The organism is Streptomyces sp. SAS_281 (assembly GCF_052542855.1).
Map to the genome: position 1 here is coordinate 1 of NZ_JBMNDO010000037.1, position 57,671 is coordinate 57,671.

Here is a 57,671-nt window from a genome sequence, read left to right on the forward strand (position 1 = left end):
GTTCGGCACGAACTCGCCGCGTGAGGACTCCCAGCCGTCGGCCCGCACCCGCGCGGATATCGGCGCTCAGCCCACCGAGCGCAGGGCGTCGGCGAGGATGTCCGCCCCCTCTTCCGCCTCGGCGATCGCGAGCGAGAGCGGCGGCGCGATGCGCAGGACGCTGGTGTTGTGGCCGCCGCCCTTGCCGATGAGGAGGCCGCCCTCGCGCGCCGCCTCCAGGACGGCCGCGGCCGCTTCCGGGTCGGCCTCGTCGGTGCCGGGCTTCACCAGCTCGACACCGATCATCAGGCCCCGGCCCCGCACCTCGCGGACCCGCGCCGAGGCGGCACCGATCGCGCGCAGCCGCTCGATGAGCAGGCCGCCCACGCGGCGGGCGTTGCCCTGGAGGTCGTGTTCCAGGAGGTACGAGAGGTTGGCGAGGCCGGCCGCCATGGTGACCGGTGAACCGCCGAAGGTCGAGATGGAGTTGGCGTCCAGGCAGTTCATGACCTCGGCCCGGGCGACGACGCCGCCGATGGACATGCCGTTGCCGATGCCCTTGGCGAAGGTGAGGATGTCCGGCGGCCCGTTCTGGGCGTGGGCCTGCCAGCCCCAGAAGTGTTCACCGGAGCGCCCCCAGCCCGTCTGCACCTCGTCGGAGATCCACAGCACGCCGTGCCGGTCGAGCACCTCGCGGAACGCGCCGTAGAGCCCGTCGGGCGGTGAGGTGAATCCTCCGACGCCCTGGATGGGTTCGGCGATCAGGGCGGCGGGGGCCCTGGTGTGGCCGAGCAGGTCCTCCAGGTCCGCGACGCAGGCGGCGGTGAACTCCTCGTCGCTCAGGTGCGCGTAGGGGCCCCGGGTGCGGACGCCGCCGTGCACGTACAGGGTCTGGAGCGGCGAGAGGCTGGTGGGCGACCAGGCGTTGTTGCCGGTGATGGAGACCGCGGAGAAGGACCGGCCGTGGTAGCTGTTGCGCATCGCCAGGATCTGGTTCGACCGGCGGTACGTGGTGGCCAGGAGCAGGGCGGTGTCGTTGGCCTCAGTGCCCGAGGTGGTGAAGAAGACCCGGGCGTCGGGGATGCCGGAGAGCGAGGCGACGCGCTCGGCCAGCTCGATCATCGGGCGGTTGAGGTAGAGCGTCGAGGAGTGGATGATCCGGCCGGCCTGCTCGCTGACGGCCTTGGTGACCTCGGGCAGCGCGTGGGCGGTCATGGTGGTGAGGATGCCGCCGAAGAAGTCGAGGTAGCGGTTGCCGTCGGCGTCCCAGACGTGGCGGCCCTCGCCGTGCGTGATCTCCAGCGGGTGACGGTAGTAGAGCGCCAGCCAGTCGGGGCTGACGGCGAGGTGGCGGTGGTGGAGGCTGCTCACGGCTCGACCAGCCCCTCGTACGCGTCGGGCCGTCGGTCCCGGTAGAACGCCCACTGCTGCCGGACCTCCTCGATGAGCCCGAAGTCCAGGTCGCGGACGAGGAGTTCCTCCTGCTTGTCACTGGCGACGTCGCCGACGAACTGACCGCGCGGGTCCACGAAGTAGCTGGTGCCGTAGAAGTCGTTGTCGCCGTACTCCTCCTGGCCGACGCGGTTGATCGCGGCGATGAAGTACTCGTTGGCTACGGCGGACGCGGGCTGTTCCAACTGCCACAGATGGGCGGAGAGGCCGCGCGAGGTGGCGGAGGGGTTGTACACCAACTGGGCGCCGTTGAGACCAAGTTGCCGCCAGCCCTCCGGGAAGTGCCGGTCGTAGCAGATGTAGACGCCGACCTTGCCGACGGCGGTGTCGAAGACCGGCCAGCCGGCGTTGCCGGGTTTGAAGTAGTACTTCTCCCAGAAGCCCTTGACCTGCGGGATGTGGTGCTTGCGGTACTTGCCGAGGTAGGAGCCGTCGGCGTCGATCACGGCGGCGGTGTTGTAGTAGAACCCGGACTGCTCCAGCTCGAAGACCGGGACGACGATCACCATGCCGGTCTCGCGGGCAAGGTCCCGCATCCGCCGTACGGTCGGCCCGTCCGGCACCGCCTCGGCCCAGCGGTAGTGCTCGGGCTCCTGCACCTGGCAGAAGTAGGGGGCGTTGAACACTTCCTGGAAGCCGATGATCTTCGCCCCCTGCCGGGCGGCCTCGCGGGCGTGCTCCTCGTGCTTGGCGATCATGGATTCGGTGTCGCCGGTCCAGGTCGCCTGGACGAGTGCGGCGCGTACGACGTGGGACATGAGCTGCTCCTTCGACGCGGCGTCAGAGAGCCTCTTCGTGCTTCTACGCCCGTAGACACGTGCGTAGGGGAGAACGTAAGCCCCGCCACACGGCGGGGCAAGACCATCGCCGTGAACCAGCTGAGTCGATCATGTTTCACACCCGTGCGGGCCAGCGCGGGACGCCGCGGCGTCAGAGCGTGATGGCGATCCCCGTGTGCGGCCGCTTGCCGAGCCGGACGATCATCGCCGGGTAGTCGAGCAGCCAGTACTTCCAGGTGTACTTGCGCCCTATCGCACGGCGCACGGCGGCCGTCTCGCGCTCATCGAGCAGCCTGGCGGTGCCCTCGGCGCTCGGGGCGCCCTCCTCGGTCCGCCCGCGCACGTCGCAGACGGTGACGCGGACCCGGTTGTCGTTGCGCAGCCGCTTGACCTTCCAGGAGTCGGTCTTGGTCCAGACGAGCAGTTCACCGCCGTCGGCCACCGCCCAGACGGGGGTGGCGACGGGCGTCCCGTCCTTGCGGTACGTGGTGAGGCTGACGTACTCGCTGCGCGCGAAGTCCTGGAGGCTCATGGCCCCCAGACTATGCGCGGGGGCGCAAGCGGGGCGCGAGACCAGGCGTATCCGGCGCTAACCGGCGAGCGGTACCGGCGCCGGCTCCGGGGCGCAGCGCAGCAGGAGTTCGTCCATGGAGAGGCCGAGCGCTCCGGCCAGGGCGGCGACGGTGAAGAACGCGGGGGTGGGGGCGCGGCCGGTCTCGATCTTCCGCAGGGTCTCGGCGGAGATGCCGGCGTGGGCGGCGATGTCGGTCATGCTGCGGGCGCCCCGAGCCTCGCGCAGCAGCAGGCCGAGCCGTTCGCCGCGCAGGCGCTCTTCGGGGGTCAGGGGGGTACGGACCATGCCGTCATTCTAATACCGCGCGGACCGGTATAGTAATTGCGGTATTGTAATTGGCATGGTGCAACTCAAGACAGACACATCCATCGAAGCCATGCGTGCGACCGGCCGCGTCGTCGCACGCATGCTCACCGCCGCCCGGGAGGCGGCCGAGATCGGCGTCTCGCTGCGCGAACTGGACGAGGTGGCGCGCGGGGTGCTGCGCGAGGCCGGCGCCGGCTCGCCGTTCCTGGGCTACCGGCCGCACTTCGCCCCGGTCCCCTTCCCCGCGGTCATCTGCGCGTCGGTCAACGACGCGATCGTGCACGGCATCCCGACGGACTACCGGCTGCGCGACGGCGACCTGGTCAGCATCGACGCGGGCGCCACCCTGGACGGCTGGGCCGGCGACTCCGCGATCAGCTTCACCGTGGGCCGCGCCCGCCCCGCCGACACCCGGCTGATCGACACCGCGTACAAGGCGCTGGAAGCGGGCATCGCCGCCGCCACCGTGGGCAACCGGATCGGTGACATCGCGCACGCCATCGGCACCATCTGCCGCACCGCCGGCTACGGCATCCCCGAGGGGTTCGGCGGGCACGGCGTGGGCCGCGAGATGCACGAGGACCCCGGGGTGCCCAACGAGGGCCGGCGGGGGCGCGGGATGCCGCTGCGCCACGGCATGGTGCTGGCCATCGAGCCGATGCTGATCGGGGGCGGCGTGGACACGTACCGCGCGGACCGCGACGGCTGGACCCTGCGCACGACGGACGGCAGCCGGGCCGCGCACGCCGAGCACACGGTGGCGATCACGGACGACGGCCCGCGCATCCTCACCGCACTCTAGGGCGTGTTTCGAAAGTCCCGCCTGTCCGGCCGGGCGGACGGCGCTGCTTCCGAAACACGCCCTGGTCCCCGCGCACGAACTCCTCCGCGAGAGCCCGCCCCGTACGCACGGCGGCCTCGTGGTCCTCGACCGGTGACACCCGGGAGTCCTTGAACAGGATGTACGTGACCCCGGAGGGCGCGCCGCCGCTGCTCGGGTCGGGGTCGATGCCGAGCGACTTCGCGGTGGCGTACGAGGCTTCGCCGATGATGCGCTCCGGGCCGACGTCGCCGACGACCGCGTACTCCACCTTCTCGCCGCGCACGACGGCGGCCACCCCGCCGCCCCGGATGCCGGACTTCGCGTAGTCCCAGGTGCCGGACGGTGCCGGCACGACCACGTACGGCAGCTTCTCCGCGTCGAGCGGCCGGCCGTCCGAGGTGTGGAAGGCGGTGTCGCCATGGAAGGCGGGGTCGGTGCCGGGGTTGCAGGCGGCGGTCGTCCGGCCGTCGCAGTCGACGTCCAGGTCGGCCTTCCAGAACACCGCCCCGCCCACCTCGCAGACGGGAACGGTCGCCGGAGTCGTCTCGTCCGTCCGGTACGTGCCATTCGACACCTGCTCGCAGGCCGACACCCTGGCCAGCAGGTCGGCCGCCCCGACCCCGGCGCTCGCCCGGCCCCGGGCCGGGGCGGGCGCCGGTTCGGACCGGTGGGCCCGGGCGGGCGCCCGGTGCACCTGCGCCACCAGGGCGAGCGGAACGGCCGGGCGGACGGGCCGGGGCGCGGGGGCGGTGAGGGCGGGGTCCGGCTTCCCCGCCACCGCGAGGGTGACGGGGGCCGGTGTGCCGGCGGTGAGCAGCGCGGCACCGGAGGCCGTGACGAGGGCAAGCGTTCGCATGCGCACGGGGGGAGCGCCCTTCCGGCGAGGAGATGGTGGTCGTGCCGTGCCCCCCGGTGAGGTGTGCGGTCAGGGCCGCCCGCTCGGCCTCACCACCATCGCCGAGCCGCCGCCGCGCCGTTCCTTCTCGGCCGCGGCGAGCCACCGGCCGTCGGGCAGCCGCTGTACGCCGGTCGCCGCGCCGATCTCCGGGTTGAGCTTGAAGACGTGGCCGAGCGATTCCAGCTTCGCCCGCAGCGGGCTGTTCCAGAGCGCCGGTTCCAGTTCGGTCGCCGGGGCGTTGCGCTGGCTGGCCCGGGGTGCGGCGATGGCGTCGACCAGCGGCAGCCCCCGGTCCAGCTTGCCGGTCAGCGTCTGGAGCACGGTGGTGATGATGGTGGCGCCGCCGGGCGAGCCGAGGGCCAGGACCGGCTCGCCGTGCCGGAGCACGATGGTCGGCGAGATCGAGGAGCGCGGGCGCTTGCCGGGGCCGGGCAGATTCGGGTCGTGGACGGCGGGGTCGGCCGGCGCGAAGGAGAAGTCGGTCAGCTCGTTGTTGAGCAGGAAGCCGCGTCCCGGCACGGTGATCCCGCTGCCGCCGGTCTGCTCGATGGTCAGGGTGTACGCGACGACGTTGCCCCACTTGTCGGCGGTCGTCAGGTGCGTGGTGTTCTCACCCTCGTACGTGGTCGGCGCGGCCTTCCCCGTGGACCGGCAGGCGCCGGGGTGGCGCGGGTCGCCCGGTGCAAGCGGGCTGGTCAGCACCGCGTCGTCCTTGATCAGGCACGCCCGCGCGTTCGCGAACCGCTGGCTGAGGAGGCCCTTCGTCGGGACGTCCTCGAACGCGGGGTCGCCGACCCAGCGGCCCCGGTCGGCGAAGGCGATGCGGCTCGCCTCGATGTAACGGTGCAGGTACTGGGCCTCGTTCGCCCGCGAGAGGTCCGTCGGCTCCAGGATGTTGAGGGCCTCGCCCACCGTCGTGCCACCGGACGAGGAGGGGGCCATGCCGTACACGTCGAGCCCTCGGTAGTTCACCTTCGTCGGCGCCTGGCGCAGCGCGCGGTAGGAGCGCAGGTCCCGGGCGGTCAGGTCGCCGGGGCGCACCACCCGGTCGGACGCCGGGTCGACGGGCGGTTTGCGTACGGTCCGTACGACGTCCTGGGCGAGCTCGCCCCGGTAGAGCTCGTCCACCCCCTTGCGGCCGACCTCCTCGTAGGTGCGCGCCAGGTCCGGGTTCCTGAGGACCGAGCCGACCACGGGGAGCTTCCCGTCGGGCAGGAAGAGGTCGCGGGTGGCCGGGAAGTCCCGGAAGCGCTCCTCGTTCCCGGCCGTCTGCGAGCGGAACGTTTCGTCTACGACGAAGCCGTCCCGGGCGATCCGCTCGGCGGGCTTGAGGACCTGCCGGAGCGACTTGCTGCCCCAGGCGTTCAGGGCCGTGTCCCAGGTGGCGGGGGTGCCGGGGGTGCCGACACCGAGCCCACTGGTCACGGCGTCGGCGAAGGCGAGCGGCTTGCCGTTCTCCAGGAAGAGGGAGGAGTCGGCGCTGCGCGGTGCGGTCTCGCGGCCGTCGATGGTGCGGACGGTGTGGCTGCGGGCGTCGTAGTAGACGAAGTAGCCACCGCCGCCGAGCCCTGCCGAGTACGGCTCCGTGACGCCGAGCGCGGCGGCCGTGGCCACGGCGGCGTCGACCGCGTTGCCGCCCTTGCGCAGCACCTCGATACCGGCGGCCGTGGCGTCCGCGTCGACGCTGGACACCGCTCCCCCGTACCCCACCGCGAGGGGTGACTTGGGCGGTGGCGCCGAGGGGTGGGCGGACGAGGAGGGGGCGGCGGCCCCGACCGACACGACGGCGGCCAGGATCGCCGCCAACGACACATTCCGCCTGATGGACCGTCGCATGCGCAACCTCCGGTGAAGGATCGTCCGCGCAGGGTAACGCCGCCCCGGCCGCCCCGTCAGGACCGCCTCGGACGTGAGGCCGAATGCCCGCTAACGTGCCCGCCCCTGACTGACGACGTACGCAACATCGTGCTGGGCGTGATAGCCGCCGGCATCGGCGCCGCCCTCGGCTGGCTCGCGCGCACCTGTCTGTGGCGCCGCGGGCTCCGCCGCAAGCAGGCGTTCTTCGGCCTGCCGGGGAACTCCGAGTGCCTGCTCGTCGTCAACCGCGACGCGGGCGGCGACGGCTCGGTCCACCGCCACGACGTGTTCGCCCTGCTGGAGCTCTCCGCGCTGATCAAGGACTGCGAGGCGCACGCCCGGATCCTGTCCCACGACGTCGCGCAGCAGGGCACCGGCGAGCGGACCGAATTCTGCGTCGGGGGGGGCGGTGTCGAACGGTAGGGGTTTCTCTGCGGCACCCACAATGAAGTCATTGGCCAGTGACGATGTTCGACGCCAGGCGTCCGCCGGTCGCGTCTCCTCCCGGGGGCGCCCGGCTACAGGACACGCAGCTCCCGGCAAAGTCCCTGTCCGCAGGCCGCCGGTGCGGGGGAGCGCCCCCCGTCCCCGCTGTCACCGTCGCAGTGGTCCATGCCCCCATCCAGTGGCGCCGGTCAGCGGGGCCTACGACTTCGGTGGCGCGGAGCTGCGGGCGCTGCTCGCCAGGAACGGGGTGCACGCCCCGGTCGTCGACCTCGGCACGGCCGTCTACCACCGGCTCGCGCCATCTGCGGTCGAACATGGCGGCGACCCCGCGCATCGCCCGCTGGTTCGCGGGGCTGTCCCGGCGCTGACGGGCCCTTCAGCCCACGATCCTGCCCAGCTGTTTCGCGCGCGTACGCCTCGTCGTAGGCGCCGCCGGTGAGCAGCACCTGGATGCTCAGGGCGACCAGGGCGCGTGCGGTGGCCGCGTCCGTGCGCGGGTGGAGCAGCCCGGTCACGGCGTCGGTCCACTCGGCGGCGACCGGGCGGAGCGCCTGCGCAGGGCGGTCATCTGCCCCGCACCATGGCATCCCTGCGCAACCCCGCCATCGGGGTTCATCGCCAGGACGGTGCCGCCAACACGGCCGCGGCCCTTCGCCGCGCCGCCCGCGACCAGTGCCGCCCCCTGACCGGCCTCGGGCTCACCTGGCGCACCCGGGCAAGATCACTCCACACAATGCCCCTGCCCACACGGGAGTCTCCGGCGGCCTGGGGTCGTCCCTCGCTCGATCGCCTGCAACGTTGACGGGCCGCCAGGTTGAGCGAGCCTGAATACCCGGGCCGTTCTCTCCTTGCGGGCTCCTGTGCGGTCCGGCCGCCCGAGTCGTACGGCTCGCGTTCCGCCCGTGGCCCCACACACGCTCCCACGGGGTGATGGTTTCGGGCACATCCGCCGGGCCCGGGACCCGCGGTAACCGCTCTCAACGCGAGTGGCGACCGCGTGGCCGGCGGCGCCCCCGCGAGTGCGGAATCGTTACTTTCGGTCACCGGAACCCCGTGCCCCCCACCCCGCCCCACGGGCACCGGGCAGTGAAAAGAACTTCTTCTTATAAATTACCCTCGTGCGCCCCCTTACCGCGCTGGCCAAAAAACGCCGTTCACTCATTCACGGCCCCTCACGTCCGCTGCTACTCTGCGAACCCCCTATTCGGATGTGATGGAGATTCTCCATATGGAAGATCGACCCGAAACGGGGTCGCTGCCAGCGAATGCGTGGACCGCCGGCGCGTCCGCCCGCGAGTGTCTCCGCTACGCCGCGTACCCAATTCTGCTCCTGTCCGCAATCTGGCTCTTCATCTCGGTTCTGCGCTTCGACTGGGACCGGGGCCGGGCAGTCCAGCTCTTCCTGATCGGCACCATCGTCTATCTCGCGGCGCTGGAGCGGCTGATCCCGCACCGGACCGACTGGCACCCGAGCGGCCGGGAACTGTGCTGGTACGCAGCCTATTTCGGGTTCACGATGGTCGGCGCCGTGCTCGGCCAGTCGGTCGTCGCGGCCGTTCTGGCCGCGACCCCCGTCACGGGACCTGGGCTCGCGCTCAGGGCCGAGGTGCCCCTCGCGCTGCTGGCCTCCTCGCTGACCGGCTACCTCGCCCACCGCTGGGCGCATTCAAATCGGTGGCTGTGGAAGGTACACGGAATTCATCACGTTCCGGGAAAAGTGAACGTCGCCAATAACGGCGTCAACCACCTACTGGATGTCGCCTTCAAGCAGGGCGCTGTCCAATTGACACTGGGATTTCTCGGATTCTCCGCCGACTGCCTTTTCGCGGTGGCGCTCTTCACTCTTGTCCAAGGCTATTTCGTGCACGCGAACGTGGACGTCCGACTCGGTCCGCTCCACCACGTCCTGGCCAGCCCCGAGCAACACCGGCTGCACCACAGCGCCGACCTGGCCGAGGCCGGTCACTTCGGCGTGGACCTCTCGGTCTGGGACCGCCTTTTCGGCAGTTTCACCTGGCGACCGGACCGCCGCCCGGCGATCGTCGGTGTCAAGAGCCCCGCCACGTTCCCGGAGACCGGCTCGATCGTCGCCAGCCTGCTCCACCCCGTGCGCCGCCCGCCCCACACCGCGTAGTCCCCCGTACCGCGCACATCCGCTCCGCACCGCGAGCTCCCCGCCCCGTACCGCGCCGTACCGGCGTCGTGCCCCCGTACGCCCCCGCCCGGCCCGTACCGAGGCGTCGTCTCCACCGGATTGGACCATGACGGACTCACCCAGCGCCGCTCACCGCGACAAGGTCGCCATCATCGGCATCGGCTGCCGGCTCCCCGGACACGCGGGTGACCACCGGTCCTTCTGGCGCAATCTGATCGAAGGCCGGGACTGTCTCGTCCCCACCCCGACGGACCGGTACGACACCACCACCCTCGGCAGCCGCGACCCGGCCAAGCGGGGCCGGCTGACCGGCGGCCGGGGCGGCTACATCGACGGCTTCGACGAGTTCGACCCCCACTTCTTCGGGATCAGCCCGCGCGAGGCCGAGCACATGGACCCGCAGCAGCGCAAGCTCCTGGAGGTGTCCTGGGAGGCGCTGGAGGACGGCGGGCAGCGACCCGCCGAACTGGCCGGGCGGGACGTCGGCGTCTTCATCGGCGCCTTCACCCTGGACTACAAAATCCTGCAGTTCGCCGACCTCGGCTTCGAGACGCTGGCCGCGCACACCGCGACCGGCACGATGATGACGATGGTCTCGAACCGCATCTCGCACTGCCTCGACTTCCGCGGCCCCAGCGTCTCGATCGACACGGCGTGCAGCTCCTCCCTGGTCGCGGTCCACCTGGCCTGCCAGAGCCTGCAGCGCGGCGAGAGCGAACTCGCCCTGGCCGGAGGCACCCTGCTGCACCTCGCGCCGCAGTACACCATCGCCGAGACCAAGGGCGGCTTCCTCTCCCCCGACGGACGCTCCCGCGCCTTCGACGCCTCCGCCGACGGATACGTACGGGCCGAGGGCGTCGGCGTCGTGGCGCTCAAGCGCCTCTCGGACGCGCTTCGCGACGGCGACCCGGTGCACGCCGTGGTGATCGGCAGCGGAGTGAACCAGGACGGACGCACCAACGGCATCACCGTGCCCAGCGCCGACGCCCAGGCCACGCTCATCGAGCGGGTCTGCGCCGAGGCGGGAGTGACACCGGGCAGCCTCCAGTACGTCGAGGCGCACGGCACCTCCACCCCCGTCGGCGACCCGATCGAAGCGCGGGCGCTCGGCCGGGTGCTGGCGCAGGGCCGGGCGCCCGGGGCACGGTGCTACGTCGGCTCGGTCAAGACCAACATCGGACACACGGAGGCCGCCGCCGGCGTCGCGGGCCTGATCAAGACGGCGCTGGCCCTCCGGCACCGCCGCATCCCACCGCACCTGAACCTCGAACAGCCCAACGCCGCCATCGACTTCGCTGCACTGCCCTTCGAGATCCCGACCGCACCGGTCGACTGGCCGGAGCACGAGGGACCCGCGCGGGCAGGCGTCAACTCCTTCGGCTTCGGCGGCACCAACGCACACGTGCTGCTGGAGGAGGCGCCGCCCCGCCCGCCGGAGGACCCGCGCGCGACGGCCCGGACGCCCGCCCGCTCGGTCCTCCCGCTGAGCGCCCGGCACGCGTCGGGCCCGGCCGAACTGGCCGCGGGCGTCCGCCGCGAACTTGCCGCCGGAGTGTCCCTCGCGGACCTCGGGCACACCCTGGCCCACCGCCGCCAGCACTTCGAGGAGCGCCTCGCCGTCGTCCACTCCCCCCTCGGCCCGCCCGGCTCCCTCGACGAGGTACTGGCCGCCTGCGAGCGCGGGGAGCAGCACCCCCAGGCCGTGCGGGGCCGCCTCCGGGAGCCCGGGGCGCAGCGGCTGGTGTGGGTGTTCACTGGCATGGGGCCGCAGTGGTGGGGCATGGGGTGCGAGCTCCTGGACGCCGAGCCCGTGTTCCGGGAGGCGGTCGAGCGCTGCGATCGGGAGGTCCGGCGCCAGGCGGGCTGGTCGCTGCTCGACGAGCTGACCCGGCCCGAGGCGGAGTCCCGGATGGCCGAGACCTGGCTCGCCCAGCCCGCCAACTTCGCCGTCCAGGCGGGGCTCGCGGCGCTGTGGGAACACCACGGGGTGCGGCCGGACGCCGTCGTCGGGCACAGCACCGGCGAGATCGCGGCCTTCCACCAGGCCGGGGTGTACGGCCTGGAGGACGCCGTCCGGATCGTGCTGGCGCGCAGCGCCCTCCAGCACCGGCTCGCGGGCGCCGGCGTGATGCTGGCGGCGAACCTGTCCGAGGAGGAGGCCGAGCGGCTGGTCCGCCCGTACCGGGACCACGTGTCGGTCGCCGCCGTGAACAGCCCGGCGTCGGTGACGCTGTCCGGGGACCGGGACACCCTCGGGGAGCTCGCCGGGCGGCTGGAGCGGGAGCAGGTCTTCGCCCGGTTCCTCGACGTCGAAGTGCCGTACCACAGCGTGCGGATGGACCCGATCGAGGCCGAGCTGCGCGAGGCGCTGGCCGGGATCGCGCCGCGCGCCGCCGGTCTCCCGCTGTATCTGACCGCCCGTGAGGGGCGTGCGCGGGGGCCGGAACTGGACGCCGCGTACTGGTGGGAGAACGTCCGGCGGCCCGTGCGGTTCCGTGCCGCGGTCGACCGGTTGGTCGACGACGGGTACACGCTGTTCCTGGAGATCGGTCCGCACCCGGTGCTCGGCCACTCGATCCGGGAGTGCCTGGAGGGCCGGGCGGTCGAGGGGGTGACGCTGCCGTCGATCCGGCGCCGGGAGGACGAGCCCGGGCGTTTCGCCCGCTCCCTCGCGGAGCTGTACACGCTGGGCGTCGACGTGGACTGGTCGGTGCTCCAGCCCGTGGGGCGGCCGGTGCCGCTGCCGGGCTATCCGTGGCAGCGGGAGCGGTACTGGGTGGAGCCCGCGCCGGTGGAGCAGATCCGGCTCGGCCGGCTGGACCACCCGCTGCTCGGCCGGCGGACCTCCGCGCTGCAGCCGACCTGGGAGAGCCGCCTGGACACCGAGCGGCTGCCGTACCTGGCCGACCATAGGATCGAGGACAGCACGGTGTTCCCGGCCGCCGGGTACCTGGAGATGGCCGCGCAGGCGGTCCGGGCCCTGACCGGCGGCGACACGGCGACACTGGCCGACGTCGAGTTCCCCCGGGCCCTGTTCCTGCCCGACGGCGAGGCGACGACCGTCCAGCTCGCCTTCGCGCCGGAGGAGGCCGGGTTCACCATCGCCTCCCTCGCCGGTTCCGGGACCGGGGCTCCGGACCGTACGGTCCACGCGAGCGGGGTCGTCCGCACCGGGCAGCCGCGCCGGCTCGCGGAACCGCTGGACACGGACGCGGTACGGGCGCGGGCGGGGCGTCGGCTCGACCGGGAAGCGTGCTACGGCGAGCTGGCGGCGCTCGGCTACCACTACGGTCCGGCGTTCCGGGCGATCGACGAGGTGTGGACGGCGCCCGGCCAGGCGCTGTCGCTGATCCGGCCCACCCCGGGCATGGGCGACGGGGCCGCGGAATGCCATGTGCATCCCGTGCTCCTCGACGCCTGCTTCCAGACCATGCTCACCGCGATGACACCGGACGACAGCCGGTCCGCCGGGATCCGGCTGCCCGTCGGCATCGCGGAGCTGCGGCTGGACGCGGTCGGCGACCGGGCCCTGTGGGCGCACGCGACCGTGACCGCGGAGAGCGATGAGGAACTGGTCGGCGACCTCGCCCTGTACGCCGAGGACGGGACGCCGCTCGGCCGGATCAGCGGCTTCCGCGCGACGGCGGTGGACCGGGTGGCCTCCTCGGTGAAGCTCGGCACCATCGACGGCTGGCTGGCCGAGGTGGTCTGGGAGGAGGCGCCCACCGAGGCACCGGAGGACGGCGGGACCGAAGAGGCAACCGGGGATGGTCCCGACGGCTTCACCGCACCCGGCCTAGTGGTCTTCGCCGACGAGGGCGGGCTCGGCGCGCGGATGGCCGAGGCGGTCGTGGCGCGTGGCGGGCGGTGCCGGCTGGTCCGTCCGGGCAGCCGGTACCGAAGCGGAGCCCGGCACATGACCGTGCGACCCGATTCGGCGGCCGATCTGCGCAGGCTGTTCGCCGAAATCGGGCCGGGATTCGGAGCCGTGGTCCATCTGTGGAACCTCGATCTGCCCCCGCTGGACACGGTCGGCGCGGCGGACCTCGACGGGATCGGCACGGTCGGCGGCTACTCGCTGGTCCTGCTCGCCCAGGTGCTGCCCGAGGCGTGCCCGGAGGGGCGCCTGCACATCGTCACCCGGGGCGCCCAGGCGGTGGTGCCGGGCGAGCCGGTGGAGCCGTTCGGCGCGCCCGCCTGGGGCATCGGCCGAGTGCTGTGGCAGCAGGAGCTCACCGGTCACAGCGGCAAGTTGATCGATCTCGACCCGGCCGGGGATCCCGGCGAGGCCGAGGTGCTGCTGCGCGCGCTCACGGCGGACGACGGCGAGAGCGAGATCGCGCTGCGGTCCGGGCGGCGGCACCTCAGCCGGCTGCGTCCGCCCGCGGGGCTGACCCGTCCGCTGCCCTTGCGGCTGCGCGCGGACGGCGCCTATCTGGTCACGGGCGCGTTCGGGGCGCTGGGGCAGCTGCTCTGCCGCACCCTGGTACGGCGCGGGGCCCGGCGCCTGGTCCTGCTCGGCCGCACCGGCGTGCCGGAACGCGGCGCGTGGCGGGGGCTCGATCCGGGCGGCCCCGAGGGGCGGCGGGTCGCGTTCTTGCGTGAGCTCGAAGTGCTCGGCGCAGAGGTGCAGGTCGCCGCGGTGGACGTGACCGACGCTGCGGCCATGGAGGGCTGGCTGGCCGGGCGCCGGGCCGCCGGTCTGCCGCCGGTGCGGGGTGTGTTCCACCTCGCGGGACAGGTGCGGGACGTCCTGCTGCCGTCGTTGGACCGCGAAGCGTTCGACGCGGGCTACGGGCCGAAGGTGCATGGCGGGTACCTGCTGCACCGGCTGCTGCGCGACGAGCCGGTCGAGCACTTCGTACTGTTCGCGTCGGTCGCCTCGCTGCTGACCACGGCCGGTCAGGTCAACTACGCGGCCGGGAACGCGTTCCTGGACGCGCTCGCCCATCACCGCCGGGCGCTCGGTATGCCCGCGCTCAGCCTGGACTGGGGGCCGTGGGCCACCGGCATGATCGAGGAGCTCGGGCTGGTCGCCCACTACCGGGATGCGCGCGGGATGAGCTCGCTGGCGCCGGAGGCGGGCATGGCGGTCCTGGAGCGGGTGATCGGGCAGGACCGGGCCCAGTTGCTCGTGGCCGCGGTGGTGGACTGGCCGGTGTTCCTGTCCTGGTATCCCACCCCGCCGCCACTGGTGTCGGCGCTCGCCGCCGCGGCGGCGCGGGAGGTCCCGGCGGGGCAGGGCGGCAGTCTGCTCGACGCGTTCCGCGCCGCCGACGAGACGGCGCGGACGGCATTGGTCGCCGAGCGATTCGCGGCCCTCGCGGCGGGTGTGCTGAGGGTGCGGCCGGAGCTGGTCGACGCGGACGCCCGGCTCGGCTCCCTCGGTCTGGACTCGCTGCTCGCCATGGAGCTGCGGGCCCGGACCCACACCGAGCTGGGGGTCTCGCTTCCGGTGGTGGCGCTGCTCAGCAATGGGCCGGTGATCGAGCTGACCGAGCGGCTGCACGCGGGGCTGACCGAGCTCGCGGCGGCCGGGGGTCCGGTGGCGGAGACGGCGGTGGAGTTGTTCACCGACGAGGCGTGCTACCCACTCACCCACAACCAGCAGGCCCTGTGGTTCCTCCGGCAGCTCAACCCGGACGGCTTCGCGTACAACATCGGCGGCGCGGTGGAGGTGCGCGCGGAGCTCGACCCGGAGCTGCTGTTCGATGCCTTCCGGACGCTGATCGCCCGGCATCCGAGCCTGCGCGTCAACATCACCACCGAGGACGGGCGTCCGGTCCAGCGGGTGCGGCCCGAGGCCATCGCCGACACCGGTCTTCTCGATGTGTCCGGGCTGCCCTGGGACGAGGTCCGCACCCGGCTGGTAGCGGAGTACCGCAGGCCGTACGACCTTGAGCGGGATCCTCTGGTGCGGCTGCGGCTGTTCCGACGGGCCCCGGACCGCTGGGTGCTGATGAAGGCGGTCCACCACATCGTCTCGGACGCGATCTCCACCTTCACCTTCATCGAGGAGCTGTTCGAGGTCTACCACGGGCTGCGCACCGGCCGGCCTGCGGAGCTGGCCCCGGTCCGGGCCCGCTACCTGGACTTCCTCAACCGGCAGAACCGCTTTCTGGCCGGGCCCGAGGCGCGGCGGATGCTGGAGTACTGGCGGGAGCACCTGCCGCGGGAGGTCCCGGCGCTCGAACTGCCCACCGACCGGCCGCGCCCGCCGGTGCAGACCGACAACGGCGCCTCCGAGTTCTTCCAGCTCGACGACGAGCTCAGCGCCCGGGTGCAGACGCTGGCACGGGAGCACAACGTCACCGTGTTCACGGTGCTGCTCACCGCGTACTACCTGCTGCTGCACCGCTGGTCGGGGCAGGACGAGATCGTGGTCGGCAGCCCCGTCACCGGCCGCACCGAGGAGGAGTTCGCCACGGTCTACGGCTACTTCGTCAATCCGCTGCCGCTGCACGTGAGCCTGGCGGGGGAACCGTCGGTTGCCGGGCTGCTGGGCCGGGTGCGGGACACCGTCCTCGGGGGCCTCGACAAGCAGGAGTACCCGTTCGTGCTGCTCGTGGAGCAGTTGGGCCTCCCGCACGACCCGAGCCGCTCGGCGGTCTTCCAGGCGATGTTCATCCTGCTCACCCACAAGGTGGCCGTGGAGCGCTTCGGGTACACCCTTGAGTACATCGAACTCCCTGAGGAGGAAGGGCAGTTCGATGTCACGCTGTCCGCGTACGAGGACCGGTCCGACGGGCGCTTCCACTGCGTGCTGAAGTACAACACCGACCTGTTCGACGCGGCGACGATCCGTCGGATGGCCGCGCACTACCGCAACCTCCTCGACGGCCTGACCCGCGCGGAGGGCGAGAGCCCGGCGGGACGGCTGCCGATGCTGGGGGCCGGGGAACGGGAGCGGATCATCACCGGGTTCGGCGGGGTCGGCCGACGGATCGACCACGACGTGCCGGTGCACGAGCTGATCGGGAAGATCGCCGCGCAGCACCCGGAGGCGGTCGCGGTGTCCGTGCCGGGCGGGCGGCGGCTCGGCTACCGGGAGCTGGACCAGCGCTCGCGGCGCGTGGCTGCCTCGCTGCGCGAACGCGGCGTCGGCGCCGGGACGGTGGTGGCGGTGCGTCTCGCGAAGTCGCCCGAGCTGGTGATCGCGCTGCTCGCGGTGTGGCGGGCCGGGGGCGCCTATCTGCCGCTGGACCCCGACCACCCGGCGGAGCGGCTGGCCGAGCTGATGGAGAACGCCGGGGCCACTCTGGTTCTGACCGACGGGCGGCGGGGCCAGGCGCCCCGGCTGCCGGGACAGCCGGTCACCCTCGACGAGCTGGACCGGCCGGGGGCCGAGGAGCGGCCGGAGCCGGCCGTGGGCCTCGACCAGACGGCCTACGTGATCCACACCTCGGGTTCCACCGGCCGCCCCAAGGCGGTGCGGGTCAGCCACCGCAACCTGGCCTCGGTGTTCGTCGCCTGGCAGCAGGAGTACCGGCTGGACACCGACGCCCGGGTGCACCTGCAGATGGCGGGCGTCTCCTTCGACGTGTTCACCGGAGACCTGGTCCGGGCGCTGTGTTCGGGCGGGATGCTGGTCCTCGTCGACCGGGACCTCCTCTTCGACACCGCACGGCTCTACCGGACCATGCGCGCGGAGGGCGTGGACTGCGGCGAGTTCGTGCCGTCGGTGGCGCGCGGGCTGCTGGCGCACTGCGAGCGGGAGGGGCTGGGCCTGGAGTTCATGCGCCTGGTGATCGTCGGCTCGGACGCCTGGCGGGCGGGCGAGCACCGGAGGCTCGTCGCGCTGTGCGGGCCGGGGACCCGGGTGGTCAACTCGTACGGGCTGACCGAGGCCACCATCGACAGCGCCTACTACGAGGGGCCGGCGGAAGGGCTGGAGCCGGGCCGGATGGTGCCGGTCGGCCGGCCGCTGCCCAACAGCGAGCTGTACGTCCTCGACCGGCACGGCGAGCCGGTGCCGCCGGGGGTGGCCGGTGAGCTGTGGATCGGCGGCGCCGGTGTCGCCGACCACTACCTGGGCGATCCGGAGCGGACGGCCGAGCGGTTCGTGACCCTCGAACCGGCCGGCGAACCCGTACGGCTGTACCGGACGGGAGACCTCGGGCACTGGGACGCGGAGGGGGTGCTGCACCTCCTCGGGCGGGCCGACGGGCAGGTGAAGGTGCGCGGCCACCGGGTGGAGACCGGGGAGATCGAGGCACGGCTGGCCGCCCGCCCCGAACTGGCGCAGGTGTGCGTGACGGTACGGCGGGACGAGACGGGCGAGAACGTGCTGTGCGCCTACTGCGTGCCCGCGCCGGGCGCGGTGGCCGACACCCGGGAGCTGCGCCGCCACCTCGCGGAGCAGCTGCCGACGTATCTGATCCCGGCGCACTTCACGGAGCTGCCCGCGCTGCCGCTGAGCACGAATGGCAAGGTCGATCTCGGCGCCCTGCCGGAGCCGCGCGCGGAGGCGGGACCGGAGAGGTACGAACCGCCGGTGACGCTGTACGAGACGCGGATGACGGCGCACTGGCGGTCGCTGCTCGGGCTGGAGCGACCGGGCCTGCGGGACGACTTCTTCGAGGCGGGCGGCAGTTCGATCAAACTGATCGAACTGATCCACCACCTGCGGACCGAGTTCAACGCGTCCGTGCCGGTCGGGCGGCTGTTCCGGACCAGCACCCTGCACGGCATGGCCCGCACCCTGGAGGACGTCGTCACCGGGCGGCTGCCCGGCGCCGAGCCGTACCTGTGGTTCAACCCGGGCGCGGACCCGGCGGCGACGGTGTTCTGCCTGCCGCCCGCGGGCGGGCACGGGCTGGTGTACCGGCAGCTCGCGGCGAGGCTGCCCGAGCACCGCCTCGCCGCGTTCAACTACCTGTCGGGGCCGGACAAGGCGGCCCGGTACGCGGATCTGGCCGAGGAGCTGCACCCGGGCGGGCCGTACACGCTGTTCGGTTACTCCCTCGGCGGCAACCTCGCGTTCGAGATCGCCGGAGAGCTGGAGCGGCGGGGCCGCGCGGTGGACCTCGTGCTGATCATGGACTCGTACCGGATCGCAGAGGCCGTCGCCCTCGGCGAGAAGCACCTGGCCGAGTTCGAGGCGGAACTCGCGGAGCACCTGCGGCGGCACACCGGTTCCGAGATCATCGCCCGGGAGACCGTGGAGCAGGCCCGCGAGTACCTGGCGCACTGCGGTGCTCACCCGTCGCTCGGTGTGCTCGACGCGCCGATCGCGGTGATCTCCGACCAGGACAAGCTGCTCCGCTTCGCGGCGGACGAGCCCGGCAGCTGGCACGGGGTCACCGCCGCCGGGTGCACCGTACGCGAAGGGCACGGCCAGCACGCCGAGATGCTCGACGGCCCGTTCCTCGACGGGAACGCGGAGCTGGTCCGGGCGCTGCTGGCGGGAGGTGCCGCGGATGGGCGTGCGTGACGGCGGGCCCCGTTGGGAGGCCCGGCCTCCCAACGGGCGGCCCCGGGTGATCATCATCGGCGCGGGCATGTCGGGTCTGGCCGCCGGCTGTTACGCGCAGATGAGCGGGCTGGAGAGCCGGATCTTCGAGAAGCACGTGCTGCCAGGCGGCTGCTGCACCGCCTGGGCTCGCCAGGGTTACCTCTTCGACTACTGCATCGACTGGCTGATCGGCACCGCACCCGGGACCGGAGCGAACGACGTGTGGCGCGAGCTCGGGGCGCTGGACGGGAAGCGGATCACCCACTTCGACCAGTTCAACCGGGTGGTGACGGAGGACGGCCGGTCCGTCACCTTCTACAACGACCCGGACCGGCTCCAGAAGCACCTGCTGGAGATCTCGCCCGGCGACGAGCGTCTGATCCGGGCGTTCTGCCGGGACCTCAGGCGCTTCGCGGGGCTCGCTCCGCACTGGGAGGTGAAGCCGCCGCCGCTGAAGTCCCTGACGGAGAAGACGCGAACGCTGCTCGCGATCCTGCCGGCGTTCCGGCTGTACTGGCGCACCGCGGCCACGCCGATGCGCCGGTTCGCGGACCGCTTCGAGGACCCACTGCTGCGCCAGGCGTTCCCCAACATGTTCCTCCAAGAGCTGACCGGCTTCCCGCTGCTCCCCTTCCTCTTCACGATGTCCTGCGCCTTCAACGGCAACGCGGGCTTCCCTGAGGGTGGTTCGCTGGGTCTGGCCCGGTCGGTGGAGGAGCGTTACACGGGCCTCGGCGGGCACATCGGCTACCGCGCCCGGGTGGAGCGGATCCTCGTCGAGAACGGGCGGGCGGTCGGCGTACGGCTGCGGGACGGGCAGGAGCACTTCGCCGACCATGTGATCGCCGCCTGCGACGGACCGACGGTGCTGGACCGGCTGCTGGAGGGGCGGTGGAGCAGCCCGCGCACCGAGCGGCTGTACACGGAGCTGCTGGACCGGCCGGACAACCTGTATCCGGCGGTGGTCTCCGCGTTCGTCGGGATCGACGGCCCGCTGCCCGCCGGTGAGCCACACAGCACCACGTACCTCCTCGGTCCGGAGCGGGGCGCGGCGCTGCCGGGGAGCCTCCAGCACAGCCTGGTGGTGCAGCGGCGGTCCGACTACGCCGACGGCTTCGCGCCGGCCGGGAAGTCGGTGCTGCACTGCACGTACTTCACCGACCACCGGTCCTGGCAGGATCTACGAAAGGCGGACCGGCGGGCGTACAGGGAGCGCAAGCAGGAGGTCGTCGACTACCTGCGGGGCTTCCTGGCCGAGCGTCATCCGGGCCTCAAGGAGCGGATCGAGCTGGTGGACGTGGCGACGCCGGCGACGACGGAGCGGTACACCGGCAACACCTACGGCAGCATCCTGGCCTGGAAGGCGTTCTCCGAGGCCGACGACGTGTCGACCGCACTGGTGGACCGGGACCGGATGCGGCTGCCGGGGCTGAGCGGCTTCTCGATGGCCGGGCAGTGGACCGGGATGGGCGGCCTGATCCGGGCCGCGACCAGTGGCCGGTACGCGGTCCAGTTCCTCTGCGACGAGCTCGGCCGGGATTTCCGGGCCTGGCCGAGCGAGGGTGCCGGGCCGTGGCATCCCGGGAAGCTGGGCCGGCTGCCCCGACTCGAACAGCGGGGCAACGCCGGGAACGCGGCGGTGGCCGAATGACGAGGAAGACCATGCTGATCGTCGGCGGAGGGCTCGGCGGCCTCTCCACCGGCTGCTACGCCCAGATGAACGGCTATCGCAGCAGGGTGCTGGAGATGCACGAAATCCCGGGCGGCTCCTGCACCGCCTGGGACCGGGGCGACTTCACCCTCGACTGCTGTGTGAGCTGGCTGCTCGGCAGCGGGCCGGGCAACGAGATGCACCAGATCTGGCTGGAGCTCGGCGCCCTCCAGGGCAAGCGGATGCGCAACTTCGACGTGTTCAACACGGTGCGCGGGCGGGACGGGCGAGCGGTCCACTTCTACTCCGATCCGGACCGCCTCGAAGCGCATCTGCTCGCCCTCTCCCCCGGCGACGCCCGGGTGATCCGCGACTTCTGCGCCGGGCTACGGACCTTCCGCAAGGCACTCGCCCGCTACCCGTTCCTCACTCCGGTCGGGCTCATGGGCCGCCTGGAGCGCTGGCGGATGCTGGCGTCCTTGGTCCCCTACTTCAACGTGATCCAGCGTTCCATCGGCACGCTGATGCGGGACTACTCGCTGCGCTTCCGGGACCCGCTGCTGCGCGAGGCGTTCAACTTCATCCTGTACGAGAAGCATCCCAACTTCCCCGTGCTGCCGTTCTACTTCCAGCTCGCGGCGCACGCCGACGCCTCGGCCGGTGTCCCCGAAGGCGGCTCGCTGGGCCTGGCCCGCTCGGTCGAGGAGCGCTACCGGGGGCTCGGGGGCGAAGTCATGTACAACTCCAGGGTCGTGGAGATCCTGGTGGAGAACGACCGGGCGGCCGGGGTCCGGCTGAGCGACGGCACGGAGCTGCGGGCGGACATCGTGGTCTCCGCCTGCGACGGGCGCACAACCCTCCTCGACCTGCTGAAGGGCCGCTACCTCACCGACACGTACCGGGAGCTGTACACCCGGACCATCACGGAACCCGACATGGTCTTCCCCGGCTACCTCACGGTCTTCCTGGGGCTGCGCCGGCCCTTCCCGGACGGCGAGCCCTGCACCACGTACCTCCTGGAGGACGTGGTCGCGAAGCGACTCACCGGCATCCGGCACCCCAGCGTCAACGTGCAGTTCCGCAGCCGCCACTACCCGGAGCTGTCGCCGCCGGGTACCTCCGTGGTGTACGCCACGTACTTCTGCGACATCGCGCCGTGGCGGGAGCTGAGCACCGGTCCCGAACAGTTCACCCGGATCCGCCGCGGCGAGGAGCTGCACACGCTGCCGGTCGGACGTGGGCGCGAGTACCAGCGGGCCAAGCGGCAGGTCCGGGACACGATCGTCGACTTCCTCGACGAGCGGCACCCCGGGTTGCGGGACTCGATCGCGGTGCGGGACGTGTCCACTCCGCTCACCCAGGTCCGCTACACCGGCAACTACGACGGCACGGTGCTCGGCTGGCAGCCGTTCGTGGACAGCGGCGAGACCGTGGAACAGGAGGTCAAGCGACACGGTCCGGGACTGCCGGGGCTCGCGGACTTCTATCTGTCCGGCGTCTGGGCCACCACCGGCGGCCTGATCCGGGCCGCGGCCTCGGGACGGCACGTCATGCACTTCATCTGCCGCGACGACGGGCGGCCGTTCACCGCCGCCGTCGACGACAGCGCCCCTCTCCCCGTACAACTCATCGAACCCGCAGGAGCGACCCCGTGAAGACCGCCAAGTGGATCGTCAGCGAGCACAACGACGGCGTGCCGGACGTGGACAGGATGTACGTGAAGGTGGTGGAGGAGCTCGATACCGACCTGGCCGAGGACGAGATGCTGCTGCGCACGCGGTACGTCTCCGTGGACCCGTACCTCCACGGGATCGCCCTGGACACCCCGGTGGGCGACCACATGGGCGCCGACTCGATCATGGAGGTGCTGGCAGCCGGACCGAGGGCGATGTTCGGCGTCGGGGACCTCGTGCAGGGCTTCGGCGGCTGGCGCACCCACCTGGTCAGTAACGGCGCAGGGGCGCTGTGGCAGACCGGCACGTTCCCGATGGTCTTCCCCGCGTACCGGAAGCTGGACCCGGCCCACTACGACGAGGCGCTGCCGCTGAGCACCGCGCTGGGCATCCTCGGCGGTGCCGGGATGACCGCGTGGGGCGCCCTCACCACCTTCCTGGCCGTACGGCCCGGCGACACGGTCCTGATCAGCGGCGCGTCCGGCGCGATCGGCACGCTGGCCGGGCAGCTGGCGAAGCGGGCCGGCGCGCGGGTGGTGGGCACGACCGGTTCGCCGGAGAAGGCGGCGCGGCTGACGGCGCTCGGATTCGACGCCGTCGTCGTCTTCCGGCACGGCGGAGACCCTGCGCAGCTCCGCGAGGACCTGGCGAAGGCGGCTCCTGACGGCGTCGACCGGTACTTCGACAACCTCGGCGGGGTCATGACCGACACCGTCTTCACGATGCTCACCGTGGACAGCCGGGTCGCGGTGTGCTGGCAGTGGGCGAGCCAGGTCGGCGGCGAGTGGACCGGGCCCCGGCTGCTGCCGTACATCATGTTCCCGCGCACGACGATCCGCGGGATCTTCGCGTTGGAGTGGTTCACCGACGACAACTGGGCGGCGCTGCACGCCGAGTTGGGGCCGCTGGTGCGCGCCGGCGAGATCCGCTACCAGCAGACCCTGCACCACGGCTTCGACTCCATTCCCGCCGCCTACCGCAGCCTGTACACCGACCGCGCGGCGTCCTTCGGCAAGGTGCTGGTCGAGCTGTGAGGCGCGGCCACACCCGGGCGCTCACGGAGGGCCCGAGCCGGGCCGACGCGCACGAGCCAGTCCTGCCGTACCCGGACGGCTGGTTCTCGGTGGCGTTCTCCTCGGAGGTGGTACGGGGGGCGCTGCTGACCCGGCCGCTCCAGGGCGAGGACGTGGTGCTCTACCGGCTCCGCGACGGCGAGGTGCGCGCGGTGCGCCCGTACTGCCCCCACCTGGGGGCGCACCTCGGGCTCGGCGCGCTGGAGGGCGACGAACTGCTGTGCCCCTTCCACCGCTTCGCCTTCGGCCCGGACGGCGCCTGCACGCGGACGGGGTACGGCACGCCTCCGCCGCCGTCCTCGGATCTGACCCTGCTTCCGGTGCGCGAGGTAGACGGCGCCGTCTTCGTGTGGCGGCACCACGACGGGCGGGCGCCGGACTGGGAGCTCACGCCCTGGCATACGCTCGGGACGCGGGCGCCGCGGTTGGCCGCGTGGGAGATGGCGGGGCACAGCCAGGACGTGGTCGAGAACACGGTGGACATCGGGCACTTCACGCCGCTGCACGGCTGGGGCGCGTCGGAGGTGGCCGAGCCGGCGGTCTTCGAGGGGCGGTCCTTCCGGATCTCGGTGCGCTCCGAGGAGCGGGTGCCGCTGCTCGGAGCGAGTCCGCTGGAGGTGACGCTGGAGGGCAACGGGATCAGCCGGGTGCACGTGTGCACGGCGCTTCCTCGGTTCGGGGTGCGCACCTGTGCCGTATACACGACCACGATGATCGCGCCCGCGGCTTTCCAGCTGCGCCAGACGAGCCGCTTCGAGGTGGCCCAGCCGGCCGCCCTCCCGGCCCCGCTGGCCCGCTGGGTGAGCCGCTCGGTACACCGGCTGCTGGCGGGTGTGATGTTCCGGGGCAACTGCGCTTTCGTGTCCCAGGACTTCCCGGTCTGGGCGACGAAGCGGTACGTGTCTCCGCCCCGGCTGGCCCGCGGCGACGGCCCGATCGGCCCGTTCCGCCACTGGGCCCGGCAGTTCTACCCGCCGGACCGGCTGCGGGCGCGGGCGCCGTCGTCGGTGATGCGGCGAGCGGCGGGGGAAGCGGAGAGCAGGGTGACGTAGCCGGTCCGCGGCCACGTTGGCGGCACCGTCCTGGCGATGAACCCCGATGGCGAGGTTGCGGCGAATACTCCTCCACTCTCATCGCGAAGGCTCCCGCACGAGCGAGAGCCTTCGCGTTCCCGCAGTTCAGGACACTGTCACGAAACCGAGTTCAAGGATGGACCCGCGGACCGCGTCTGAAGACACCGAGCTCTCCGCATCCGCGCTGTCACCCTGCTGCTCGACAACAGCCTCCTCCGCCTTCCCGGGACTGCGCGGCCGGAGCGCGGTCAGACCGAGCAGTGTGCCGGGCCGATGACGCCGTCCGTGCCCTTCACCGTGACCGCCTCGGTCCGGTCCGCCGTACGGGCCCGGGCCGCTGTGCAGATGAGCTGCTGGCGGGCGGCCTGGGAGAGTCCGGTGACCGGGATGTCCACGGTGACCCGCACGCCGTCCGCGTTCAGCTCGACGGCCAGGCGCCTCCGGCCGGTGGGCAGCTCCGACCGTAGTCCGGCGTCGCGCTCCGCCCTGGTGGGCCCGAGGAGTAGGAGCAGGAGGGCGTCGGGCGCCCCGGTCGACCCGGCCTCCTCCCAGGCCCCGTTGTCGCCGACCTGCACGGTGCGGGACTTGCGGACGACGGGCATCAGCCGGGACGCCGAGGACGAGGACACGAAGTACAGCAGGGTGCCGAGCTGGTCGGCCGGGGCCACTTCCACGGTCGCCGGTTCACCCGCCTCCACGACGTCCGTCGCGCGGATCCCGCACCCGGGGGCGAGCAGCAGCACGGGCAGCAGCGCGCCGAGCACGCGCCCGCCCCTCACCGCTCCCCCAGCGGCAGCTCCACGGTGAACACCGCGCCGCCCCCTCGGCGGTTCGCCGCGCCGACCGTCCCCCCGTGCAGCCGTACGTTCTCCTGGGCGATGGCGAGGCCGAGGCCGCTGCCCGCCGACCGGGTCCGGGCCGCGTCGGCCTTGTAGAACCGGTCGAAGATGTGCGGGAGCACCGCCACGTCGATGCCCGGCCCGCTGTCCTCCACCTCCACGACGAGCCGGGCGCCTCCCCGTACCCGTACGGTGACGGGCTCCGCACCGTGCCGCAGGGCGTTGCCGACCAGATTGGCGACGACCACGTCGAAGCGGCGCGGGTCGAGCACCGCCCTCACGCCGTCGGGCAGTTCGGTGGTGACCCGGTCCTCCCAACGGCGGCCCTGAAGGGTCTTGCGTATGGTCTCGGCGACGTCGACCTCGTCGAGGTGCAGCTCGGCCGCTCGGGCATCGAAGCGGGATATCTCCATCAAGTCCTCGACCAGGGTGGCCAGTTTGCCGGTCTCCGCGCTGATCAGGCGGACGGCGGCAGCGGTGTCGGGGCGCAGTTCACCGGCGTCCTCGTCCAGGACCTCGGTGACGGCGAGCATACCGGCGAGCGGGGTGCGCAGTTCGTGGGAGACGTCCGACGCGAAGCGCCTGGCTCGCTCCTCGGCCCGGCGCAACTCCTCGACGGAGTCCTGGAGCTTGGTGGACGACTCGTTGAACGTCCATGCCAGGTCGGCGAGTTCGTCGGAGCCGCGCACCGCGATCCGGGTGTCGAGCTCGCCCCTGCCGATGCCCGCCGCCGCGCGGCGCAGCTCGCGGACCGGTCGCAGGACGCTGCGGGCGGCGAGCAGCGCGGGCACCAGGGCGACGAGCAGGGCGGGCAGGGCGCCGTCGCGGGCGGCGGTGACCATGGCGGCCACGTTGGCGTCCTCGGTGGACAGCGGCATCACGGCGTAGAGGACGAGGCCGGTGGGCTGTCTGCCGTCGCCCCGGTTGAACAGGGCGGGCATGCCGACGGTCAGCCACGGCTTGCCGTCCTTGACGACGCGCTGGAAGGAGCCGTGGGTGTTGTCGCGGGTGGCGGTGCGCAGGTCGGCGGTGATCACCCCGGAGGAGGACCGGTCCGACGAGGAGGCCCGCAGCTTCCCGTACTCGGCGAACACCGTCCAGCCGCGCCCGCCGCCCGCCCGGGCCAGCCCCAGGCAGACATGGCGCAGCTGCTCGCTGTCGATGGGCAGGCCGACGGCCTGGTCGCCGACCCGGTCGCGGAACTGGGCGACGGCGGAGTCCTGCGCCTGCTGGAGGATCGCGGAGCGGGCCTCGCGGTAGGTGAGTGCGGCGGTGGTGGCGGCGCTGACGGCCGCGACGAACAGGAACGCCGCGATGAGCCGGGTGCGGAGGCCGAGGCGGGCGGCGAACAGTTTCATGTGAGCGGTCCGAAGCGGTAGCCGAAGCCTCGGACCGTCTGGATGTAGCGGGGGCTGCCCGGGACGTCCTCGATCTTCTGGCGGAGGCGGCGGACACAGGCGTCGACCAGGCGGGCGTCGCCGTGATAGCTGTGCTCCCACACGTGTTCCAGGAGCTGCTGGCGGCTGAAGACCTGCTCGGGCGAGGCCGAGAGGTGGAGCAGCAGCTTCAGTTCCGACGGGGCGAGGAGCAGCCGTTCGCCCGCCTTGGCGACGGCGAGGCCCGCGCGGTCGACCGTCAGTTCCCCGTGGGACTCGGTGCCGCCGCGTCCGGCCGGGACGGCGAGGCGGCGCAGCACCGCCCGGATGCGGGCCTCGATGACCTCGGTCCGGGCGGGCTTGACGATGTAGTCGTCGGCGCCGGCCTCCAGGCCCACGACGACGTCGAAGTCGTCACCGCGCGCGGTCAGCATGATCACCGGGAGCTGACTGGTCTCCCGGATGCGGCGGCACACCTGGACGCCGTTCATGCCGGGCAGCATCAGGTCGAGGAGGACCAGGTCCGGCCGGAACTCCCCGAGCGCGGCGAGCCCGGCCTCGCCCGTGCCGACGGCCCGCAGCTCGTGGCCGCGCCTGCGCAGGCCCAGCTCGACCCCCTCGCGTACCGAGGGATCGTCTTCTATGAGGAGCACGCGAGGCATGGCGTCAGTATCCCAGCGATCAAGGAATGGATTCGAACGGACAGGCGAGCGCGGGCCGCTTCAGCCGCGCCGGAACCGGCCCCGGGCGGCGTTCAGCGCGGCGCTCACCTCGGTGAGCCCCAGCGGCCGGGCCAGCCCCGCCACGACCAGCGCGAGGACGGCCGTCCCGGCACCCAGCGCGGCGAAGTCCCCGAGGCCCGAGCCCTGCGTGTCGACGGCGCGGGCCGCCCCGTACGCCAGCGCCCCGGCCGGCACGCACGCGGCGACCAGCCGCCCGTGCGCCCACAGCCCGGGCGAGCGGCCGAGCGAGGGGCGCGGCGCACCGCGCGGGGCGAGCCTGCGGTGCAGCACGTACGCGGTGACGGCGAAGCCGGTGAGCAGGGCCACCGAGTACGCGCCCGCCATGCCGGTCACCGCCCAGCGCGCGGGCAGCGTCAGATAGGCGACGACCGAGAGCCCGGCGTTGAGGGCCGCGATGACCAGGTTCAGCAGGAACGGGGTGCGGGTGTCGCTCATCGCGTAGAACCCGCGCGAGAGCACGTACTGCCCGGAGAACGCGATGAGTCCGGGGGCGAACGCGGCCATCATGCCCGCCATCACCGTGATGTCCGCCGGGCCGGTCCGCCCGTAGCCGAAGACCGAGCCCATCACCCAGGGCGCGAGCGCCAGCAGCAGCGCGGCGGCCGGAACCACCACGGCGGCGGAGGTGCGCAGCGCGTACGAGAGGTCCCGGCGCACCCCGGCGAGGTCGCCGCCCGCCGCCGCGCGGCTCATGCGGGGCATCAGCGCGGTGACGAGACTGACGGTCACGATGCCCTGCGGCACGACCCAGAGCTGGTACGCGTAGCTGTACGCGGTGTAGCCGGCGCCGCCCGCGAGGTGCTGGTCCACGGCATGCTGGCCGCTGGCGGTGGAGAGGCGGGTGATCACCCAGTACGCGGCCTGGTTGGTGAGGACGAGCATGACGAGCCAGCCGGCGGCGCGCAGCGGCCGGGTCAGTCCGCTGCCGCGCCAGTCGAACCGGGGCCGCCAGCGGAACTTCGCGGCGCGCAGCGAGGGCACCAGGGCGAGGCTCTGCACGGCGATGCCCGCCGTGGTCCCCCAGCCCAGCCACTGCGCCTGCGCGGAGGTGAGGGTGCCGTCGGAGCTCGCCGCCGTCCAGAGGTAGAGCCCGAACACGGCAATGATCACGAGGTTGTTCAGGACCGGCGTCCACATCATCGCGCCGAACCGGTCGCGGGCGTTGAGGACTTGGCCCAGGAGCGTGAACAGCCCGTAGAAGAGGATCTGCGGCAGGCAGTAGCGGGCCAGGGCGATGGTCAGTTCGGCCTGGTCGCCGTCGTAGGTCGGGGCGTACACATGGATGATCAGCGGTGCGCCGAGGACGGCCAGTGCGGTGAGGGCGAGCAGGCCCGCCGTGCACAGGGTGAGCAGGCGGTCGGTGTAGGCGGCCCCGCCGTCGCTGTGCTCCTTGGCGGCCCGGACGAGTTCGGGGACGAAGACCGCGTTGAGGGCGCCGCCGATGAGCAGCATGTAGAGGATGTTGGGCACGGTGTTGGCGACCGAGTAGCCGTCGGCCCGCAGTCCGGTGCCGAGCGCGGCGACGACGACCGCCGAGCGTACGAACCCGGTGGCCCGCGAGACGATGGATCCGGCGGCCATCAGGGCGCCGCTGCGCAGCACCGAGCCGGAGCCGCGCGCGCCGCTCTGCTCGGGGGCGACCGCCTCCGGGGCGGCGCCTGCGGCCGTCACCGGCGTGCCAGGTACGCCTGGAACGCCCGGAACAACGTGTTGTTGGCGGCTCCGCCCACCGATGTCTCCCACTCTCCGAGGGTCTCCACGACCTCCCCGCCGGTGCCCAGCTTCCAGCGCAGCAGCCCGAAGGGCCGGTCATGGGGATCGAGGGTGGAGGATACCCCGCGCATGTCGTAGACCTCGGCGCCGCCTTCGAGGGCGTCGCACATCATCCGCCACTGCAGGGCGTTGCTGGGGCGGACCTCTCGGCGGTGGTCGGCGGACGCGCCCGTCTGGTACCAGACCCGCCGGCCGGTGCTGATCATGGTGTGGGCGGCCAGGATCTCCCCGTCGTGCACGGCGAGGCAGAGCCTCATCCGGCCGGTCTCCTCGGCGTTGAGCGCGGCGTACTGGCGCTGGTAGTAGCCGAGCGAGCGGCCGAGCCGGAAGCCGTCGCGCTCCTCGGTGATCCTCAGCAGCCGGTGGAATTCGGGCAGTTCGGCGGCGCTTCCGGTCACGATCCGCACGCCGGCCTTGTGCGCGCGGCGGACGTTGCGGCGCCACTCCTGGTTGAGCCCGGACCACAGGTCGTCGGTGGTGCGCCCGGCGAGCGGCACCCGGAAGACGTACCGGGGCTGGGCGTCCGCGTCGTCGCCGTCCCCGCCGCAGCGCCGCCAGCCGCGCGCCCGCAGCCGGTCGGCCACGGCCGCGCCGAGCGGGTCGACCTCGCTCGCCAGGACGTCGCCGACCGTGCGCCCGGGGCCGGTGGCGGCCTTGAGGCGGGCGCCGGTCCAGCGACGGTAGGCGGGGCCGGGGCCGATGCGTACGGCGAACGCCCCTGCCCCGCGCAGGTGCGCGAGCAGGGGGCGCAGCCAGCGGTCCATTGCCGGGTCCGCCCAGTCGGCGGCCGGGCCCTCCGGGAGATAGGCGAAGTACTTCCGGGTGCCCGGGAATTGCCGGTAGAGGACGAGCGCGCTGCCGTTCAGGGTGCCGTCGTCGTCGTGCCAGCCGAGCCTTTCCGAGGACCAGCCCTCTTTCACCCCGGCCCAGGAGGGGTACTGCAGGAAGCTGGCGTCCGCGAGCGTGGCCAGATGGGCTCGGTGCTCGTCCACCGTGAGGCCGCGGATGCGTAGGTCCCGTTCCCTGCTGCGGTCTCCGGTCGCTAGCAGCGCTGACATGTCGGTGGCCCTCCCTCTCGGGCCCCGCGGTCTGCTCTGCGGGGCTGCCCAGGATGCTCACAGCGGTCCGTGACGGGTCCGCGCGCCGAATGTGACCGGACGATGACCGTTGCGCCGCACTTCCCGTCACACAGGGAATTCCTGCTTTTCCGCGGATTCACGGAACCTAGGCTCCGGTGCGTTCCTCTTCACCGATGACCGAGCACGGCCCCGGAGGTTTCCGTTGATTCCCGCATTCCTGATACCGGCGCGCCCGCCGCGCCCCGCCCAGCTCGCGCTGATCGCCGGCTGCGCGGTGCTCGGCGTCACCCTCACGGCCTGTTCCGGAGGGGCCGCCGCCTCGGACAAGAACGGTGACGCGGCCCCTTCGAAGGCGGCGGCGCGGGCCTCCATCTCGGTGAACGCGCACGGCACGTCGGCCGCCGCGGGCAAGCCGGTGACGGTGACCCTGGCGGCCGGGAAGCTGCGTGAGGTGACCGTGACGGCCGGGGAGGGCGGCCCGCTCACCGGCCGGATATCCGCCGACGGCCGGACCTGGACGTCCGACCGGGTGGCGGCGCCCGGGACGGCGTACCGGGTGGAGGCGCGCGACACCTCGGGCGGCAGCGACACCGCCTCGTTCACGACGCGGGCGGCGGACAAGGTGAACAAGCTGACGCTGGCGCCCGGGAAGAACACGACGGTGGGCATCGCCCAGCCGCTGTCGATCGTGTTCGACAACCCGGTCAAGGACAAGGCCGCTGTCGAGAAGGCCCTCAAGGTGTCCACCTCGAACCACACCGAGGGTTCGTGGGGCTGGCTGCGCGACTACTCGGGCCGCGACCGCGTCGACTGGCGTCCGAAGGAGTACTGGAAGTCCGGGACGCGCATCACGCTCGACGCCGAGCTGAACGGCGTCGACTCGGGTCCCGGGGGCGGCTTCTTCGTACGGGACTACGCGACCACGTTCACGGTGGGCGCGAGCCAGGTGGTGAAGGTGGACCTGGACCGGCACCGGCTGGCGCTGAAGCGGGACGGCCGCACGGTCATGGACGTGCCCGTGTCCGGTGGCACCCCGGGCGGCGACAAGCGGTCCTGGCGGGGGACGGCCGTGCTGATGGCGAAGGAGGGCACGATCAACATGCGCTCCGAGACGGTGGGCCTGGGCCACACGTACGACAAGATGGTCGACTACTCGATGCGGCTGACCTGGTCGGGCATGTACGCCCACGCCGCGCCGTGGAACGCGGCGTACTTCGGGCGGGCCAACCACAGTTCGGGATGCGTCGGGATGAGCGACGCGAATGCCGCCGCCCTCTACCGGCAGGCCCGCGTCGGCGACCCGTTCGAGATCACGGGCGCGGAGACCAAGGGCACGGTCGCGGAGGGCAACGGCTACGGGGCGTGGAACGTCTCGTGGGACGAGTGGCAGACGAGGAGCGCCCTCGGCTGACCGGTCCGCCGGCGCGCAGCTGACCTTCTTCCCGCGTGCGAGAAGTGATCACCGGCTGCTGCCGGGCGGACCTTGCTCCCGTCCCTCTACCGCCCTCCCGGCATGAGCGTGCCGGGCTGTGCCGGTCCGACGCCCACCGCCTCCGTCTTCGGATTGCGCCGTTGCCGCCTCGCCACCCAGGTGGCGAACCAGGAGAGCAGCATGCACATCCCGATGTAGATCGGTGAGATCACCATCACCACGGGGATGAAAGGCAGATCGTAGTCCAAATTGGAGGCGATGAGTTTGCCCGCGTGGAGGAATTCCTCGTACGTGATGAGGTAGCCGAGCGAGGTGTCCTTCAGGGCCACCACCAGCTGGCTGATGATGGTCGGAAGCATCGCGCGGATCGCCTGCGGCGCCAGGACGAAGGTGGTGACCTGCGTCTTCCGCATGCCCAGCGCGTACGCCGCTTCGCGCTGGCCGCGCTCGACGGAGTTGATGCCGGTACGGAACACCTCGGCGAGCACCGAGCCGTTGTAGAGCGTCAGTCCGGCGACCAGCGCGGGCAGCGGCTGCACCTTCAGCGCCACGAAGATGAAGAAGATCATCACCAGCACGGGCATGGCGCGGAAGAACTCGACCAGGATCGTGGCGATCCAGCGCACCGGGCGGTGTTCGGACAGCCGCCCGACCGCGAGGACGGCGCCGAGGGCCAGGGAGAGGACGGCGGCGTAGGCGAACGCCTTGAGGGTGTTGCCGAGTCCGCGCAGCAGGAGCTCCTGGATGCCCTTGTACTCGAAGGGCGTCCACTTGGCGGCGGTGAACTGGTCGGTGTCGAAGAGGAGATAGATCACCCAGCCGATCAGAGCGAGGATGAGGACCGTCGACACGACTCCGTAGAGGCGGTGCCGTTTGCGGGTGTGCGGTCCGGGGATGTCGTACAGGGCGTTGGCGGGTGCGGAGTGGGCGGTCATCGGGCGACTCCCCAGCGCTTTTCCATGATGTGGAAGAGCGCGCTGATGGCGAGGGTGATGATGAGGTACCCCACGGCGATCCATACGAAGGTCCAGATGATGCTGTAACCCAGCTCGTTGAGGGTCTTGTAGGTACCGAGGAGTTCGGTGACGCTGAAGGCCCCGGCGATCGCCGAGTTCTTGGCGAGCGCGATGAGCGTCGAGCCGATCGGCGGGATCACCGAGCGGAACGCCTGCGGCAGCACGATGGCGCCGAGACTCTGCCCGAAGGTCATCCCGAGGCTGCGGGCCGCCTCGCCCTGCCCGGTGGGCACGGTGTTGATGCCGGAGCGCAGCACCTCGCAGATGAACGCGGAGGTGTAGCAGCCCAGCGCGAGGATCGCGAACACGTTGAACGGCAGGACGAGCCCGAAGCGCGGCAGGCCGAGGAGCACCGCGAAGAAGAGCAGGGTGAGCGGGGTGTTGCGCAGGATCGTCACCCACACGGTGCCGAACACCCGGAGCGAGCCGACGGGTGCCACCCGGAACGAGGCCATGACGAAGCCGAGTACCAGGGCCAGGATCGAGGCGTAGACGGTGAGTTCGACGGTGCCGAGGAAGCCCTTGCCGTAGAGCGAGAAGTTGTCGGTGAGTACGTCCATGGGGGTGGGCCGTCCTCTCAGTTCGCCGGGTAGCGGTCGATGGGCGGCGGCTTGGGCGCGGGCGCGCCCGACAGCCCGAGGGTCGCCTCGAACGCCTTCTTCCAGTTGCCGTTCTTCTCGTTCTCCTCCAGCGCGTCGTTGAGTGCGAAGCGCAGCGCGTTGTCGCCGCGCGGGACCCCGATGCCGTACGGCTCCTCGGAGAAGGGCTTGCCGACGACCTTCATCTCGTCGGGCGCCTTGGCGGCGAAGCCCAGCAGGATCGCGTCGTCGGTCGTGACGACGTCCACCTGGAACGTCAGCAGGTTGTCGACACAGATCGAGTACGTGTCGTACGCGACCAGCTTCGCCTTCGGGTAATCGGCGGCGATCCGCTGGTACGGGGTCGAGCCCGCGGCCGAGCAGACCGTCTTGCCGGCCAGGTCCTGCGGACCGTGGATGTCGTCCTCGTCGGTGCGCACCAGGAGTCCCTGGCCCGCCATGTAATAGGGACCGGCGAAGCCGACGAGCTTCTTCCGCATGTCGTTGATGGTGTAGGTACCGACGTAGTAGTCGATCTGCCCGTTCTGGAGGGCGGTCTCGCGGTTGGCGGAGGCGATCGTCTTGAAGCGGATCGACGCCGGGTCGAAGCCCAGCGCGGCGGACATCATGCGGGCGATCTCGATGTCGAAGCCTGAGTAGACGCCGGTCGCGGGGTCCTTCTCGCCCAGGTAGGGCTGGTCCTCCTTGGCGCCCACCCGGAGGTAGCCGCGCTTCTTCGCGTTCCGCCAGGTCCGGGAGTCCGGCAGCCGGAAGCCCTTGTCGACCTGGTAGATGGGCAATTGGTCGGCCTTCGGCCCCTTGACCGGCGGGCTGCCCTCCTTGCCGCAGGCGGCGGCGAAGAGGGCGAGCAGGAGGCCGGCGCAGACGGCCAGCAGTTTCCTCGTACGCAACTCAGGGCCTCCTGTCAGTGCTTGAGGATCTTGGACAGGAAGTCCTTGGCCCGGTCGCTCTCCGGGGAGGTGAAGAAGTCCTCCGGGGTGCGGTCCTCCACGACGCAGCCGTCGGCCATGAAGACGACCCGGTTGGCGGCGGAGCGGGCGAAGCCCATCTCATGGGTGACGACGACCATGGTCATGCCCTCGCGGGCGAGCTGCCGCATCACTTCGAGGACCTCGTTGATCATCTCCGGGTCGAGCGCCGAGGTGGGCTCGTCGAACAGGAGCGCCTTGGGGTCCATGGCGAGGGCGCGGGCGATGGCGACGCGCTGCTGCTGCCCGCCGGAGAGCTGGGCGGGGAACTTGTCGGCGTGCGCGGCGAGCCCCACCCGGTCCAGGAGTTCGCGGGAGCGCTGGTCCGCCTCGTCCTTCTTCCGCTTGCGTACCTTGACCTGGGCCAGGGAGACGTTGGCGAGAACGCTCTTGTGCGCGAAGAGGTTGAACGACTGGAAGACCATGCCGACTTCGGCCCTCAGCTGCGCCAGTCCCCGGCCCTCCTCGGGGAGGGGCCTGCCGTCGATGGTGATGTGGCCCGACTCGATGGTCTCCAGCCGGTTGATCGCCCGGCAGAGCGTCGACTTCCCGGAGCCGGACGGGCCGATGACCACCACCACCTCCCCGCGGCCGACGGTGAGATTGATGTCCTGCAGTACGTGCAACTTTCCGTAGTACTTGTTGACGTCTCGCAGCTCGATCAACGGATCGACGGCCATACGCTGCCCTACCCACTTGTCGCTCGGTCGAGGTCAGCGCAAACTAACCAGCCCGGCAAGGGACTTCTCGACCGACACGCACCAATGGGGCAAAAGGATTCTTATCGCTTCGCTCGGTCCGCCGCGCGGAACGAGTCAGCCCTCGGCGGACTCCGCGTACACCTGGGACAGCTCGGGGCTGCCGGACATCGCCCAGTCGAGGCCCGAGGCGACCACGTCGATCTCACGGCCCGAGGCGAGCCGCACGACGGGCTGACCGCTCGGCCAGATGTGCCAGTGCGCCCCGGCGACATTGCGCACCAGGACCGTGCCCAGGTAGAGCCCGGCGTCGTTGCCCAGCCAGGGCAGTTCCTCCGGGTCGTCGCGCCAGTGGGGCACCAGCTGATCGAGGGCCGTCAACGAGGCGGGACTGTCGTCCAGTTCGATGCCGTGCTCCCCCACCCGGACCCGGAGCAGCTCGCACTCGGCGAGCAGTTCGGCCACGCCCTCCGGGTCGGCGTCGACGGCGCCCGCGAGGCCCGTCTTCCGCGCCCCGTCGTGGCGCTTACGCCAGTTGTCCAAGAAAGGGATGTTCATACCGCTCAGAATCGCATCCCGGCGCGCCCGCGCACCACAGGGCGCGCGGCCTGTCGTTCGAGCGCCGAACACCGCACGGTCACCGCGCGTTCACGGAACGCGCCCCGCCCCGGCTCAGAGGTCGAGGTCCACGACCACCGGGGCGTGGTCGGAGGCGCCCTTGCCCTTGCGCTCCTCGCGGTCCACGTAGCTGTCCTTCACGGCGGCGGTGAAGGGGGTGTTGCCGTAGACGAGGTCGATGCGCATGCCCTTGTTCTTCGGGAAGCGCAGCTCGCGGTAGTCCCAGAAGGTGTACGGGCGGTCGTACTTCAGCGGGCGGGGCATCACGTCGGACAGGCCCTCGGCGCGGAGGGCGGCCAGGGCTTCGCGCTCGGCGGGCGTGACATGCGTGGCCCCCTCGAAGAGCGCCGGGTCCCAGACGTCCTCGTCGGTCGGGGCCACGTTGAAGTCGCCCAGCACGGCGAAGGGGGCCGCACCGGCGGCGTCGGCGGCCACCGCCTCGCGCAGCACCTCCAGCCAGCGCAGCTTGTACGCGTAGTGCTCATGGGCGACCTCACGGCCGTTGGGCACGTAGACCGACCAGAGGCGCACCGGGCCGCACGTCGCGCTGATCGCGCGGGGCTCCTGCGCGGACTCGTAGGCCGGCCCGTCGGGCAGCCCGAGCACGATGTCGGAGAGGCCGGCGCGGGAGATCAGCGCGACCCCGTTCCACCGCCCGTTGGCGTTGACCGCGGACTCGTAGCCCGCCTCGCGGAGGGCGTCGGCGGGGAACTGCTCGGCGGTGCACTTGGTCTCCTGGAGGCACAGCACGTCGGTGCCGCTGCTCTCCAGCCAGGCCAGCAGCCTCGGCAGGCGGGCGGTGATCGAGTTGACGTTCCAGGTGGCGATGCGCATGTACGTAAACCTAACGCCTGCCACTGACAGCCGCCGGGGCGGCGGCCGTCACAGGCCCGTCGAGTCGCCCGGCGTCATCCGGCCGTGGTCGGAGCCGCCCAGCTCGCCGATCTGCCGGTCGTAGATCGGCCGGGCCAGGTCGGTGAGGAGCGCGTCGTGGATGTCGATGGCGCGGCGCGGCTTCACCTCGCGCACGTAGTCGATGACCTCGGAGATCTTGTTCCACGGGGCCATCACCGGCAGCAGCAGCGTGTCGACGGCCCGGCCGGGTACCGTCAGGGCGTCGCCGGGGTGGAAGACCTGACCGTCGGCCAGGAAGCCGATGTTGGTGACGCGCGGGATGTCCGGGTGGATCACCGCGTGCAGCTCTCCGTGCACCTCGATGTCGAAGCCGGCGGCCGAGAAGGTGTCGCCGTGGCCGACCGTGTGGACGCGCCCCGGGAAGGCCGCGCTCAGCCGCTCGGCGACGCTGCGCAGGGTCCAGACCCGGGCCGCCGGGTCGGCTTCGAGACCGGCCCGGATCCGTCCCTCGTCGAAGTGGTCGGGGTGCTCGTGCGTCACGAGGATCGCCTCGGCGCCGATCGCCGCGTCGCCCTCCGAGAAACCGCCGGGGTCGATGACGAGCGTGCGCCCGTCCTTCTCCAGGCGGATGCAGGAGTGCGACTGCTTGGTCAGGGTCGGCGCGGCGTTCTCGGTGTGGCTGCTCATGTCTCCATCCTGCTACGCGGGTGGCGTCGTTTCCGCCCGAATCACCGACTGCGCGATCGTGAAGGCGGCGCTCGCGGCAGGAATCCCGCAGTACACGGCCGTCTGCATCAGCACCTCGCGGATCTCGGTGGGCGTGAGGCCGTTGCGGAGGGCCGCCCTGGTGTGCGCGGCCAGGCTCTCCATCCGCCCGGAGGCGACGAGCGCGGTGAGGGTGACGGCTGACCGGGTGCGCCGGTCCAGCCCTTCCCGGCTCCACACCTCGCCCCAGGCGTACCGGGTGACCAGCTCCTGGAAGTCCCCGGTGAAATCGTCGGCGGCGGCGAGGACCCCGTCCACCTGCGCGTCGCCCAGCACCTCGCGCCGCAGCCGCATGCCCGGCGCGTACGGGTCGGGGCGCCCGCCGGCCGCCGCCTCGGGGGCCGGCCCGGCGGGGGCGATCTCCGCGACGGGCTGGACGGGGGCGGTGAGCCGGGGCACGGAGTCGGGCATCGGGATGGCCGCCTGGGTGTCCTGCCAGGCGGTGGAGAAGTGGGTGAGCAGGAGATCGGTGACCGCCCCGGGCTGCTCGACGGGCGCCAGGTGCGAGGCGCCGGGCACCAGCGCGAGCCGGGCGTCCGGTATTCCCGCGACCAGGGTGCGCGCATCGCCGGGCCCGGTCACCCGGTCCTCCGCCCCGACCACGACGAGGGTGGGGACGGGGATGCGGCTCAGTTCCGTACGGACGTCGAACGCGGCCAGGGCCTCGCAGGCGGCGATGTAGCACCCCGGGTCGGTGGTCCGCACCATCTGGACGGCCCACTCCACGATGGCGGGCTGCGCGGCGGCGAAGGCGGGCGTGAACCAGCGCTCGGGCGCGGTGCGCGCCATGGGCTCCAGCCCGTTCGTACGGACGATGACGCCGCGCTGCCGGAACTCGTCCGCGCTGCCGAAGCGGGGCGAGGACGCCACCAGTGCGAGCGCGGCCACCCGGTGCGGGTGCCGCAGCGCCAGGTCGGCGCCGATCGCCCCGCCGATGGAGCACCCCACGTACCCGAACCGCTGGACCCCGACCCCGTCGAGCGTCGCGAGCAGCCGGTCACCGAGGTCCGCCACTGCGGTCGCGGGCCGGGCGGGGGCGCCGCCGTGCCCGGGGAGGTCGTACCGGAAGACTCTCCAGTGCCGGGTGAGCTCGGGTATCTGGCGGTCCCACATGTGCCATGTGGTACCCAGTGAGGGGCCGATGACCAGGACCGGGGCGTCTTCCGGCCCGTCAAAGCGGTATTGCAGGGTGTTCGGCGGTGTATCACTCACGCCCCGCACCCTCTCACGTCTCACAAAATCTCACACAGCCGGGGGAAGCCGGCCGGCCCGATGCCTCCGGGGCTCGGCTCGTCGAGTACTGCCGACGCCCTCATCGGTTGACGACGAGCCTCTCAGGGTGCACGGGCGGCCTTGACGCAGCGTGCCCTGCTGGTCGCGCTCGCGCCTGGTCCACGTCGACGCCCTGCGTCCTACCAACCCCAAGACCGGTTACGGGACAACCTTTGGACGCTTTCAGGTTGCCAAGATCGTCACGCGGTTGAGCCGGACAGCAGTCGGTGACGAGGCGATGGCGCCGACCGCGTCCTTCGACCGGGCGTCCGCCACCTCTCCGAAGATCGTGTACTGCCCGTTCAGATGGGGCGCCGAAGCGAGGGTGATGAAGAACTGGGAGCCGGTGCTGTCCCGGCCCAGATTCGCCATGGCCAGTTGGAACGGCTGCTCGAATGAACGGTTCGGATGGATCTCGTCCGGTATCCGGTATCCGGCGCTGCCTTGCCCCGTGCCCAGCCGATCTCCGCCCTGAACGACGAAGCCCGGCACACGGCGGTGGAAGACAGTGCCGTCGTAGAAGCCGCCCTCTCCGCTGGCCCCGGTCAGAGGATCGGTCCAGGTGCGGCCTCCGGTGGCCAGGCCCACGAAGTTGTCCGCTGTATAGGGGGCTTCGTCGGGGTTCAGTTCGAGGTTGATGTCGCCGAGTTCGGTGTGCAGGACCGCGGCAAGGGTTCGGTAGGTCCGCAGGGAGGAGGAGAAGGGACGGCGGGCAGGTGTCCGGCGAATCCGTACCGGGGAGTCGAGCAGTGAGTCGGTCAGGGGGTCGAACGCGCCCCGGTCGCTGCGGTCACCGCATCCGACCGCACCCGGCGCGTTCGCGTGCGGGCCGGCCGCGCTCCATCCCCGCGAAGGGTCGGTACGAGCCTCGGTCGGGGCGGCGGGGCGCGACCCGAGCCAGATCGGATGGCCCTCCACCCGGTCGAGGCGCTGCGCCTGCCACAATTCCCGGACTTCGGCCGAGGCGTGGGTCAGCAAAGTGTCGAGATCGGTCGCCGCTTGGGCGTCCAGCACCTCTCGCATGGTCGTTGTGTCGTGGTATTTGTCAAAGAGCGAGCCGTTGTTGTGCTCCAGAGTGAAGCACTGGTCGACGAAGACACGGTCGGGCAACTCGTGTCGGACGTAGCGCCGCACCATGGCGGCGACAGGTGCCCACGCTTCTCCGCCGAACTCGACGCCCGGACCGGCGAACGCCTCCGTCGCGAGCTGAAGCGCCCGGCCGTGACCCCTCTCACGGCGCAGCCGTGGCCATGTGACACGGCTGTCACCCTGGTTGAGCTGCGTGATGAAGTCCGCCAGCTCCGGCGGGTGGTGGTGCGTTCTGGCTCGTTCGTAGTGTCCGAGCTCGTTGCCGATGACGTTGTCCAGGTGCCCCGCCAGTTCGGCGCACAGCTGGGGCAGCCAGCGGAACAGCCGTGCTCTCGCCGTGCGGTCGCCAGCTGCGGCCAGCCATTCCAGCAGGTAGAAGTCGGCGGCGAGTGAGGAGGGGTCGACGGAGTCGACGAACCACCGCGGGCTGTGTGCGGCGAGGTCCGTGGCGATCAGGGTCAGAGCTTCAGCGCGCTCGATGTCACCGTCGAGATATCGGTGCCAGTGCCGCTCGGCTACGGCATACAGGCGGGCGTAGCGCCACTTGGTGCCGAGCACGTCGGCACACGTACGGTGGGCAGGATCCACCGCGCGGACCAGATGACCGGCGGTCATCTCCACGAGGACTTTGGTGAGGAGGACCCGCAGCCGGCGCTGGTAAGGCAGGCTGCCGGGCAGGCGTCGGACCAGCTCGGCGGACAGGTGGCGGTCGGGGACGGCCCCGGACTTCAGCTGCGCCCAGCCCAGCATGGTCAGCACAGCGTCCGCGAGCGTCGATCCACGGAGGCGGCGACAGTCGACGTAGAGGCCCGTGGCCCTGCCTGCGTCGACCAGGAAGCCCGTGGCCGGCGGGGCGGGCGCGAGCGGCACGAGGTGGAGGTCCAGCGTCCGCTCGGTCTCGTCGGTGCCCAGCGCCGCGCAGAGGGGAGCCAGGTATCGCTCGGGCCGGAGGAAGTCGGTGATCTCGGCAGTCGCCTGCTTGCGGATCCTCTCGAATGGTGGGAGCGCCTCGGCGAGGGTCGGCGCCGCGGCGGTGAGCGCGGTGGCGACGAGTTCCGTTCCGGGACGGAGGCGGTCGTCGTCGACGAGGGCGATGAGGTCCTCAGGCCGGTGGGCGGCGGCCAGGAACGCGGGCAGGCCGGAGCCGACGGTCCGCGCCCATGACCGCAGTCCGTCGAGGAACAGCTCCGTCTCCGGGGTGACCGGCCGGGGCAGGAAGTTGGGCTCCCAGGAGCCGGTGCGGCCGATCAGCTCGCGCTGCAGTGCGAGGGCGAGGTCGAGAGTGGTGTTGCGTTTCTGACGGAACTTCATGTCGCTCCCCGCCGTCCACCCGTCTCGATCAGCAGACCCGCTTCCTGCAGTTCGGTCGTGAGGCGCCGGCACCGCGCGTCGGTCAGTGCGGCGAACGCGGGCGCCGCCTTCGACAGGCGCAGCGCGTGCTCGGTTACAGTCTGCGCGGAACGCCCATCACTCAGGCCCCAGACCAGCGCCGCATCGGGCGACAGGCGGAAGTGCTGGCCGGCGGGCTGGACCAGCGTGACCATGGCGTCGTAGGCGCGCGGGAGAAACGGTGGAGACCTGCGCAGCGGACCCCTCCCCGCCGACCAGGCGGGCCAGCGGGAGACGTCGACGCCCTGCCAGCCGAGGGTGGCCGTGGCGATCAGGCACGTCTGGGCGAACGACGTCAGCGCGGCCAGGCCCTCACCGGGGTCGACGGCCAGGGGGTCGTCCCGCAACAGCCGTTGGAACTCCGGGAAGGGGAACCCGTCGGGACCGCTGCGGGCGAGTTGCCGCCACACCCATTTCTCGCCGAAGTAGAGGTCCCCGCCCGCCGCGGCCAGCGCCTTCCCCGCGCACACGAGGGCGCGCCGACCGGCGAGCGCGGCCGCGTCCAGGTCTGAGGGGTCGTCTGACTGGCGCAGTCCGAGGCAGTCCTCGGCCGCGAAGAACGCGGCGAGCATCCAGTTGTTCATGACCAGTCGGGCGAGCTGCAGAGGATGCTCGTCGAGCCGTTCACGCAGCGCGGCCAGCATCCCGGAGTCGGTCACGATGTGACCGGTGCGCAGCCGGACGGCCAGCGCGATCTCACGATCCGACAGCGTCTCCCCCGCCGGGCCCGAGCGCGGTCCCGTGCCGAGGACTCGGTCGACGAGCGACTCCAGGGTCTCCTGGGAGAGATGCTGTACGTCGATACGGATGTCGGCGGCGAACATCTGCTGCCGTTTCTCTCCCGCCGGGGCGCCGACCAGATACACGTCGATGTCGCTGGTGGTACTGCCAAGCCCGACTGCCGAACTCCCGGCGAGTAAAGCGGAGTCCGCGTGTGTCGCCGCGGCCAGGCGGGACGCGATGCTCCTGCCCAGACGCATCCGGTCCTGGGCCGATGCGACTGCTGTCATGCGCTCATCCCTCTCTGGCACGGGGCCACGTCGGCTACCAGCCGGGGTTCTCCGGCAGTGCGAGCCCGAGGTACTTGCTGTCATCCGACACCATCACGCCGGCGCGACAGCACTGTTCGAGGAAGGCCGTCACCTCGTCCCCGGAGACCGCCACGTCCTGTGCCGCCAGCATGCGGGTGATCGCCGCCGCTGAACGGGGCGCGTCCGCGCAGGCTTCGTAGGCTTCCGCCTTCCAGCCCGCGAGGACAGCCCGTCTGGGCCGGTCGGTCCTGCGGTCGATCAGCGTCAGCTTCCCGGGCAGTCGCTGGTGTACGAGGCTGGGCTTGGACTCGGCGAAGCGGGTCTGCCATGTGGAGACGGCGGCGTTCAGCGCCGCGACCGTCTCGTGGGACACGGTGCCAGACGCCTCGTAGTCGAAGAAGTACGCGATCTTCTCGGGGTCCAGGGAGGCCGGGTAGACATGGCCGTAGCTGGCCCGGGGCCGGATCTTGTCGATGGCGAAGGACGGGTCGGTGAAATAGGGGCTGAAGCGTTCCAGCCAGATCCTTCCGCAGCCCCCGGGCGGCTGCAGATGGTGCAGAAGCGGGAATAGGCGCAGCTGCTCGGTGTAGTCCTCCTCGGTCTCCCCCGGGAACCCCGCCAGGATGTTCCAGGCCACGTCGATCCCGTAGTAGGCAGCCCATTTCAGGAGCCGGATGTTGATCAGCTTGCTCGCGCCCTTGCGCATCAGGCGCAGCACATGGGTGCTGAGGCTTTCGATGCCGGGCTGGATGCGGAGGATCCCGGCGCTTCTCAGGGTCGCGAGCTGCTCCCGGCCGAGATTGGCCTTCACTTCGAAGAAGAGGTTCACGTCCCAGTGCTCCTGGGCCAGCAGCGTGCAGAGCGACGAGAAGTACCCCATGTCCAGGATGTTGTCGACGGTGTCGACGTGCACCGCCGGGTAGTCGCGCAGCAGCGCGCTGAGTTCGCTGAACGCGCGCTCGCCGGACTTGGATCGGTACGCCATGCCGAGCGCGTTGAGGCCGCAGAAGGTGCAGTGGTGTTTCTGGCCCCACCAGCACCCCCGGGAGAACTCGACCGGGAGTCGTACGGGCTCCCGGCCGAGCAGTCGTGCTCGGTCGAAGCGCTCCAGCCAGGCGAAGTAGTCCCGGTAGTCCGGAGTGGGGAGGTCGTCGAGGGCCTGCGGGCGCTGCGCGTCGGCGGTCTGCGGTGCGTGCGTCGTGGTTTGGCGCAGGACGCCGGTGATCGGGGTGTCCGTGCCGTCGGCGACGTTCCTCAGCAGTGCGGGGAACACGATGTCACCCTCGCCGGCCACCACGTAATCGAGCCAGGGCAGCTTTCTCGCGTACTCGGCGCCCATCTCCCCGTCGAAGTTGGCTCCCCCGTAGACCAGGGTCACGCCAGGGTGGAGTTCCTTGATCTTCCTGCCCAGTGCGAGGGACGCCGTGTTCTGCATGAACGTGGAGGTGAACCCGATGACGTCGTACTCTCCCCACACCGGTTCGGCCGCGCATGTGGCGATCCAGTCCGGCAGCGTCTCGCGGCGCATCTGCACCAGGTCCTCGAGACCTTTCCCGGTGAGCTCGTCCCAGATGGACTTCACTTCCGGGTATGCGGCGAAGTAGTCCTCGTCCGGGGTCACTTCGCCGAAGGCGGCATAGGAGAAGAGCCACTCCCCCATCAGGTGCAGCCGTTCCGAGGCGATGTTGGCGATGGTGTCGTATGCCTTGCCGCCGAAGAAGGAGGCGAACTCTATGTTGAGGTAGTGGCTGTCGCACTCGTGCCCGGCCTCGCGGGTGATCGCCTGCAATAGTCCGCACTGGATGGAGGGCGCATGGATGCGCGCCCACGGCATGTTGACCAGGGCAACTCGCAGAGCCTTGGCAGGCGGTGCAGCGGACGCCGTGTGGTCCGCGTCGGTCCGCACGGCCTCCGCTTCGGTCCGCACGGCCAGGGGCAGGCGGATGAGGCTCATCGGTTTCCCCTCAGGTCTGGGTCTGGGTCCGGGTCTGGGTACCTCGGTCACTCGAAGTCGTCGTGGCCGTGTCTGCTCGCGCGCCGGGCCTGGAGGAGGATCGACAGGGCGGCAAGGACGGTGAATCCGAGACCGGCGGCGATTTCCAGGCCCAGGTCGCCGAGGACCGGCCTGCCCTCCACCCCCGCGCGGACGGCGTCCAGGCCGTGCCGGGCCGGCAGCACCTGGCCGATAGCGTCCACCCACCCCACCCGGCCGGGCGGGATGATCGCGCCGCTGCACAGCATGACCAGATAGGACAGGACGTTGGGGGCCACCACGTCGGCCCGTTTGCCGACCGTCATCGTCGCCCCGGCGAGCCCCAGCACGCTGAGTGTGAACGCGATCAACGCGTACACCCATGCCCAGGGCAACAGCCGCATGGCGAAGTCCGTCATGCCGAGCAGGGGCGCCGCGATCGCGCCCTGGACGACGAGGAGGCCCCAGCCCACGACGGGATACGGCAGCACCCGAGCGATCTGAGTGACGGTGGGCGACAGCGCGCCGGTGCGGACCCGCGCGAAGGTGGCGTACTGCTTGTCCAGGACGGGCACGGCGACCACGCCGTTGACGTTGGTGCTGCTCAGCGCCAGCACCAGCGATCCGGCGAAGGCGTACTCGCGATGCTCGGGGCCCGCGAGGACGCCCGCGAGCGCGGTGAAGAACAGGATCTGCAGGATGCCGCGCGGCAGGGTCGCGCCGAGCAGGCCGGCGGGCGTCTGGAGCACCCGGTACTCCAGCCAGCCCATGCGGGCCGCCTCGACCGACCGCCAGGCCAGTGAGGCGCGGGCGGGGGCCACGGCGTGCGACGGGGCAATGTCATGCGAGGTCAAGCGTCCCCTCCTTCCTGGACCTCTCGACGGACCGACGGTAGGCGAAACCCGCGGCGCAGAAGTAGGCGAGGGTCAACACCGTCGCGATGCCCAGCGGGGCAAGCGTGACGCCCCCGGTGCTCGCGTCGACCAGGCAGTCCTTGATCCAGTGCAGGCTGAGCAGTTCGGGCGCCCAGCGCAGCCACTCGGGCAGCGCATCGGTGGGGATGAGCAGTCCGCCCAGGGCGAAGACCGGGTACATCAGCGCATGGGACCACACCAGCCCATTGCGGGTTACCAGGAAGAGGCAGGACACCAGCGTCCCCAGAGCGGTGCCCGAGCACACCAGCACCACGAGCGACACGACGGCCCACGCCGGGTGCGACAGGCTCAGCGGCAGCCCAAGTGCCGTCGCGGTGACGCCGGTGCTGACGAGGATCGCACCGACGCTGGTGAGGGTGGCGCCCAGACTCTTGCCGAGCAGCACCAGGTAGGGCGACCAGACTCCGGAGACACAGCGGGCCAGGGTGCCGAAGGTGCGCTCGCGGCGCAGGACTCCTCCGCTCATCCACACGGTGGAGCCCCACAGCGCGGTGAGCATGACGGCCACGACGAGTTCGGCCGCGCCGTCGGAGCCGGGGCGGCCGGTCTCCACCGCGATGACCAGGAACACCGCGGGCAGCATCCCGGAGTTGACCAGCAGCAGCGGATTTCGTTGCATGGCCCGCTGCTCCATGCGGAGCGCGGTCAGGAACATCCACGCGGCGCCCCTCACCTCACTTCACCGACTCGGCGGCCCTCTGCCAGGCGCGCGGCCACGTGCGAGTAGACGTCCTCGAGCCGCACCGGGTCGATGCGCACGTCCACCACGCTGACGTGCGCCAACGCCTGTTCCAGCAGGCCGAACGAGCCGACACTCCAGTCGCGGACGTGCAGCCGGAGGGTCCACGACCCATCGGCCACCTCGACGCCGCCGACAGCGATTTCGGGGGACGACAGGGCGCCGCCGTCGGGCGGACTGCCGGTGCCGCGCACGGTCACCGTGGCGGTGTAGCCGGCCTGCCGGGCGAACTCCTCGACTGGCAGGTCCGCCGCCAAGGTGCCGTCCGCGAGGATGATCACCCGGCTGGCAAGGCGTTCGATGTCGAGCAGATAGTGGCTCGTGAGGAGGACCGATACTCCCGTGTCGCGCAGGCGCGCGACTGTGTCGCGCAGCCGTTCGGCCTCTAGGGGGTCGAGGCCCACCGTCGGTTCGTCGAGAAGCAGGACGCGCGGCTCTGCGATCATGCCGATGGCGATGTGGAGGCGCTGGCGCATGCCCTTGGAATACGTCTCCACCGCGCGGCCCGCCGCGCCGACCAGGCCGACCTCCTCCAGCGCGGCGTCCAGCTTCGCGCTCAGGCCGCGCCGGCCCACGCCGGCGAGCATGGCGAAGAACCGCAGGTTGTCGCGGCCGTTCAGCTTGCTGTAGAGGCCACGGTCGCCGCCCAGCACGACGCCGGTCATACGGCGCACCTCTCGCAGATCGCGGGTGACGTCGTGGCCGAAGATCCGGGCGCCACCGGTCGTGGGCAGCAGCAGTGTGGCGAGGATCTTGGTGAGGGTGGTCTTGCCCGCGCCGTTGCTGCCCAGCAGACCCACGATCTCGCCGGCCCCGACCTGGAAGCTGACGTCGCGCAGGGCCACGAGTTCGCGTCCGCGGTCGACGAAGGTACGGCCCAGCCGTTCCACGACGATCGCCGGCGCGCTCAACGTCCCGTCCCCGTCGGGTGAACGTCCGCCGCTCCTTGCAGGAGGGCGGACCGCGCGGCGGCGAGTCTGGCCAGCGGGACCCGGGGCGCCGAGCACGAGACGTGGTCGAAGCCCGCCTCGGCGAAGAACCGCACAGCCGCCTCATCGGCCGCCTGCTCGCCGCAGACGCCGAGCGTGATGTCGGGTCGTACGGCCCGTGCCTCGGCGGCGACCTGGCGGGCCAGGGCCCCGACCGCCTCGACATCCAGCCGGGCGAAGGGGGATTCGGTGAGGAGACCCACGTCCTGGTAGGCGGGCAGCAGGTGCTGTTCGGCGTCGTCGCGGGAGAGGCCCCAGACAAGTGCGGTCAGGTCGTTGGTGCCCAGGGACAGCGAGTCCGCATGGCGGGCGATCGACCCGGCCAGCAGTGCGGCCCGCGGGGTCTCGATCATCGCGCCCAGCGAGATGCCCGCCCGAGCCGGGGAGGTTCCCAGGTGGGCGCAGACCTCGTCGAGCATGTCCCGGACGAAGACCAGTTCCGCCGGTGCGCTGACCATGGGGACCAGGAGTTCGGGCCGCGGGTCCCGGCCGGCGCGGCGCAGCGCGAGGGTCGCTTCCACCAGCGCCTTGATCTGTACGGCCGTCAGCGCCGGGAGCAGCACTCCCATCCGCACGCCGCGCACTCCCAGCATGGGGTTGTGCTCGTGCAGGCGGCGGGTTATGTCGAGGCGGTCCCGGTCGGCGGGGGCGTCCGTCGCCGCCGTGGTCAGGGTGAGTTCGGTCAGGTCGGGGAGGAACTCGTGGCGCGGGGGGTCGAGCAGACGGATGGTGACAGGCCGTCCGTCCATCGCGGCAAGTACGTCCGTGATCTCCGCTCTCAGGAGGGCGTGCACGGTGGCGAGGTCCTCCGTCAGGTCGGGGCCGGGCCGGGCCATCAGGACCCGTTGGAGCATCTGATGGCGCTCGCCGAGGAACATGTGCTCGAGTCGGCACAGTCCCACTCCGTCGGCGCCCAGCGCCCGCCCGGCGACGGCGTCCGCGCCGGTGTCGGCGTTCACCCGCACGGCGATGCGGGGCAGTCTCGTCAGCGCCTCGTCCAGCCAGCCCGGCAGCTCCCGAGCGACCTGCCGTTCGCCGGTGGGCCCCGTGCGGTCGCCGAGGTGGAGCACTCCGGCGTGGCCGTCCACCGTGACCAGGTCACCGGCGCGGACGGTGGCGCCGTGCGTGGTGCGCAGGACCTTGGCGTCGGGGTCCAGGACGCCGTCGACGAGGGCGGTGACGGCCGGCAGTCCCAGTCCGCGTGCCACGACCGCGGCGTGCGACGTCTGTCCGCCCCGCTCGGTGACGACGGCCGTCGCGGCCAGCAGACCCGGTAGATCCTCCGGCCTCGACTCGGTGAGGACCAGCACCGGCTGTCCGCCGTTCGCCTGCGCGGCGACGGCGTCGGTGGCGCTGAAGACGACGGCGCCGGAGGCGATACCGGGCGACACGCCGAGGCCACGCGCCGCCACGGGCAGATCGAGGGATTGCGCCGTTCCAGCACGCGCCTGTTCGACATCCCGCGGCTCCACCAGCGCCACCGCCTGTGCGGGGGTCAGTCGGCCGCGTTCGTACCGGCTGGCCACGGCGTGCAGGAGAGCGGCACCGCGCAAGGACGCCCGGGTCTTTGTGATGATGTGGGGCCTGCCCTCCTCGACGAGGAACTCCACCCTCACCGGCCAGTCGAGTTCGGCCTCGGCGGCGTGGACCGCCTCCCGTATCTGCGGGCCCCAGGGCTGCGTGTCGATCAGTTCGGCGAGATCCGCGCCGCCCTCTGACAGTAGTCGGGCTCCGGATCCGCCGACGAGAAAGGAGCCGGTCACGCCGGACCGGCCAGTCGACGGATCGCAGGAGCAGGCGAGGCCGCTGCCGCCGTCGGGGCCGCACCACAGCGGCTGTCGCCCGAGCCCGAACCGGGCCGGACCGGTCTCGGTCCTGGTCAACGCGCGCACCAGGACGCTCACTTGTTCGATCGGGTGGTCCGGCAGAACGGCACCAGGGTCCATGACAGCCAGCGCGGCAGTCAGCTCGTCCCGGCGCGCGGCGGCGAAGCCGTCACCGGCGAACCCTGCCAGCCACTGGTGGCTGGCAGGGTTCAGACCGAGAAACGACAGACAGCTTTCCTTCCGGCAGGGAAGCCATGCTGTCAGGAAGACGGGGCACTTCGCACTCCCGAGGCGACAGCCGGGATCGAGCGCGACGATCGCCTCACGAATGGTGTCGTCAGCGGCATCGACCGGCAGCCACAGCACTGAATCAGCAGGAGAAACGACCGGCGGACGATCCATGACCACGTACTGAATCCCCATCCCCAAGGGCTGAGGCCCCGTACCGTTTCCGGTCGTGAACCTCTGGTGACAACAGGCCCCGGCACCAGCCGGGGGCGGGTGGACGAGCGGCCTTACCGGTTCACGAACTCCGGACGGACACCGAGCAGGTACACACGGTCGTCCAGGTCAGCGGCATCCTCCGGGGTGATCGGAGAGAACTCCAGCTCAGCCAGGTCGGCGAGCTCCTCGACGTTCGAGTTTGTTATGTCCATGGCCCGACGCTAACAGCGAGCACTTATGACCACAAGGTGAACTCTCGTTGTACACGGCAAAGTTGACGAGATATCGACTTCACGGGCTCCACGAGACGCCGCCTGGTTGTCACCGCTGGCCCGGGCCCGCCCCGGAGACACCCCAGGAACGTTCCAGGAACACCCCGGCATCCGCCCGGCCGACGCCTTCCGGCCATCCGCTGCGGGAATCCGCAAAGCCTCCGGACTATGCTCACGTGGGTGCGGATCACCAAGTACACCCATTCCTGTGTCCGGTTGGAACACGACGACGGTGGCACGCTGGTCATCGATCCCGGCGTCTGGAGCGAGGCAGAGGCGCTCTCCGGCGCGGACGCGGTCCTGGTGACGCACGAGCACAACGATCACGTCGACGTATTGCGGCTGAAGGGTCTCGGCGTGCCCGTATACGCCCCCGAGTCGGCGCGGATTGCGGGCCTGGACTTCATCGGCGTCGTCCCTGACGAGGAGTTCGCCGCGGCAGGCTTCCGGGTGACCGCCCAGGGCGGGCGGCACGCGCGCATCTACGGCGACCTCCCGAACTGCGCCAACCTCGGCTACCTCGTCGAGGGCCGCCTCTACCACCCCGGCGACTCCCTGCACCGTCCCGACCGACCGGTGGAAACCCTGCTGGTTCCCCTGCAAGGTTCGTGGATGAAGACGGACGAGGCCATCGACTTCGTCCGCGCCGTCCAGCCGGATCGGGCCTACGGCATCCACGACGGGCAGATCAACGAGCGGGGCCTGAGCAGCATCAACGGCTGGCTCGCCGATGAGTGCGGCGACTGCTACCGCTGGCTTCCGCCGGCCGCGTCCGCCCGATGACCGAACCGTCCGTCCCCGTCCTGTTCACTGTCGCCGGTCCGCGCGGGCCGGGGCGCCTGAGCACCATGGCCCAGCCTCGCGGTCACGAGTTCCTGGCCACCGACATGAAGGCCCTGCGCGGCGCCGGCGTCGGCATCCTCGTCTGCGCCCTCCCCGACGCCGAGCGCGCCGAACTAGGGCTCACCGACGAGGCCCGTCTGGCCGAGGCCGCCGGGCTGCGATTCGTCGCCCTGCCCATCCCCGACTTCACGGTCCCGTCGATCCCCCTCGTGCTGCCGGCGCTGCGGGAACTCGCCGCGGAGCTGCGGGCCGGCGCCCATGTCGTGGCACACTGCCGCTGCGCCATCGGGCGATCATCCCTGATCGCGGTCTCCCTGATGATCCTCCTGGACATCGCTCCCGAGGCCGCCTGGGCGGCCATGGAACGGGCCAGGGGGACAGGGGTACCCGACACCGAGGAGCAGCGCGCGTGGACGCTGGAGTTCCACCGCATCGTCTCCGCCGGCGGGCAGCGTCGAAGGCCACGGCCACCTTGCGCACCGCCAGGGCTCGGCCGGCGGCCGGGGTAGCGGAACCGCCGTTCCTTCTTCGGCAGCAGCGGCTCGATCCGCTCCCGCAGGTGACGAGGCAGCAGGCCGGCTTGATGGGCGTCCCTGCCGATGGAGAAGGCGGGATTCCCGTTGTGGCAGCTGAACCGCATGACAGTGCAGTCCACGCCACGCGTAGGGCCTCGGCCCCCGAGTGGATGGTGCGCCACTTCGCGGCGGTGGCGCTTGGTGGCCGCCTCGCTCAGCCAAGGCGCACCTGCGGGGCGTCTCGTCGCACGCCGCTCTCACGCGACTATCGCCGACTGCGTCGAATCCTCCGGACCGAGTGCCCCTGACCTGGCATTACGCGCTCACCTTGGACTGACCTGGACGCCCACGGACGGTCTCTACAACCTGTGCCAGGTGGTGCCGAGTGAGGGCCCGATCACCAGGACCGGCGCGTCCTCGGGGCCGTCGAAGCGGTATTGCAGGGTGTTCGGTGGTGTCTCACTCACGCCCTCGGCCCTCTCACGTACCAGGACGGCGCCCATGGGCGGGTTCTCGGCGCAGTACAAAGAAAACGCTGCAAAGAAGTAGTTGCAAAGAAAGGGTTGCAACAGAGTCTTTGCATGGCTACCTTGGAGCCATGGAAGAACAGCCCGGCGTACAGGTCCGCACGCTCGACGCCCGCTCGCTGCGCGGGATCGCCCATCCGCTGCGCATGCGGCTGCTGGACGCGCTGCGCTTCGACGGACCGGCCACCGCATCCCAACTCGCCGCGAAACTGGGTGAGTCGAGCGGCGCGACCAGCTACCACCTGCGGCAGCTGGCGGCGCACGGCTTCATCAAGGACGCCCCCGAGCACGGCAAGGGACGGGAGCGCTGGTGGCAGGCGGCCAGCCAGGGGCTGACCTTCGACGACTCCCTGCTCAACCACTCCAGCCCGGAGGTGCGCGGGGCCGCCGAGATGTATCTGCACGAGGTCGCGCACACCCAGGCCCGGGACCTGTCGACCTGGCTCGGCGACCGCACCGCCTGGCCCGAGGAGTGGCAGCGCACCTGGGACATGAGCAGCGCGACCCTGCGGCTGACGCCCGAGCTCGCCGGTGAGCTCATCGGGAAGATGCACGCGCTCATCGACGAGTACCGCGGCCGGGTCACCGACGAGGCCGAGGGCGACAGCGCCCGCGTACGCCTGCACACCCATGCGTTCCCCCTCACCACCGAGTAAAGGAGAACCACCGATGCATCCCCACACCCACCTCGCCCTGCACCACGTCCGCACCGCCGAACTCCACGCCGAGGCCGACCAGCACCGCCTCGCCGCGGCCGCCCGGGCCCCCCGCGCTCTGCGCACCCGTCTCGGCTGGACCCTGATCGAGGTCGGCCTCCGCCTGACCTCCTCCCCCTACCCGCGGGCCGCGGTGGCCCTTTCCCGGGGGTAGGCCGCGTCGCCGGGCCCGGCGTCTGCCGGTCGACCGCCGCAGCGACTGCCTCCCGGCGCGCGGTCCGGCCCCTAGCGTGCCGCACAGGTGAGCGGCCGCGTCCGAGCGGCCGGACCATGTCCGCACCAAGGGAGTCCCCATGAAGAAGAACTCGTCCCGGACGGCGGCCGCCACCGCCGCCGTGGCCCTCGTCGCCGCCGGTGTCCTGGTGGCGGGATCGGCCACGGCCACCGCCGCCCCCGTCGAGCGCGTCACCTCGCTGGAACAGCTGAAGGCGGGCATCCAGCAGGCCGCCGAGCAGGAGTCCGGTGCCGCCCTGGACATCAACCCGACCGGCTACATCACCCAGAACAGCGCGGCCTCCCGCGCCGCCTGCTGACGCGGAGGGACCGAGGACCGTGGACGAGGACAAGTCCCCGACGAGCTGGTGTCCCAGTGGTGACGCGCACGCGCCCGAGGCGGTCGTCCTGGGTGTGCGGTCCGGACCGGAGGGCCGGGTCGCCTATCTGGCCGACCCGGTGCCCGCCTCCCAGGTGCTGGGCGACGTGCCCGAGGGCATCGATCCCCGGCGCATCCTGCGGTTCGCCTCGCACTGCGTCAGCGGCTGCGCCAACCGGCGGGGCGACGACTGCGCCCTCGTGGAGCGGGTGGTCGCCGCCGCGCCGAGAGCGGTCGAGGCGGCCGTACCGCGCTGCCATCTGCGGACGAAGTGCCAGTGGTGGACGCAGAGCGGTGTCGAGGCGTGCCGGCGCTGCCCGGCGGTCTCGACCCGCCATCACGCCGACGACGCACTCGCCGGGCTGATCGCGGACCCCGCGACCACCCGCGAACAGCTGGACGCCTGGATCGCCGCCGGGGCCGTCTGACCGTCCGGCCGCCGGGCGGTGGTGGCCGTATCCGGGCCCTCAGGGGCGACCGGGTACAGTGCCCGGCGGCATTCCGGCCGCCCGAGGAGGGGAAACGTGACCGACACCAGCGAGGCCCGGTCCGCGGACGGTGAGGCGGCAGCGGTGCCGCCGAACCGGGTGCGGCGCCTGATGCGTTACCTCCCCCTGATCGCCCCGGTCCTGCTGTGGGCCGTGCCGTGCTGGGTGCTGCTGTACGCCGGGCAGCACTGGCCGCTGCCCGTCACCGCGGGCGGCACCTGTCTCTTCGGACTCGGCCTCGTCACCATGCCGGTCGCGATGGTGCGGGGGCACGGCAGACGGCAGCAGGACCGGGCGGCGATCACCGGGGACAGCCTGCTCGGATCCATCTGGGTGCTGTTCACCTGGTCCGTGCTGCTCGGCGTCCTGCTGCGGCTCGCCCTGACCGCGGCCGGGGCCGGCGACGGGCAGGACCGGGCCAGGATCGTCACCTGGTCGGTGCTCGCGGCCGCCGCCCTCCTGCTCGGCTGGGGTTACGCCGAGGCGCGCCGGGTGCCGAGGGTGCGCCGGGTCGAGGTGCGGCTGCCGCGCCTCGGGCCCGGCCTGGACGGCACGCGGGTCGTCCTCATCACCGACACGCACTACGGGCCGCTGGACCGGGTCCGCTGGTCGGAGCGGGTGTGCGCGGAGGTCGACGCGCTGGAGGCGGACCTGGTCTGCCACACCGGTGACATCGCGGACGGCACCGCCGACCGCCGCCGCGCCCAGGCCGCGCCGCTCGGCACGGTGCGCGCCGCCCACGCCCGCGTCTACGTCACCGGGAACCACGAGTACTACAGCGAAGCCCAGGGCTGGGTGGACCTGATGGACGAGCTGGGCTGGCAGCCGCTGCGCAACCGCCATGTGCTGCTCGAACGCGGCGGCGACACCCTCGTGGTCGCCGGTGTGGACGACGTCACCGCCGAGTCCTCGGGCCTGGCCGGTCACCGCGCGCACCTCGCCGGGGCACTGGACGGCGCCGATCCTGATCTGCCGGTCCTGCTCCTGGCCCACCAGCCGAAGTTCATCGACCGGGCCGCCGAGGGCGGCGTCGACCTCCAGCTGTCGGGCCACACCCACGGCGGGCAGATCTGGCCCTTCCACTACCTGGTCCGCCTCGACCAGCCGGCCGTCGCAGGGCTGAGCAGCCACGGCGACCGCACGCAGCTGTACACCAGCCGGGGCACCGGATTCTGGGGCCCGCCGTTCCGCGTCTTCGCGCCCAGTGAGATCACCCTGCTGGTGCTGCGCTCCCCGGAGGGACCGGCCGGAACCACCGCTTCCTGACCTGCGGTCGGCCGTGGCGCCGCTTGTCGCGATCTCGGCCGGTCCAGCAGACTGCACCCGGCCGGAGACCGACGTCCTCCGGCGGCCGAGCAGGCGTGACGGGGGTGTGTCCGACGGTGTGGCAGGAGATGGCGGCGGCCGAGATGGCGCCGGACAACCGGTTCGAATGGTTCGAGCAGGTGGTGTCCGACGTCCTGCTGCCCACGGAGTTCCGCGCCGCGGACCCGGTCGGCTTCGACGCGCGGGGCGGGATGCTCAGTCTCGGCACCGTACAGCTGGCGCGGTTCAGCTACGGGCCGCTGCGGTCGCGCAGGACCCCGGCGCTGATCCGGAGAGGCGATCCGGAGCAGTACCAGCTGGCGCTGGTGACCCGTGGTTCGGCCTGGTTCGCTCAGCAGGGCGGCGAGGCCGAACTGGGCGTCGGCGGCATGGCGTTGTGGGACACCTCGCGTCCGTACGAGTCGGGGTCGGGGACGGACGGGCGCGAGGTCGAGGTGCTCGTCCTCCAGATACCGAAGGCCCGGATGCCGTTGCCGTCGCAGCGGGTGGACCGGGTCCTCGCGCGGAGTGTCCCGGGCGACGCGGGGATGGGCGCGATCCTGGCCGGCTTCCTGACGAACCTCGCCGCCACGGGGGCCGGCTGCACACCCCAGCAGCTCGGTGTGCTCGGCGAGATGGCGGTGGACATGGCCGCGTCCTGCCTGGCCGACCGGATCGGCTCCTTCCCCGTGGAGGCGCCCGCCGAGCTGCGGGCGCACGTCCTGCTGCGGCGGGTCAGCGCCTTCGTCGACCGTCACATCGGGGACCCCGGACTGTCGCCCGCTCTCATCGCCGCCCGCCACCACCTGTCGCTGCGCAGCCTGCACGCCCTCTTCCGTGACCAGCCCGAGAGCGTTGCCGCGATGATCCGCCGCCGCCGGCTCGACGGCTGCCGCACGGACCTGGCCCGCCCCGAGCTGCGCCGGCAGCCCATCCAGGCCGTCGCCGCCCGGTGGGGCTTCACCGACGCGACCGTGTTCAGCCGGGCCTTCCGCGCGGCGTACGGGATGGCACCGCGCGACTACCGCGCCGACGCCCTGCGCTCGGCGGAGGGAGCCGGTCGGGGCAGCGCGTGGTAGTAGCGGACGCAGGACTCCACCATGCCGTCCTCGGCGATGCGGAAGAAGTCCACGAAGCGCACACACGGGTCGTCGGCGCCCGGGCCGAAGCGGCGCCCTGCGGCCACCACGTTCCGGGCGTGCGCGACGACGTGGTCGATCTCGTGGCGGGCCGGGGCCCCGAGGTGGTGGCGGTGGGCGTGCAGGAACGCGGTCCGGCCGTGGGCCGTAGGGGCGCCGGGCAGGTCCAGGGTGACGTCGTCGTGCAGCAGGGAGGCGCACGCGTCGAGGTCGCCGGCGTCGAGGTATTCGTAGACGAGACGGACGTGGTCGGTCCCCGCGGCGGTGACCAGGTCGCCCCCGGTGTACGGGGCGCTGCTCGTCCAGGCGTCGGTGTGCATGTGGACGCCTCCTTTCTCCTTCGCCCGGCACTCTTCCGGGCCGCGCCAACCCCCGCCTATCGCGCCGCTATTCGCTGACCGGTCACGCTGGGCACGCAGGATGGACATATGCGTGAGGATTGTGAAAACTGTGGGGACGTTGGTCCCGGAGTATCAACGCGCACGAGCTGGGGGTCTCGGTGGCCGAGGGTACGACGCACACGGTCCAGGATGCCCCCGGCACGGCGAGACCACCCTTCCAGTTGCTGGGGCCGCTCCAGGTGCGCGGCAAGGACGGTCCGCTGCGGGTGCCGCCCGGGCGGCAGGAGGTCATCCTCGCCGCCTTACTGCTCGAAGCAAACCGGGTGGTCAGCACGAACTATCTGGTGGACCTCATCTGGGAGGACAACCCGCCGGAGACCGCGCGCACCCAGGTGCAGATATGCGTGTCCCGGCTGCGGAAGCTCCTGGCGGGCGCGGACAGCACGGTGTCGATATCGACCCGCCCGCCGGGATACGTCCTGCACGTGGACACCGGGGACGTGGATTCACTGCTCTTCACCGGACTGGTCGCGATGGCCAGGCGACAGCGCGACGAGGGTGAGTCCGAGAAGGCGGTGGCGCTCCTGAAGTCCGCGGTGGCGCTGTGGCAGGGGCACTCCCTGACCGGTTTGGACAGCACCCCGCTCGCCAACAAGGCGCGTCGGCTCGACGAGGAGCGGCTGAGCGCCGTCGAACTGCGGATGCAGTTGGAGCTGGAGCTCGGCCGGCACGACCGGCTGGTCGGTGAGCTGCAACTCCTCACGCACGAGAACCCGTTGCGGGAACGGCTGCGGGGCCAGCTGATGTGCGCCCTCTACTGGTCCGGCCGGCAGGCGGAGGCGCTGGAGGCGTTCCGGGACGGGCGCCGGATCCTCGACCAGGAGCTGGGGCTCGAACCGGGCCGGGAGCTGCGCCGGCTGGAGGCGGCGATCCTCGCCGGTGAACTGCCTCCGCCGGCAAGGGTGCAGACACCCCGGTCGAGGGGCGACGGGGCCGCGTCGGGCGCGGGTCCCGCCGAGACCGCCGCACCCCGTCAGCCGTCCGACGGCAGCGGGCGCGCCGTGCCCGGCACCGACGCCATCAGCGACGCCACCGCTCGTACCGGCCCAGGCCGTACCGGGCCCGGCAACCCCTCCGGCGCCCCGGACGCGCGCCCGGCACCCCGAGCCGGCCAGGACTCCCCCGCCGCCCCCGCCGAACCGCAGCCGCACGACGTCCGGCCGCAGCAGCTGCCCGCCGCGACCCCGGACTTCGTGGCCGACGAGGCGCAGCTCGCCGCGCTGGAGAAGGCGCTGACCGGGGGCCGGGAGCGCAAGGCGGTCGGTCTGGCCGTGATCACCGGGAAGCCGGGCACCGGCAAGTCGACGCTCGCCGTGCATCTCGCACACCGGCTCGCGGAGACCGGGTTCCCGGACGGCCAGTTGTACTGCGATCTGCGCGGCACCGGCACCCCGGCCACCACCGCGGAGGTGCTGGGCCGCTTCCTGCGGGCGCTGGGCATCCCGGGCCAGCTGATCCCTGACGCGCTGGACGAGCGGGCGGAGATGTACCGCACCCGGCTCGCGTCCCGCCGCCTCCTGGTGGTCCTGGACGACGCCGCCTCGGAGAGCCAGGTGCAGCCGCTGCTGCCGGGGAGCCCGGACTGCGCGGTCCTGGTCACCAGCCGGGCCCGGCTGACCGCCCTGCCGGGCGCGCACCGGGTGGAGCTGGACGTCCTGGACGAGGAGCGGGCGCTGAAGCTGCTGTCCCGGATCATCGGGGAGGAGCGGGTCGAGGGCGAGACCGCGTCGGCCGAGGCTCTGGTGCGTACGGTGGGCCGGCTGCCGTTGGCGCTCCGGATCGTCGCCGCCCGGCTCGCCGCCCGCCCGCACTGGACGCTCGCGTCGATGGTGCACCGCCTGGCCAACGAGCGGCACCGGCTGGACGAGCTGGCTCACGGCGAGATGACGATGCGCGCCAGCCTGTCGCTGACGTACAACGGTCTGGCGCCCGAGGACCGGGGTCTGCTGCGGCTGCTCTCCATGGCCCGTACTCCGACGCTGCCGGGCTGGCTGGCGGGCGCGCTGCTGGAGGACGACCGCCCCGTGCCGTCGGACCTGCTGGAACCGCTGGTCGACATGCAGATGCTGGATGTGGTCGGGGTGGAGCGGACCGGCGGCTACCGGTACCAGTTCCACGAGATCATCCGCGTCTACGCGCGCGAGCAGCTGGCCGCGCAGGACGCGCCGGAGCTGCGCCGGGACGCTCTCGTCCGGATGGCGGGCGGCTGGATGTATCTGGCGCAGGAAGCCC

Annotated in this window: 45 protein-coding genes and 2 pseudogenes (1 of these 47 running past the window's edge); 18 read left to right on the top strand and 29 right to left on the bottom strand. The window is 71.8% G+C overall.

From position 1 onward, the window contains the following. Nucleotides 1–66: 66 nt before the first annotated feature. The 4 genes from ACN6LM_RS16455 to ACN6LM_RS16470 form a co-directional block, all read right to left on the bottom strand. Complete coding sequence (locus tag ACN6LM_RS16455; RefSeq protein ID WP_445066104.1) at nucleotides 67–1,350, bottom strand: aspartate aminotransferase family protein; 1,284 nt, start codon at nucleotides 1,348–1,350, stop codon at nucleotides 67–69. Further along, nucleotides 1,347–2,189: a nitrilase-related carbon-nitrogen hydrolase gene (locus ACN6LM_RS16460; RefSeq protein ID WP_445066105.1), complete on the bottom strand. Its 843-nt coding sequence runs from the start codon at nucleotides 2,187–2,189 to the stop codon at nucleotides 1,347–1,349. The genes ACN6LM_RS16455 and ACN6LM_RS16460 overlap by 4 nt, the downstream gene beginning before the upstream one ends. A 172-nt stretch (nucleotides 2,190–2,361) precedes the next feature. Then, a complete protein-coding gene (locus ACN6LM_RS16465) occupies nucleotides 2,362–2,742 on the bottom strand; it encodes a PPOX class F420-dependent oxidoreductase (protein ID WP_445066106.1) in 381 nt (126 codons plus the stop codon). A 57-nt stretch (nucleotides 2,743–2,799) separates the two neighbouring features. Continuing rightward, nucleotides 2,800–3,069 carry a helix-turn-helix domain-containing protein gene (locus tag ACN6LM_RS16470; protein ID WP_445066107.1) on the bottom strand — a complete coding sequence of 90 codons (270 nt, stop codon included), beginning with the start codon at nucleotides 3,067–3,069 and terminating at the stop codon, nucleotides 2,800–2,802. Nucleotides 3,070–3,124: 55 nt separating this feature from the next. Here ACN6LM_RS16470 and map point away from each other — a divergent pair, with 55 nt between their 5' ends. Next, on the top strand, nucleotides 3,125–3,892 hold the full coding sequence (gene map / locus ACN6LM_RS16475) for a type I methionyl aminopeptidase (protein ID WP_445066108.1): 768 nt from the start codon (nucleotides 3,125–3,127) through the stop codon (nucleotides 3,890–3,892). Here the strand turns inward: map and ACN6LM_RS16480 are convergent. Continuing rightward, nucleotides 3,879–4,769 (bottom strand): glycoside hydrolase family 75 protein, encoded by an 891-nt coding sequence (locus tag ACN6LM_RS16480; protein ID WP_445066109.1) that lies wholly within the window; start codon nucleotides 4,767–4,769, stop codon nucleotides 3,879–3,881. The two genes, map and ACN6LM_RS16480, sit on opposite strands and share 14 nt — an antisense overlap. Before the next feature lie 69 nt (nucleotides 4,770–4,838). Continuing rightward, nucleotides 4,839–6,647: a gamma-glutamyltransferase gene (gene ggt, locus ACN6LM_RS16485; protein ID WP_445066110.1), complete on the bottom strand. Its 1,809-nt coding sequence runs from the start codon at nucleotides 6,645–6,647 to the stop codon at nucleotides 4,839–4,841. 105 nt (nucleotides 6,648–6,752) lie between these two features. Here ggt and ACN6LM_RS16490 point away from each other — a divergent pair. Then, nucleotides 6,753–7,073, top strand: a pseudogene (locus ACN6LM_RS16490) (hypothetical protein); the annotation flags it as partial. Between the two features lie 422 nt (nucleotides 7,074–7,495). Here the strand turns inward: ACN6LM_RS16490 and ACN6LM_RS16495 are convergent. Then, nucleotides 7,496–7,666, bottom strand: a pseudogene (locus ACN6LM_RS16495) (TetR family transcriptional regulator); the annotation flags it as partial. 677 nt (nucleotides 7,667–8,343) lie between these two features. Here ACN6LM_RS16495 and ACN6LM_RS16500 point away from each other — a divergent pair. The 6 genes from ACN6LM_RS16500 to ACN6LM_RS16525 all read left to right on the top strand — a co-directional run bounded on the left by ACN6LM_RS16500 (nucleotide 8,344) and on the right by ACN6LM_RS16525 (nucleotide 24,173). Next, on the top strand, nucleotides 8,344–9,249 hold the full coding sequence (locus ACN6LM_RS16500) for a sterol desaturase family protein (RefSeq protein WP_445066149.1): 906 nt from the start codon (nucleotides 8,344–8,346) through the stop codon (nucleotides 9,247–9,249). A 127-nt stretch (nucleotides 9,250–9,376) separates the two neighbouring features. Then, nucleotides 9,377–18,703 (top strand): non-ribosomal peptide synthetase/type I polyketide synthase, encoded by a 9,327-nt coding sequence (locus ACN6LM_RS16505; RefSeq protein WP_445066111.1) that lies wholly within the window; start codon nucleotides 9,377–9,379, stop codon nucleotides 18,701–18,703. After that, nucleotides 18,690–20,375 (top strand): phytoene desaturase family protein, encoded by a 1,686-nt coding sequence (locus ACN6LM_RS16510; RefSeq protein ID WP_445066112.1) that lies wholly within the window; start codon nucleotides 18,690–18,692, stop codon nucleotides 20,373–20,375. The genes ACN6LM_RS16505 and ACN6LM_RS16510 overlap by 14 nt, the downstream gene beginning before the upstream one ends. Before the next feature lie 11 nt (nucleotides 20,376–20,386). After that, on the top strand, nucleotides 20,387–22,030 hold the full coding sequence (locus ACN6LM_RS16515) for a phytoene desaturase family protein (RefSeq protein WP_445066150.1): 1,644 nt from the start codon (nucleotides 20,387–20,389) through the stop codon (nucleotides 22,028–22,030). Continuing rightward, entirely contained in the window at nucleotides 22,027–23,082 is a 1,056-nt protein-coding gene (locus ACN6LM_RS16520) for an MDR family NADP-dependent oxidoreductase (protein WP_445066113.1), read from the top strand. The genes ACN6LM_RS16515 and ACN6LM_RS16520 overlap by 4 nt, the downstream gene beginning before the upstream one ends. Next, nucleotides 23,079–24,173, top strand: coding sequence for a Rieske 2Fe-2S domain-containing protein (locus ACN6LM_RS16525; protein ID WP_445066114.1), 1,095 nt, complete (start codon nucleotides 23,079–23,081; stop codon nucleotides 24,171–24,173). The genes ACN6LM_RS16520 and ACN6LM_RS16525 overlap by 4 nt, the downstream gene beginning before the upstream one ends. 269 nt (nucleotides 24,174–24,442) lie before the next feature. On the opposite strand, the gene ACN6LM_RS16530 is transcribed toward ACN6LM_RS16525, so the two are convergent. The 5 genes from ACN6LM_RS16530 to ACN6LM_RS16550 are packed head-to-tail and all read right to left on the bottom strand — an operon-like array spanning nucleotide 24,443 to nucleotide 29,983. After that, nucleotides 24,443–24,958: a hypothetical protein gene (locus ACN6LM_RS16530; protein WP_445066115.1), complete on the bottom strand. Its 516-nt coding sequence runs from the start codon at nucleotides 24,956–24,958 to the stop codon at nucleotides 24,443–24,445. An 11-nt stretch (nucleotides 24,959–24,969) separates the two neighbouring features. Beyond that, nucleotides 24,970–26,391 carry a HAMP domain-containing sensor histidine kinase gene (locus ACN6LM_RS16535; RefSeq protein WP_445066116.1) on the bottom strand — a complete coding sequence of 474 codons (1,422 nt, stop codon included), beginning with the start codon at nucleotides 26,389–26,391 and terminating at the stop codon, nucleotides 24,970–24,972. Then, entirely contained in the window at nucleotides 26,388–27,071 is a 684-nt protein-coding gene (locus ACN6LM_RS16540) for a response regulator (protein ID WP_425809642.1), read from the bottom strand. Before ACN6LM_RS16540 ends, ACN6LM_RS16535 begins: the two co-directional genes overlap by 4 nt. 60 nt (nucleotides 27,072–27,131) lie before the next feature. Then, nucleotides 27,132–28,823 carry a murein biosynthesis integral membrane protein MurJ gene (murJ, locus tag ACN6LM_RS16545; protein ID WP_445066117.1) on the bottom strand — a complete coding sequence of 564 codons (1,692 nt, stop codon included), beginning with the start codon at nucleotides 28,821–28,823 and terminating at the stop codon, nucleotides 27,132–27,134. Next, nucleotides 28,820–29,983 carry a lipid II:glycine glycyltransferase FemX gene (locus ACN6LM_RS16550; RefSeq protein WP_445066118.1) on the bottom strand — a complete coding sequence of 388 codons (1,164 nt, stop codon included), beginning with the start codon at nucleotides 29,981–29,983 and terminating at the stop codon, nucleotides 28,820–28,822. The genes murJ and ACN6LM_RS16550 overlap by 4 nt, the downstream gene beginning before the upstream one ends. A 223-nt stretch (nucleotides 29,984–30,206) precedes the next feature. On the opposite strand from ACN6LM_RS16550, the gene ACN6LM_RS16555 reads away from it, so the two are divergent. Then, nucleotides 30,207–31,415, top strand: coding sequence for an Ig-like domain-containing protein (locus ACN6LM_RS16555; RefSeq protein WP_445066119.1), 1,209 nt, complete (start codon nucleotides 30,207–30,209; stop codon nucleotides 31,413–31,415). Between the two features lie 86 nt (nucleotides 31,416–31,501). Here ACN6LM_RS16555 and ACN6LM_RS16560 read toward each other — a convergent pair whose 3' ends face one another. The 16 genes from ACN6LM_RS16560 to ACN6LM_RS16635 form a co-directional block, all read right to left on the bottom strand. Further along, nucleotides 31,502–32,371 (bottom strand): amino acid ABC transporter permease, encoded by an 870-nt coding sequence (locus tag ACN6LM_RS16560; protein ID WP_445066120.1) that lies wholly within the window; start codon nucleotides 32,369–32,371, stop codon nucleotides 31,502–31,504. Then, on the bottom strand, nucleotides 32,368–33,012 hold the full coding sequence (locus tag ACN6LM_RS16565) for an amino acid ABC transporter permease (protein ID WP_445066121.1): 645 nt from the start codon (nucleotides 33,010–33,012) through the stop codon (nucleotides 32,368–32,370). Before ACN6LM_RS16565 ends, ACN6LM_RS16560 begins: the two co-directional genes overlap by 4 nt. Nucleotides 33,013–33,029: 17 nt before the next feature. Beyond that, nucleotides 33,030–33,941 carry a glutamate ABC transporter substrate-binding protein gene (locus ACN6LM_RS16570; RefSeq protein WP_445066122.1) on the bottom strand — a complete coding sequence of 304 codons (912 nt, stop codon included), beginning with the start codon at nucleotides 33,939–33,941 and terminating at the stop codon, nucleotides 33,030–33,032. Nucleotides 33,942–33,955: 14 nt separating this feature from the next. Then, complete coding sequence (locus tag ACN6LM_RS16575; protein ID WP_445066123.1) at nucleotides 33,956–34,699, bottom strand: amino acid ABC transporter ATP-binding protein; 744 nt, start codon at nucleotides 34,697–34,699, stop codon at nucleotides 33,956–33,958. A 135-nt stretch (nucleotides 34,700–34,834) separates the two neighbouring features. After that, on the bottom strand, nucleotides 34,835–35,275 hold the full coding sequence (locus ACN6LM_RS16580) for a DUF6278 family protein (RefSeq protein WP_445066124.1): 441 nt from the start codon (nucleotides 35,273–35,275) through the stop codon (nucleotides 34,835–34,837). Nucleotides 35,276–35,389: 114 nt separating this feature from the next. Next, nucleotides 35,390–36,169, bottom strand: a complete 780-nt coding sequence (locus ACN6LM_RS16585; protein WP_445066125.1) for an exodeoxyribonuclease III — start codon at nucleotides 36,167–36,169, stop codon at nucleotides 35,390–35,392. Between the two features lie 48 nt (nucleotides 36,170–36,217). Further along, nucleotides 36,218–36,877, bottom strand: a complete 660-nt coding sequence (locus ACN6LM_RS16590) for an MBL fold metallo-hydrolase (protein ID WP_445066126.1) — start codon at nucleotides 36,875–36,877, stop codon at nucleotides 36,218–36,220. A gap of 12 nt (nucleotides 36,878–36,889) precedes the next feature. Continuing rightward, the gene (pcaDC, locus tag ACN6LM_RS16595) at nucleotides 36,890–38,167 is read right to left on the bottom strand and encodes a bifunctional 3-oxoadipate enol-lactonase/4-carboxymuconolactone decarboxylase PcaDC (RefSeq protein WP_445066127.1); all 1,278 of its coding nucleotides are present in this window, start codon (nucleotides 38,165–38,167) and stop codon (nucleotides 36,890–36,892) included. 243 nt (nucleotides 38,168–38,410) lie between these two features. Beyond that, complete coding sequence (locus tag ACN6LM_RS16600) at nucleotides 38,411–40,627, bottom strand: peptidylprolyl isomerase (protein WP_445066128.1); 2,217 nt, start codon at nucleotides 40,625–40,627, stop codon at nucleotides 38,411–38,413. Next, nucleotides 40,624–41,715, bottom strand: coding sequence for a hypothetical protein (locus ACN6LM_RS16605; protein ID WP_445066129.1), 1,092 nt, complete (start codon nucleotides 41,713–41,715; stop codon nucleotides 40,624–40,626). Before ACN6LM_RS16605 ends, ACN6LM_RS16600 begins: the two co-directional genes overlap by 4 nt. 34 nt (nucleotides 41,716–41,749) lie before the next feature. Next, nucleotides 41,750–43,690, bottom strand: coding sequence for a RiPP maturation radical SAM C-methyltransferase (locus ACN6LM_RS16610; RefSeq protein ID WP_445066130.1), 1,941 nt, complete (start codon nucleotides 43,688–43,690; stop codon nucleotides 41,750–41,752). Nucleotides 43,691–43,737: 47 nt separating this feature from the next. Continuing rightward, the gene (locus ACN6LM_RS16615; RefSeq protein WP_445066131.1) at nucleotides 43,738–44,562 is read right to left on the bottom strand and encodes an ABC transporter permease; all 825 of its coding nucleotides are present in this window, start codon (nucleotides 44,560–44,562) and stop codon (nucleotides 43,738–43,740) included. After that, complete coding sequence (locus ACN6LM_RS16620; protein WP_445066132.1) at nucleotides 44,549–45,298, bottom strand: ABC transporter permease; 750 nt, start codon at nucleotides 45,296–45,298, stop codon at nucleotides 44,549–44,551. Before ACN6LM_RS16620 ends, ACN6LM_RS16615 begins: the two co-directional genes overlap by 14 nt. 14 nt (nucleotides 45,299–45,312) lie before the next feature. Next, on the bottom strand, nucleotides 45,313–46,293 hold the full coding sequence (locus ACN6LM_RS16625) for an ABC transporter ATP-binding protein (RefSeq protein ID WP_445066133.1): 981 nt from the start codon (nucleotides 46,291–46,293) through the stop codon (nucleotides 45,313–45,315). Next, complete coding sequence (locus ACN6LM_RS16630; protein WP_445066134.1) at nucleotides 46,290–48,599, bottom strand: putative PEP-binding protein; 2,310 nt, start codon at nucleotides 48,597–48,599, stop codon at nucleotides 46,290–46,292. The genes ACN6LM_RS16625 and ACN6LM_RS16630 overlap by 4 nt, the downstream gene beginning before the upstream one ends. A gap of 113 nt (nucleotides 48,600–48,712) precedes the next feature. Next, complete coding sequence (locus ACN6LM_RS16635) at nucleotides 48,713–48,853, bottom strand: hypothetical protein (RefSeq protein ID WP_445066135.1); 141 nt, start codon at nucleotides 48,851–48,853, stop codon at nucleotides 48,713–48,715. 228 nt (nucleotides 48,854–49,081) lie between these two features. Between ACN6LM_RS16635 and ACN6LM_RS16640 the strand changes: the two genes are divergently transcribed. The 8 genes from ACN6LM_RS16640 (at nucleotide 49,082) to ACN6LM_RS16675 (ending at nucleotide 54,978) form a co-directional block, all read left to right on the top strand. Further along, entirely contained in the window at nucleotides 49,082–49,696 is a 615-nt protein-coding gene (locus ACN6LM_RS16640) for an MBL fold metallo-hydrolase (protein ID WP_445066136.1), read from the top strand. After that, entirely contained in the window at nucleotides 49,693–50,265 is a 573-nt protein-coding gene (locus tag ACN6LM_RS16645) for a phosphatase domain-containing putative toxin (protein WP_445066137.1), read from the top strand. The genes ACN6LM_RS16640 and ACN6LM_RS16645 overlap by 4 nt, the downstream gene beginning before the upstream one ends. Nucleotides 50,266–50,869: 604 nt before the next feature. After that, on the top strand, nucleotides 50,870–51,454 hold the full coding sequence (locus ACN6LM_RS16650) for an ArsR/SmtB family transcription factor (RefSeq protein ID WP_445066138.1): 585 nt from the start codon (nucleotides 50,870–50,872) through the stop codon (nucleotides 51,452–51,454). 13 nt (nucleotides 51,455–51,467) lie between these two features. After that, entirely contained in the window at nucleotides 51,468–51,668 is a 201-nt protein-coding gene (locus ACN6LM_RS16655) for a hypothetical protein (RefSeq protein WP_445066139.1), read from the top strand. 139 nt (nucleotides 51,669–51,807) lie between these two features. Then, nucleotides 51,808–52,047 (top strand): hypothetical protein, encoded by a 240-nt coding sequence (locus tag ACN6LM_RS16660; protein WP_445066140.1) that lies wholly within the window; start codon nucleotides 51,808–51,810, stop codon nucleotides 52,045–52,047. 19 nt (nucleotides 52,048–52,066) lie between these two features. Next, the gene (locus tag ACN6LM_RS16665; protein ID WP_445066141.1) at nucleotides 52,067–52,534 is read left to right on the top strand and encodes a hypothetical protein; all 468 of its coding nucleotides are present in this window, start codon (nucleotides 52,067–52,069) and stop codon (nucleotides 52,532–52,534) included. A gap of 96 nt (nucleotides 52,535–52,630) precedes the next feature. Continuing rightward, entirely contained in the window at nucleotides 52,631–53,860 is a 1,230-nt protein-coding gene (locus ACN6LM_RS16670) for a metallophosphoesterase (protein ID WP_445066142.1), read from the top strand. 116 nt (nucleotides 53,861–53,976) lie between these two features. Then, entirely contained in the window at nucleotides 53,977–54,978 is a 1,002-nt protein-coding gene (locus ACN6LM_RS16675) for an AraC-like ligand-binding domain-containing protein (protein ID WP_445066143.1), read from the top strand. On the opposite strand, the gene ACN6LM_RS16680 is transcribed toward ACN6LM_RS16675, so the two are convergent. Further along, nucleotides 54,921–55,358, bottom strand: coding sequence for a nuclear transport factor 2 family protein (locus ACN6LM_RS16680; RefSeq protein WP_445066144.1), 438 nt, complete (start codon nucleotides 55,356–55,358; stop codon nucleotides 54,921–54,923). The genes ACN6LM_RS16675 and ACN6LM_RS16680 overlap by 58 nt on opposite strands. A gap of 179 nt (nucleotides 55,359–55,537) precedes the next feature. Here ACN6LM_RS16680 and ACN6LM_RS16685 point away from each other — a divergent pair, with 179 nt between their 5' ends. Further along, nucleotides 55,538–57,671 carry the 5' portion of an AfsR/SARP family transcriptional regulator gene (locus tag ACN6LM_RS16685; protein WP_445066145.1) on the top strand. 1,049 nt of this gene lie beyond the right edge of the window, so the window shows 2,134 of its 3,183 coding nt (coding positions 1–2,134); the start codon lies at nucleotides 55,538–55,540; the stop codon falls past the right edge of the window.

What these genes read in the sequence shown, in the direction of transcription:
- ACN6LM_RS16585 (WP_445066125.1), bottom strand. Translation starts at nt 36,169, where the DNA reads ATGCGCATCGCCACCTGGAACGTCAACTCGATCACCGCCCGCCTGCCG.
- ACN6LM_RS16620 (WP_445066132.1), bottom strand. Translation starts at nt 45,298, where the DNA reads ATGTTCCTGACCGCGCTCCGCATGGAGCAGCGGGCCATGCAACGAAAT.
- ACN6LM_RS16465 (WP_445066106.1), bottom strand. Translation starts at nt 2,742, where the DNA reads ATGAGCCTCCAGGACTTCGCGCGCAGCGAGTACGTCAGCCTCACCACG.
- ACN6LM_RS16590 (WP_445066126.1), bottom strand. Translation starts at nt 36,877, where the DNA reads ATGAGCAGCCACACCGAGAACGCCGCGCCGACCCTGACCAAGCAGTCG.
- ACN6LM_RS16580 (WP_445066124.1), bottom strand. Translation starts at nt 35,275, where the DNA reads ATGAACATCCCTTTCTTGGACAACTGGCGTAAGCGCCACGACGGGGCG.
- ACN6LM_RS16535 (WP_445066116.1), bottom strand. Translation starts at nt 26,391, where the DNA reads ATGAAACTGTTCGCCGCCCGCCTCGGCCTCCGCACCCGGCTCATCGCG.
- ACN6LM_RS16640 (WP_445066136.1), top strand. Translation starts at nt 49,082, where the DNA reads ATGCTCACGTGGGTGCGGATCACCAAGTACACCCATTCCTGTGTCCGG.
- ACN6LM_RS16540 (WP_425809642.1), bottom strand. Translation starts at nt 27,071, where the DNA reads ATGCCTCGCGTGCTCCTCATAGAAGACGATCCCTCGGTACGCGAGGGG.
- ACN6LM_RS16600 (WP_445066128.1), bottom strand. Translation starts at nt 40,627, where the DNA reads ATGAAGTTCCGTCAGAAACGCAACACCACTCTCGACCTCGCCCTCGCA.
- ACN6LM_RS16505 (WP_445066111.1), top strand. Translation starts at nt 9,377, where the DNA reads ATGACGGACTCACCCAGCGCCGCTCACCGCGACAAGGTCGCCATCATC.
- ACN6LM_RS16650 (WP_445066138.1), top strand. Translation starts at nt 50,870, where the DNA reads ATGGAAGAACAGCCCGGCGTACAGGTCCGCACGCTCGACGCCCGCTCG.
- ACN6LM_RS16575 (WP_445066123.1), bottom strand. Translation starts at nt 34,699, where the DNA reads ATGGCCGTCGATCCGTTGATCGAGCTGCGAGACGTCAACAAGTACTAC.
- ACN6LM_RS16480 (WP_445066109.1), bottom strand. Translation starts at nt 4,769, where the DNA reads ATGCGAACGCTTGCCCTCGTCACGGCCTCCGGTGCCGCGCTGCTCACC.
- ACN6LM_RS16645 (WP_445066137.1), top strand. Translation starts at nt 49,693, where the DNA reads ATGACCGAACCGTCCGTCCCCGTCCTGTTCACTGTCGCCGGTCCGCGC.
- ACN6LM_RS16635 (WP_445066135.1), bottom strand. Translation starts at nt 48,853, where the DNA reads ATGGACATAACAAACTCGAACGTCGAGGAGCTCGCCGACCTGGCTGAG.
- ACN6LM_RS16610 (WP_445066130.1), bottom strand. Translation starts at nt 43,690, where the DNA reads ATGAGCCTCATCCGCCTGCCCCTGGCCGTGCGGACCGAAGCGGAGGCC.
- ACN6LM_RS16500 (WP_445066149.1), top strand. Translation starts at nt 8,344, where the DNA reads ATGGAAGATCGACCCGAAACGGGGTCGCTGCCAGCGAATGCGTGGACC.
- ACN6LM_RS16515 (WP_445066150.1), top strand. Translation starts at nt 20,387, where the DNA reads ATGCTGATCGTCGGCGGAGGGCTCGGCGGCCTCTCCACCGGCTGCTAC.
- ACN6LM_RS16630 (WP_445066134.1), bottom strand. Translation starts at nt 48,599, where the DNA reads ATGGATCGTCCGCCGGTCGTTTCTCCTGCTGATTCAGTGCTGTGGCTG.
- ACN6LM_RS16510 (WP_445066112.1), top strand. Translation starts at nt 18,690, where the DNA reads ATGGGCGTGCGTGACGGCGGGCCCCGTTGGGAGGCCCGGCCTCCCAAC.
- ACN6LM_RS16660 (WP_445066140.1), top strand. Translation starts at nt 51,808, where the DNA reads ATGAAGAAGAACTCGTCCCGGACGGCGGCCGCCACCGCCGCCGTGGCC.
- ACN6LM_RS16550 (WP_445066118.1), bottom strand. Translation starts at nt 29,983, where the DNA reads ATGTCAGCGCTGCTAGCGACCGGAGACCGCAGCAGGGAACGGGACCTA.
- ACN6LM_RS16680 (WP_445066144.1), bottom strand. Translation starts at nt 55,358, where the DNA reads ATGCACACCGACGCCTGGACGAGCAGCGCCCCGTACACCGGGGGCGAC.
- ACN6LM_RS16560 (WP_445066120.1), bottom strand. Translation starts at nt 32,371, where the DNA reads ATGACCGCCCACTCCGCACCCGCCAACGCCCTGTACGACATCCCCGGA.
- ACN6LM_RS16655 (WP_445066139.1), top strand. Translation starts at nt 51,468, where the DNA reads ATGCATCCCCACACCCACCTCGCCCTGCACCACGTCCGCACCGCCGAA.
- ACN6LM_RS16460 (WP_445066105.1), bottom strand. Translation starts at nt 2,189, where the DNA reads ATGTCCCACGTCGTACGCGCCGCACTCGTCCAGGCGACCTGGACCGGC.
- ggt (WP_445066110.1), bottom strand. Translation starts at nt 6,647, where the DNA reads ATGCGACGGTCCATCAGGCGGAATGTGTCGTTGGCGGCGATCCTGGCC.
- ACN6LM_RS16605 (WP_445066129.1), bottom strand. Translation starts at nt 41,715, where the DNA reads ATGACAGCAGTCGCATCGGCCCAGGACCGGATGCGTCTGGGCAGGAGC.
- map (WP_445066108.1), top strand. Translation starts at nt 3,125, where the DNA reads ATGGTGCAACTCAAGACAGACACATCCATCGAAGCCATGCGTGCGACC.
- ACN6LM_RS16565 (WP_445066121.1), bottom strand. Translation starts at nt 33,012, where the DNA reads ATGGACGTACTCACCGACAACTTCTCGCTCTACGGCAAGGGCTTCCTC.
- ACN6LM_RS16470 (WP_445066107.1), bottom strand. Translation starts at nt 3,069, where the DNA reads ATGGTCCGTACCCCCCTGACCCCCGAAGAGCGCCTGCGCGGCGAACGG.